We start from the raw sequence: 55,348 nt of genomic DNA, 5'->3' as shown, positions 1-55,348 counted from the left end.
GCAGGGAATGACGAGCGAGAACTTCATGACCTCTCCTTAGTAGTGTGCGCTTTGAACACATAGAGCTTCATTCCCAGAAAGTTGAGTGCGGCGGACATTGCCGTGGCGAACAGAAACGACATCTGGATTGAACCGGGCAACGAGTGGAGCAGACTCAGGCACATCGAGTTTACCCAGACGTTGGCGCCCAAAGTGATCGCGTAAAGCGGTATAAACCGCCATGCGCTCCCGGGCGCATGTTCCCTTTGATCAAACGTCCACTTCTTGTTTGCAAAGTAGGCGAATACGGTACCTGCCAGAAAACCAGCTGCTTTGGCCATGTCGATATCCAGCCACGCGGTCCAGACAATGGCGCGGTAGGTCAGGAAATCGATGAGAACGGTCAAGATTCCAACGATTAAAAAGGCCTTGAGCTCGCGCAGGATCATACGTTTGAGCCAGGAAATTCGGGTAGTATCGCTTGGTAACGCGATTCCAGCTCTAGAACGGCTTGCGCTGGAATTCGTGTGTCGTTCTGCAATCGATAAGGGTGACTTGGCCATTTGTGGAAGCAGGATTGCCAATATTCAAACGTGCGCAGGTCGTTTGGGGTCCCCCACGATAGAAAGCTGTCTACCTCAAACAGCTCGCACCGCAGGCCTGTTTCAATTGCGTCATTGATAACCGAGTCGATGTAGAACTCGCCGTTGATACGACCATCTCTCTGGATCAAATTAGAGATTGCCAAACGGAAGTCTTCTGCACGTCGGAAAGTGAAAGTTCCGAGGATGATCGGGTCTGTTTCTGGAGACGCCAGTGGTGTCTTCACCGAAACACGAAGAATGCGGCCATTCTCCGAATCGATCCAGCCGTACATTTGTGGCTGACGGATCGCATTTGCATGGCCTCTCACGCCCCAGACAATCACGTCCACTTCAGGATTGTCGATGAGGGTTCGAAACGCCTGTTCATCATAAAGAGCACCGTTATCACAGGCGCCGAAAGTAATCGGACCGTCAATGTGCCCAATGGCGCTCTCAAGTGCATCAAGACCGAGTAACGCTGTGCAGGCCTGCCCCTGTGTAACGCTTGGAATCGTCTTGATTACCGTGCCTGGATACAGACCCTCAAGTTGTTCCGCGGTTTCGGCATGTCCCGGCATGTCTTGGCGAAGGACGAATGCATGATGTTTGGCTTTAGGCAAATCGTCTGTTGCCTGATTGACCATGGGTTTGCCTGAAACAGGTATCAGGGGTTTAGTCAGCGAATAACCTTCGTTGGTAAATCGTTGACCCATACCGGCCATTGGAATGATCAGCGCGCCGTTGGGTGGGGCTGAGAGAGGGGCGGACGGCTGGTTCATCTTTCTGAATGCCGTAGACCAGCCGTTATACTCTCTGACGTCATCGGGTGTGCCCCATTGCATGAAGTGCTGGAGCGGATAAACCATTACAGAACGGCTGTCGGCCAGTAACGGCTTGTAGGCCAAACTGACATAATATTCTCCATTGACATTGAGTTGCTGATCCATGGTTTGTCGGAACGCATCGATCATCGTCCTCCCTGAGTCGAAGTAATAGGTACCACTGGAAGCATACTCTTCCATTCGATTATTGGTGTAAGGCTGTTTTTCCTGAATGTCCTGTACAGCGCCTAAAGTTTCTCGAATATAGGCATAATTAGTGCTGCCCAGAGAGTGGGGATGGAATCCTTTGTAGGCAGGTATTGCACCGGCGCAGCCTGTGGTCTTTACAAAATTCTTAAAATGCGGCCAATCCCAGTAACAGGTAAAGTCACAATAGTTAACCACGACCGGGCTGTCCAGTTTGATCAAGTGCTCAATTTGTCGAACAGCATAGACAGGCCCGAGTTTATGCGCAGGTATACCAATGATTTTACCCGTCGGGCAAAGATTCTTCAGGATCGAATCCATACGGTAGTCGGAGTTATCAAGATGATCCTGATTGCAAATAAAAATGACGTCCTGCTCACCAGGAAACATATCAAGAACATGTGCAATGATAGGCTTGCCGTCTATTTCAATTAGCGGTTTTGGAACGGTATAACCGGCACGGCGGAACCGTTCACCAAAGCCTGACATTGGAATGATTATTTGCAAGATGCCCTCGCCATGTATTTGGTTGATATCGAAAGCTACTAGGGTGCAGCAAGCTTTGGAGTGTGGCGATTATACGTCTTGGTACGGCGCTTTAGAAGGCCTGTGATTGGCCAAATCTGCCCGTTTCAGACGTGGGACGAGCTAGCGATGAACTGAGGTCCGGCTTCGACTCGAGGTTTTGGAAGTCCGGTGGCAGGAGCAATTCATTTACCTTGGATCAGCTTCTGGAATCGATTAATGCAAAGCCAGAGCCCGATTATTCCTGGTTTGCTTCAGCAATTTGCTTCGACTTGTGTTAGCCACAAGCAGGGCTGGCAGGTATCATCCCGCGCATCGCAGGGGAGATGAGCGCCTTGATCTGTTGTCCCAAAGAAGCGGGGACGGTTGAAGGTGATGTCCTCAGGGAATAGGCTGCTCTGTTTTTGTCGGAAGTTTTGTCTGATTTTCAACCATGGAATTTTTTATGCAATCTGTAGAATCCCCAAATAGAAATAACTCCCTCGGAAGAGGTGCTATATTTTTTTGGGCGGCAGTTTTGTTTCATGTGGTTTATTTACTGGTCCTGCAACCTGGTTGGTTGTTGGGTGGTGCAATGTGGGCGGAAATGGGGCCTAACTATTTTGATAATGCGAATGCTACATCGCTTTATCAGAATTTTTTCGCTGTGGACGCGGGGTATGTACCTTTTCCGCAACGTATTGTCGCTTATATAGGTGCGTTGTTTTCAATGCCGGCAGTGTCCGTGCCGTATTATTATAACTGGATGTCTGTTGTACTTATATCTCTGTTAATCTGCTCTTTTTTGATCGAGCGGTTTCGAGCTGTTATCGAAAGCGACGGGTTGCGATTCCTAGTTGTTATAGCTATTTTGATGGTTGCCGACTTTGAAAGCCGTACGTTTATCAATTTTACTTATTTTTCGGTTTTCTTCATTGGCGCTGTAATCGCTCTTGCATTGAACGATCGAAAAAATGACCTGCCGCTTTGGGCCTGGTTAGTACCCTTTCTATTCGTCTCGAAACCAGCGGTAATGACGATTCTCCCAGTGTTGGTCTTTGCAGCACTCTTGAGGCCAGGACGCATAAGGGCAATTGCTGTCGTTTCTGTACTGGCTTGCCTGTTGCAAATAGCACGGATGGTCGTAAGTGCGAATACAGGGTGGACGCCGCTGCAACACAGTGATAGTTCTTTGTTCTACAAAGGCTACCTGGCACTCGTTTATACCGTAACTTTGTTTGGACGTTTTTTACTGGGTCCTGACTTTCAGGCCGCTTTTGGCACATTTGCAGTGGTCGGTTCCTTGGTGTTGGCAATCCTCGGATTGGCGTATGCAAAGGTAAATAAAGCCCGTCCTCTATTGTTGGTCGGGGTCGGCCTGGTAGCGTTCACGGCGCTTTTGAATTGTTTGGCGTTTAGTCTCGTCTGGACCGATTCCTTTCAGCCAGTTGTGGCAGATTTCAGAATTTCCAGGTATGTACTGACTGCTTACATTGGGTTTGTATTTGTTGTCGCTGCATGTGCGGCCATTTTGACTTCGGCTACCGCCAGGTTTCGCTTCGGACGCTTGGCCGCCGTGGTTATTTTCTCTCTTTGGTTTATTGGCACTGGCTGGGCTTCCTATGGCACCAAGATCAGTCGTCAGTGGGTTGCTCCGGGTCTTGGAAACTCCTATTGGAAGGAGTTTTCGGGAGCTATTGACCAAGGTGTCACGCCCTTGTGCGTTCCTATTGATCCTTTTCCATGGCTGTACGGGAGAAACTGTGAACGGTTAACGCCCTTGGCAGAGCAGGATTACATATTAAAACAAATTAAAAAGAGCGATGAGGGTTACCTCTTGGAGGTGCCGGTATCTGCGTCTGTTCAGAGCCGAAACCTAGTGTCGATCGCTTTGTTTATTAAGCCTGCCTCCGATTCCGATAGTGACATACGTGGCAGAGCGCTGGTGGAGGATATGCAGGGGCAAGTGCATGAGCTGCACGCTCGCCGGGTTCTTCCAAGTACCGGGGGCCTGCTTTTGTTTACCCAGTTATCGGGTCAATATATTGAATCCTTCAAGCGAATTCGGATTGTCTTTGAGCAATCTGTCGATGTCGCATACCAGAGAAGCAATCAATCTCAGCCCTCGAGTGTTCTGATGGGCACCAAGTATATGCCTGAAAGTGTCGGGCATATATTGAGGCGGGCCGTCGATGGTGATGTTTCGGCTCAACTTGTTCTGGGGCGAATGTACAGTGAAGGGCAAGGTGTCGCCAAGAATCCTGGCGAAGGAGTGAACTGGTATATGAAAGCAGCCGCTGCAAATAACGCTGAAGCTCAGTATTGGCTGGCGCGAGCCTATGATACCGGGGTCGGGGTTGTTGAAAACAAGGTCGAAGCCAGCGCCTGGTATCAGAAGGCTGCGCTAAACGGCAGTAAAGATGCGGTAAACGTTCTTGAGCGCCTGAAACCAAAGGCAAAATAGCCGTGTTGGGGGCGACGAACTTCTTGCGTGCCCAGCGTTAGCAAATGCACGAATGTAAGTTTTTGTGGTTTCAGTAGGGGCGTTCGGTATTCAGAGATTACTTTGCATACCGTAAGTTCCCTGATGGGGCTGACCTGGGTTTGTGGTGGTTTTACCGTATCCGATGCTTCGATGCCTGAAGCGAGCTGCAGTTGGTATCAGAATGCGGGTTGTATGAAATATGCAAATCAGCATTTGTCTTCCGTAAAAACTTCAAGCACTATGCGCGTTATGCAAAAACGCAACGTTTCCTCCGTCTTAAGAGCACTGCTCGACCAGCACGGGATCTCCCCCACGGAGCTCCACCGTCGCACCGGCGTGCCTCAATCAACGCTCTCGCGGATTCTCAGCGGGAAGATTGTCGATCCTTCGGATAAACACATTTCGAAGATCGCCGAGTATTTCAACGTCAGCACAGATCAGTTGCGCGGGCGCGCGGACGTCGCGCCAACGACCGGCGGCACTCGCGCTGACGTGCATGCGGAACTCAAGGACATAAGCCTGTGGGACGACGACACGCCCGTCGATGACGACGAGGTGTCGGTGCCCTTTCTACGTGAGGTTGAATTGGCTGCTGGATCAGGAAGATTCGTCATCGAAGAGAGCGAGCGCTCCAGCCTGCGCTTCGGCAAGCGCAGCCTGCGCCACAACGGCGTGCAGTTCGACCAGGCCAAGTGTGTGACCGTACGCGGCAACAGCATGTTACCGGTTCTTCGCGATGGCGCCACCGTCGGCGTCAACGCCGGCAAGTGCGGCATCGGCGACATCATCGATGGCGATCTGTATGCGATCAATCACAACGGTCAGCTGCGTGTGAAACAACTCTATCGCCTGCCCACCGGCATCCGTCTGCGCAGCTTCAATCGCGACGAGCATCCGGACGAGGACTATAGCTTCCAGGAAATCCAGGAAGAGCAGATCGTCATCCTCGGTCACGTCTTCTGGTGGGGCATGTACGCCCGCTAACTCTCGTTCATCCAACTGAAACCTGCCCCTCGGCAGGTTTTTTTTCGCCTGCACAAATCTCCCCACCCCTTGGCCCGCTTGGGTTTCATGCATACGCGCAAATTTAATGCATAAATAAATGCATTTGCGCATTGACTGTATATGCATCCATGCATATTCTTGCCACCAAGCCGCTCGACAAAGCGGCTGGCAAGACAAGCTCTTTAGTTCCACAAGAACAGGCAGCGATGAACCGGCCTCAACGGTTCAGAGGGTTGGCAACTGACCCGGGTGTGCAGCGTAAAGCACCAGAAGCAGTTATCCGGCGGGCAGGGACCGCGGTCGGAAAAACAATCTGAATGGACTCGTACCGCGCCAGTAGCGCCGAAAAGTCAGCTTCCTTCTCGAACACAGGATTGGAAGGAAGGCGAAGGAGCGCATTACTGAAAAGCCCGGTGTACAAGCGCCGGGCTTTTTGGAATGCCTGCCTCAAGAGAAACCGTTTGAACCAACCCATCACTCATCAATCACCCACGGAGGCGTGACATGACAAACGAGCAACAAGCGTTGGCGGACATGCCGATCTGGCTGGTCATCCTCCTCGCTGTCGTCGGCGGGGTGTCCGGCGAAATGTGGCGCGCCGACAAGGAGGGCGCCCGCGGCTGGTCGCTGGTGCGGCGTCTGGCTCTGCGTTCCGGCGCCTGCATGATCTGCGGCGTGTCGGCAATCATGCTGCTGTATGCCGCCGGCATGTCGATCTGGGCCGCTGGCGCGTTTGGCTGCCTGACGGCGATGGCCGGCGCTGATGTCGCCATAGGCCTTTACGAACGCTGGGCGGCCAAGCGTATCGGCGTCTGCGAAGTGCCGCCGCGCGACTCCCCCGACTGATCAATGACCCTTGCGAAGAGAGAAACTGACCATGAATGACGAAGATCTGGCTGCGATCAACAGATTGATCGCAGCACTGCAAGTGCAGGCTGACAGCCAGGCGGCATTGAATGCTTCCATCCGCATGCTGGCGCAGAGTAACCAGGCCTTGGTAGACCTTATCAAGAGTCGGGAGCCGGATCCGGACGCACCGCCTTACCTGGACGGTACGCCTGCACCCTGACTCGTCTGCTGCAAAACGTCGAGGCAGCATCAACCGAGCCTCACCCCCACCCCGCATTTGCGGGTTTTTTGTTCATTGGAGAACGCTAGATGTCGATTCTTACCCAAGGTACTCAAATTTTCGCCCTGGTACCGCCTGTCACTGGTACCGGTCCATACACTGTATTGGAGATCGAGCACGCTACATCCTTCGATCCGGGCGGCGCTCCGGCGGAGCAGATTGAAGACACCAGTCTCAATGCCGAAGAGCGCACCTATAAGAAAGGGCTGCGTACACCAGGCACCGCGAGCCTGGGCCTCAACGCGGATCCGACTAACGCCAGTCACATTCGCCTGCATCAACTTTCCGAGGCCAACGGCGACACTGGCATCAAATGGGTCGTGGGCTGGTCTGACGGCAAAGATGTTGTGCCAGCGGTAAACAGCAGGGGCGATGACTTTGAATTGCCGATGACTCGTACCTGGTTCACTTTCGACGGTTATGTGTCGGACTTCCCATTCAACTTTGCTCTTAATGCCGTCGTCACTACTACCGTCACTATCCAGCGTGCCGGTGGGTCCGCCTGGATCAAGAAAGCCTGAGATTAGCCATGAACCTCAAACAACTGAAAGCCAAGGGCGGCATCGTTGACGGTCAGCCGATCAAAAAAGAAGTGAGCTGGACTCATCTCGATGGTCAATCGGGCAAGGAGGTAACTGAAACCTTCACTTTGCACATTCGCCGGCAGTCGTTCGGCGTCATTGAGCGACTGTTCGCCCAGGGTGAAAACGAACAGAGCCGGAATGCAAGTTACATTGCGGCATCGGTATCGTTGGGAGCCGAAGGCGTGGAAGCACTTTCCTACGATGATGCCTACAACCTCGAACCTTCGTTAGGGTTTCTGTTGCTCAACGCGGTTAATGAGGTGAATGGCACTGGTGGTAGCGCAGCAAAAAACTGACTGCCGCCGATGAGTTCTGGCACGAATTGGTGCTGAACGGAGTCGGCGGCCGCACGATTGCCGAAGCCAAGGAACGCATGACCTACCAGGAAGCGTTGGCATGGGGTCGATACATCGATAGATATGGATCGCTTCATACCGGTAGGCGGTTGGAGGCGAGTAGCGCAATGGTTGCGCTACAGACCCACCGTCTGGGCGGCGGTCTGGCGGAAATGCTGGACTTTATGCCTCATGAGCAGCGTCAGGGGCTTTCTCTGGAACGCGCAATTCAGGAGTGGCAATAACCAGAAATTCATATGACCCGTTTCGGCGGGTTTTTTCATAGCCCGGAGAAACGCACATGGCAGTTACTTCCTCTGCAGGTTTGACGCCGAACCTCGACGGCCTTGAACAAGCCTGGACTCAGGCGTCACGTATCACGGAACAAAAGCTGCGTCAGATGCAAAAGCAGATCGAGGATGCCGCAAAGAAAATCGGCGTGACGCTGCATGCGTCGGCCAGTTCGATTGCGCAAGCGAACATCGCTACTTACGTCGACGTTCAGGAGCAAGTCAGTCAGCAAGTCAACTATTCAAACGACTTCGACAAGCTGCGGCGCGATGGCTCGCTGGCTGCCGCCCTCGTTGGAATGGGCTCACGACAAAGTGATCGTGCGAAAGCGCTGAATGAAATCGACCAGAAATATGCAGTCTCGCGAAAAGCACTGGACACTCCTGTGTCTGGAGGTGTTGCGCCTCAAGACAGCGCCGACTACGGCAGTCGACTGTCGGCGCTGAAGTCCGAGCACGACTCAATGACTCTTCAGGTTCAAAGCAACTATGAGTCGATGACCGAGGCGCAGGGCAATTGGATCAACGGGGCCACCTCGGCCTGGGATGATTACCTGACCAGCTCCAACAATGTTGCAGCCAAATCCAAGGCAGTGTTTACCAACGCGTTCAACACCATGGGCGATGCGGTGTCGACATTTGCGCTGACAGGCAAGTTTTCGTTTTCCGATTTTGCCAAATCGGTGCTTGGAGACATGGCCAAGCTGGCCGCTCAAACAGCGATGTCCAAAGGTCTGAGTTCGTTGTTCGGTCTGGTCGGAACGGCGGCGACGTCGCTGTTTGGTGGTGGTAGCGCACCTGGGGTGACGACCGCCAGAGTAGGGGCGGACACCACCATCTTCAACCCGGCTTTATCGATTGGGTCGGATTTCAGATACACCGGATTCGCCAAGGGGGGGGCCTTTACAAACGGCGTTGCCACGGGGCCGATCCTGGCGCCGATGGCCATGTTCGGCGAAGCCGGAGCAGAAGCCATCATGCCGCTCAGTCGAGGTTCCGATGGCTCCCTCGGCGTGCAGGTGCAGGGTGGCGCATTGGGCGGTCACAGCAACCATCAGGTAGTCATCCAGCAAACAATCAATGTGGGCGACAGTTCGGGGGGGAGCGTAGCAGGCGACATGAACTCGCAAACTGTCGCCAAGGCCTACGCCGGTGCCGCCAAACTGGGTGCCGCCGAACAGATTGCTCGTGACCTTAAACCGGGTGGGCAGATCTGGTCCGCCATCAACGGCCGCTGAAGATCAGCGGCTGCAACCACTCACGCCCGGAGAAAACATGAGCACGGAAACGTTCAGCTGGCTTCCAAAAGTAGAGCCTGTCGGCAATGTCGAGTTTCGCCTCAAGTCGGCGAAATTTGGCGATGGCTACCAACAAGTGGCCGAAGACGGCATCAACAACAAAACACAATCCTGGCCGCTGACCTTCGTCGGTGACGAGGTGCGGATCAAATCCATTGTGCAGTTTCTTGATCGTCACGCCGGAGCCGCGCCTTTTTACTGGACGGCACCGTTGAGCGGGCCGGCCCTCTATCGCTGCAAAGGTTATCAACCGACTCCGATGGGAGCAGGTCTCTATACCTTGGTAGCCACCTTCGAGCAGGCATTTCACCCGTAAATCGGGATACGCCTGACGCCAAAACCACCCTGCCTTGCGCGGGGTTTTCTTTGCCCGGAGATTTAAATGTCCATTACTGCAGATGTCCAGGCGCTGGAACCGGGTGCCTGGGTCGAGCTGTTTGAGCTCGATGCCACCAGCCTCGGAGCCGAGTTATATCGCTTCCACGGTTATCCACAGCAAGCCTCGATTTTCTGGCAAGGCCTGGAGTATTCACCCTGGCCCATTCAGGCCGAAGGCTTTGAAATGACCGGGCAGGGCACACAGCCGACACCATCGCTTTCGGTCGGTAACGTCGGTGGTTTCATCACTGCTCTGGTGTTGTATTTCGATGATCTGGTCGGGGCGCGGCTGATCCGTCATCGCACGTTGGGCAAGTATCTCGATGGTCAGCCTGAAGCCGATCCCGAAGAAGAACTGCCGCCAGATGTCTGGTACATCGAACGCAAAGTCAGTGAAGACAACGAAGTGGTGAAGTTCGAACTCGCCAGTGCGCTGGACTTCAACGGCGTACAACTGCCGCGTCGGCAAATCGTTGCCAATGTCTGCTGGTGGCTCAGTTGCGGCGGTTATCGCGGTCCGTACTGCGGCTATAACGGTGGCCCGGTAGCGGACGCCAATGACGTAATTGTCAGCGACGCCGTCAAGGACAAATGTGGCGGGCGCCTAAGCAGTTGCAAGCTGCGTTTTGGTGAAAACAATCCACTTCCGTACGGCTCATTCCCGGCTGCAGGCCTGGTCAGGAGCTGAATATGAACAAGGCCATCCTCAAGGCGATTTCCCGTCACGCTATTGCACAGTATCCCAGCGAGTGCTGCGGCTTGCTGATTCGTGATGGGCGTAAAACACGTTACGTGCCATGTCGCAATGTCGCCACTACCCCAAGCGAGCACTTTCGTCTGGCGCCTCAAGACTATGCGGCGGCTGAGGAGTGCGGTGAGATTCTCGCCGTCGTTCACAGCCATCCGGATTATCCGGCGACTGCCAGTGAAGCCGACCGTGTCTCCTGTGAGGCGTCGGGATTGCCTTGGCACATCCTCGAAGTCCGCAAGGGTGACGAGGGGCAGGTTTATGCAGGTGAATTGGTCACCATCACGCCCACCGGCTATCAGGCCCCCTTGATTGGGCGCGCATTTGCTCATGGTGTGCATGATTGTCTGAGCATCATCCTGGACTATTACCGGTGGGAAATGGGTATCGAACTGGGTAACTATCAGCGCGAAGACGGTTGGTGGGACAAAGGGGCAAACCTCTATCTGGAGAACCTGCCCTCCGCCGGTTTTGTACCGGTCAGCCAATTGCAACAGGGCGATGTCGTGTTGATGCAGATTCGCTCGCCCGTGCCCAACCATGCCGCTGTTTATCTCGAAGACGGAGTACTCAAGACCGAGCCAGGACACTTCCCTGCGCCGGGTTCAATCCTGCATCACCTGTATGGTCGAGACAGCAGGCGCGATACCTATGGCGGGTATTGGGGAGAGGTGACGGTGAGTTGCTGGCGGCATCGATCAAAGATTTTGACTCAAGCCGTCACCCTCACCAATCAATGATTGAAACCTACTTGGAGGTTATCTCCTGGAGTCGTGAATGCATCAGCAAAAACTCAGAACCATTCGCCTCTACGGCACCCTTGGGGCCAGTTTTGGCCGCGTGCACCGTCTGGCTGTCAGCAATGCGGCCGAAGCTATCCATGCCTTGTGCATATTGATCCCTGGGTTCGAACGGTTCCTGATGGAATCCAAGGACCGGGGACTGACTTACTCGGTATTCCTGGGACGCGACAACATCGGTCCGGATCGGCTCAAGGCTCCGAGTGGCAGCGCGGATATTCGTATTGCACCGATGGTGATCGGTAGTAAGCGAGCAGGGGTATTGCAGACTGTTATCGGAGTCGTATTGATCGCAGCGACGCTCATGACCGGAGGCACTGCAGGTTTCGCTGCTGGCGGTGTTTGGGGGGCTGTGGGATCTGTGGGCATTTCGATGGTGATTGGCGGTGTCATGCAAATGCTGTCTCCCCAGGCCAAAGGCCTCGGCGCCCAGGACAGCCCTGCCAACCGTGCCAGTTACAGCTTCAACGGCCCGGTCAATACCAGCGCTCAAGGCAACCCAGTCGGTCTGCTTTACGGGCAAGCCATTGTCGGCAGCTCCGTTATCAGCGCCGGGATCTACGCCCAAGATCAACTCTAGCGTTCGATCTTTTATCGACGTTCATCCAACCCGCCCTGCGCGGGTTTTATTTCGCCTGAAGGAAAGCCATGACTGACCTCATTCTCGCTGGCAGCAAAGGTGGCGGCGCCAAGCCGCGGCCCTCCGTGGAGGCGCCAGACAGCCTGCAAAGCACGGCTTACGCTCGTATCCTCGATCTCGTCAGCGAAGGCGAAATCGTCGGTCTGAAAGACGATACTCGCTCGGTGTTTCTGGATGAAACACCACTGGCTAATGACGACGGCAGCCTGAACTTCAATGGTGTGACGCTTGACGTTCGCACCGGCAGTCAGGATCAGGCGCACATCCCCGGATTCCCCGCTGTGGAAAATGAGTCGGTCGCGGCGATTGAACTACGCAGCGACCAACCATGGACCAAAGCGTTTAACAATCTGCAACTGTCGGCTGTGCGGATTCGCCTGGCAGTTTCGCGTTTGGCGCAGACCAATACCAGTAACGGCGACACCAACGGTTACACGATCAAATACGCGATCGATCTGGCCACCGACGGCGGCCCATTCGTCGAGGTGCTGGCGTCCGCGTTCAGCGGCAAAACCACATCCAAATATGAACGTTCGCACCGTATCGATTTGCCGCCCGCCAAAAGCGGCTGGACTGTACGCGTGCGTCGGCTGACGCCCAATTCCACCAGCGGGGCGATCGCCGACACCACCAGTATCGAATCGAGCACCGAGGTGATCGACGCAAAACTGCGTTATCCCGGATCCGCCATTATTGGTTTGCAATTCGATGCCTCCCAGTTCCAGTCGATTCCGTCGCGTTCGTTCGAATTGCTGGGGCGGATCATTCGAGTGCCGAGCAACTACGACCCGCAGAGCCGTACGTACAGCGGTATTTGGGACGGCACGTTCAAATCGGCCTGGACCGACAACCCGGCGTGGATTTACTACGATCTGCTGCTGCATCCGCGTTATGGCCTGGGCCATTTGCTCAATGCCGGTCAGGTCGATAAATGGGAGCTGTACCGCATCGGTCAGTATTGCGACCAGCCTGTCTCCGACGGCAAGGGCGGGACTGAACCGCGCTTCACCTGCAACCTGTATTTGTCGATGCGCGCGGATGCACTGAAGGTTTTGCAGGATCTGGCTACCACTTTTCGTGGCATGTCGTATTGGGGGGCGGGCTCGGTCATGGCGGTGGCCGACATGCCGGAAGATCCGGTGTACACCTACTCCAACGGCAACGTCATTGACGGCAAGTTCGTGTATGGCGGGTCGGCGAAAAAGACCCGTTTTACCGTGGCGCTGGTCAGTTGGAATGATCCGACGGACTTCTACCGGCAGAAGGTTCAGTACGTCGATGATGCTGACGGTATCGCCCGCTATGGTGTACAGCAGACGGAGATCACTGCTACCGGTTGCACGTCTCAGGCCCAGGCCCAACGCATTGGCAAGTGGGCACTGCTGACCAATCGCCTGGAAACTGAAAGTGTCACTTTCTCGGTGGGGCTGGACGGAACGCTGGCGCGTCCGGGGCAAATTATCCGTGTGGCTGACAACGACCGTGCCGGCCGACGGATTGGTGGCCGCCTGCGTAATGCAACACTCGATACGTTGACCCTAGATGCCCACGTGACCGCCGAAGCTGGCGATACACTCACCCTGGTCATGCCGACCGGCAAAGCCGTTTCACGCGTGATCAAGGCAGTGAGTATCAGTGACGAGGCGCAGCGTGTGGTCCTGACTCAGCCGTTGAGCGAGTTGCCGCCGGCGCAGTCGATGTGGGCCATTGATTCCGCTTCTCTGGCTGCACAGCAATTTCGCGTGTTGTCGATTGCTGAAGACTTCACCGACACTGAAATCAAGTACAGCATCAGCGCCGTCAAACATGTGCCGAGCAAGTTCGGCGCGATCGACAATGGCTCCCGTATCGAGCGTCCCCCTGTCACGGTCATACCGCCAGGCGTTCAGACGCCGCCGACTTCAGTCACGATCAGTAATAACCACTTCGTCGATCAAGGCAGTGCAGTCGGTGTGATGACCATCGAGTGGGCGCGCCCGGCCAACGCCATTGCATATGAAGTTTACTGGCGCAAGAACGACAGCGAATGGGTGTTTGCAGGCCGCACCGGCGGGGCGTCGATGGAGGTGCGTGGTATTTATGCCGGGCGTTACGTGGCTAAGGTTCGGGCGATCAACGCGCTGGACATCGGCTCGATCTATGCGACTTCGGTGGAAACGCAACTGTCCGGGAAAACCACGCCACCGCCTTCAGTGACTTTCCTCAAGGCTGACAGCTTGCTGTTCGGTATCGGCCTGAAGTGGGAGTTCCCCGCAGGCGCTGAAGACACGCAGCGAACCGAAATCTGGTACGGGCCAACGGCAAACCTTGAAGCCGCTACCAAGCTGGCCGACCTGGCTTATCCGCAAAGTGATTACACAATGCAGAGCCTGCTGGCCGGCACGTCGTTTTTTTTCTGGGCACGGTTGGTCGATCGCACTGGCAATATCGGGCCCTGGTATCCGACTGGCAACGGCGTGCTGGGGCAAGCCAGTTCCGAGGCAGGACCGATTCTCGACATGCTCGCCGGGAAAATCTCGCAGACCGAACTGGGTAAAGACCTGCTCAGTGACATCGAAAAAATCCCCGGACTGCAGAACCAGATCGATGCCCTGGACGAAAGCTATGACCCAACGAGGACCTATGCGAAATACGCCGTCGTGCGTCAGGCCGATCGGTTGTATCAAGCCAAGGCACCCGTCCCCGTCGATTCGCCACCGCCAAACGCCGAGTATTGGGTCGATGTCGGGCAAACAGTCGAGACCGCTACCGGTCTGGTTCAGCAGGTCGGAACCAACACCGCTGATATCAGCAAGATCGACGGCGCGGTAACGGCTCAGGCCGCGGCATTTCAGGCGCTGCGCGCAGCGTCTCGGGACGACAACGGTGAAGGCGAGCTGGCAGATGCGCTCAAGGGTTGGACCAGTACGGCGGCGATCGCCGTGGAAAGCAGCGTCAGGGCTTCTCAGAATGAGGCGACGGCGCAACGTCTTTCAACTGTTGAGGTCACCACTGATCTGAACACGGCAATTGTTACTTCGCTCGAGAAAGCAGTGACAACCACTAACACTGCGACAGCCTCGAAAATCGACCAGTTGACCGCACAGGTCGGGCAAAACAGTGCGACCGTGAGAGAGACGGCAACTGCGCTGGCGGATACCAGCGGTAAGTTGTCGACTTTGTGGTCGGTGAAAATGGACACGACCGCAGGCGGTCAGAAATATGCAGCGTCGTTCGGCCTAGGTCTTCAGGTTGATCCATCCGGTGTTTCATCGCAGTTCGTCGTGCGTGCGGACACCTTCATGTTGTTGAACCTGGCCAAAGGAACACCGACGTCACCGTTTACGGTCGCTGGTAATCAGACCTTCATCAATTCGGCTTTCATCCAGGACGGCACGATCACCAACGCAAAAATTGGTAACGTCATCCAGTCCACGGCATTGGCCAACAATGGCACGCCCATTTGGACGCTGGACAAAGGTGGACGATGGACGGTGGTGGATCAGGCCGGCACGGTGCGGGTTGAAATGGGGATGCTATCAACATGACATTCGGATTCAGAACGTTCGACGCGCAGGGAAGAATGTCCATTGATGTAACTGATCGGGCACTGAGAGTCATTCATTCGATGCCCGTAAAGTTTGCCGATTCTGGAACTTTTGCTTTGCCTGGTTTCAACTCAAACAATGCAACTGCCTATGTGGTCGGCAATGAGGTCAATAAGCGTCCGGTGTGGGCATTCATGCGCGATGGTTATGTCGAGTGGGGATTCTACGGCTGGTGGAACACTGCTTACCACACCGCCGGAACGCTCTATGTGGTAGCGAAATCATGAGTAATTTTGGATTGCTTGTGCGTAATGCTGGCGGCGCGACCGTTATCGACAGCAAGTTCCATAATCTTGGAATTTTGCTGGAGCAAGACATAGTGGTAAGTACGAGTGCCTTGTATCAGTTGGCCTTTCCATATCCGGTGACCTCGGCAGCACCGCCCATTTTGGCCGTCAGGGCATGGGACAATCCTGCGCTGTTCTATGACAGCGTCCAGTATCAGGGAGGGCCGGGAAATTGGACTGGAGCGGTGCTGGCCTTTATCGGTAACGGCGGACATACAACCCAGAACATTGCCATACGTGTTTATGCCTATAACCTTCGTTCCGTCAGCGGTTACGGAATGCGCGTGCGTAATGAACGCGGGGAAGTTGTGTTTGATTCCCTGCTTCGCCCTCCGGTCTTTGAACGAGAGTTGGGTGGCACTCCCCAGGATTGGATACTGGTCTCCGGACAGCCGATCGCGGGTGCTGCACGTATGGATATCTATCGTCCCGCTTCATGGATCACCCGCTCGAATACCTATCTGGCTGTCGGGATGGCGCTTGATGTCGAGCTGGGGCAAGTGGCAGTCAATGGCGTGACAGTCAACGCGATCACTTATATTCGATGGGGGTTCGCTGCCAATGGCGAACCCAGATTGATGCTCGATTCACGTACCGGCTTCACTACGAATTATCCGGGGATTCCCCAAGCTATCTACTATTCGATGCCGGCTATTCCGATCATCAAAGAATAGCCGTCCCCGCTGGACAGGCGGACAACGTATGTCTTTTGTCCGGTCGTTGCCGCGTTCTGCAATTTTCTAACATTCCTGGAGTACATATGCCCTGGTATAAAACTGGAACAGTCACTGTCGTCCAGAATTCAACCACCGTCACCGGTAGCGGCACTGCGTTCATTGCCAACGGCCGTGTAGGTGATGCTTTTCGAGGCCCCGATGGGGAGTGGTACGAAGTCATTAATATCGCCAGCGACACGGCGCTATCCATTGCACCGGAATACCGTGGCAGTTCCGCGAGCGGGCCGTATGCGCTGGCGCCCATGCAAGGCTACGTCAAGGATTCTGCGGATCAATTGCGCACCATCGTCAATCAGTATGGAGCGAAGCTTGCGGGGCTTGGCGCAACCGCCAACTTCGATGTACTGCCAGTTTCCAGAGGGGGAACCAGTAGCACAACGCCCGCCGCTGCTCGCGCTGCTCTGGAACTGGGCAGTGCCGCCTCAGCCACCCTTCAAGCCACTCCCAGCGATGCCACTGCCGGGCGCGTCATGCAGGTCGGAGCATTTGGAATCGGCGGTGACGCCCCGGTATACGCTGGAAATATCGATGACGTGGCGGCTGTTCCGGCAGGCCGATGTTTTGTCATTAACACCAGCACCGGGGGGAAGCCGCCCAATGCAAGTTACGGCCTGATGGACACCATCAAGATCGTTGGTCAACCGGTGCATCAGGTCTGGCACGAAGTCGACGGCATTGCTGCCGGCGGCACCAAGCGCAGTTGGGAGCGTGATCAGTACGGTACCGGCGCCTTCGGCGCATGGCGAATGATTTACCGGCAGAACAACATCCTCGGCGTCGTCTCGGGGGCCGGTGTGCCTACCGGCGCCATTATCGAGCGAGGGGCCAATGCCAATGGTGAGTACACCAAATTCGCGGATGGCACACTTGTCTGCTGGAAGGTGATTGCCACCAACTCGACGGGTACCTATGCCGTGGGTGCATTGTTCGGCAGTGATGCTTATGCCCCGGGTGCCTATCCATCAGCCTTTGCATCGATTCCCACTGTGACGTCGGCAGCGATTGGCAAGGTCTACGCCGACTGTGTAATGGCCAGCGCCTGGATCCCTCCGACGATCGCCAACTGGGGCGCCTGGCGCGCTATCGCAACAACGAACGTAGCCTCGGCTGCGCAAATTAATTTGATCGCAATAGGCAGGTGGTATTGATGAACATTGTTCTGTCTCCGCAACGCAGAGAGGATGCTCTGACGCTGCACAAGTCGGGTGCGCTGATCACGGTGAACGGCGATACGTTCGATTTTTCGCGGTTGTCCGACGGCGACACGCTACCGCGAGCAGCAATCGACTCTGAATGGTTCGTGGGTGACGTTTTCCACGAGAACGGCCATTTGACCCTTCACCTGTTGCTGCCGATTCCGGCCGATTACAGTCAGGCGCAAGCGTTTCCTGCCGACCTGATCGATATTCCTGACGGTGACGTGGCATTGCCACAGCCGTTGTCGCAAGCGGAGGTTGAAGTATGAACATCGACTGGTCGCAATTGATCACCAAAGCCATGAAAGAGGCAGCGGCTGCCGCAGCACGATTGACCGAAGCTCAAGCACTGCTCAAGACCAGAAACGAAGCGGCCGCAGTGCAGGTCGTGCGCATTCAGGACCGTATCGAAACCCTCGGTTACGGCATCGATCTGGGGGAGGCGACGACTGAAGATAAGGCGGAACAGCAAGCACTGCTTGCCAACCTGAAACAATGGAAAGCCTACAAGTTCAGTTTGGGCAAAGTGAGCACACAACCGGCATGGCCCGTTGCGCCAGAGTGGCCTGTTCAGCCCGATGTTCCAGTGATTGTGGTTGACCCGGTCCTGCCGCCGGGGTGACTGGCTTTCTGACAGGTACCTGATCGAGATCGTCTTGAACACCCCATGCCGCCGAGTGCGGTTTTTTTCCGCTTAAAAAAGGACTGCACCATGCCATGGCTTAGAACAGGTACGGTCAATGTCAGCAACAATTCGCCTGCGGTCACCGGCGTCAACGTTGATTTCGTCACCAACGTTCGAGTGGGCGATGCCTTCGTCGGACCTGATGGGCGACAATACGAAGTCAGCAATATCGCCAGTCCGGACCTGTTGTCGATCACGCCGGCTTACCAAGGCGCAACGGCAAACGGAGCGTCCTATTCGATCATGCCGGTGCAGGGGTATCCCAAAGCACTGGCTGATGCATTCAACAACCTGAATGTTCAGTACGGCCCGAAGCTGGCAGCACTGGGTGCCGTCAGTGGCTTCGATGTCCTGCCCGTGCGAAATGGCGGAACCGGGGGGACTGATCCTGTTACCGCTCGCCTGGGCCTTGGATTGGGCGCAGTGGCAACCGACGCAATCGTGCCGATCATGCGTGGCGGCACCGGTGCGGCGGATGCCGCGTCGGCTCGCCAGGCGCTTGGGCTTGGCGCCGTTGCGTCGGACGCTGTGGTACCGGTAGCGAGAGGTGGGACAGGCGGAAGCACTCCGGCCGCCGCCCGAGCGGGCCTTGGTCTGGGAAGCGCTGCTGTCGCCGCGTTGGTTGGCACGGTCAGCCAGGACAAAGGCATTGCAACCGGAGCAATCATCGAACGTGGCGCCAATGCCAATGGTGAGTACATCAAATTTGCCGACGGCACGCTGATTTGCACGCTCTACGGCCGAGGTGGCATCGCGTTCAACAACCCATCCAACATGGGCTTCAACTGGACTTATCCAATGACCTTTGTTGCACCGGGATTCGTCACCGCAAATCTGGTGGGTGTCTTGGGTGTGGCGAAACAAGTGACCAGCGTAGGTGCTTACAGCAGAACCTCTAGTTTTGCCAGCATCTGTGTTTTCAGTCTCGGGCAGTTCATTGAGACCGACTTGTCCGTGGTCGCTTTTGACTGCTTTGCCATCGGCAGGTGGTTCTAAGCCGGGTCCTTGAACGGCGCACCAGTGCTTTTGCCTATCGTTAATCCGGGTTGTTGTGGGATATGACCTGCGGCAGCCTCTACTCGGTACTTCCTCATGAAAATGACCCCTCTGGTCACGCAACTGCGTGCTCAGTGCCCGACGCTGGGCAATCGAATCGGAGTGGGGATTGACATCGCTGCACTGCAAATCGATGCCTCACTGAAAACTCCTTACGCCAGTCTCACAACGCTGGCCGACCAGGCCAGCGCCAGCACCGCACAAAACCTCACCACCCAACCAATCCGCGAGCGCTTTGAAATCGTCCTCGTACTTGACGCTACCGACGCGACAAAAGCGCTGGATCGGTTGCACGACCTGCGCGCCGAACTGTGGCGCGCGCTGGTGGGGTTCAAGCCCGATGCCGACTACAGCGCCATCGTCTACGACGGCGGTGAACTCGCGTCGATCAACAGCAGCCGCGTGTTCTATCGGCTGCGTTTTTATGCCGAGTTCCAGCTCGGCCGCAATCTGCCAAGTCAGCCTGCGGAGAGTTGGCACGAGCGCGAACTGGACGCTTTGTCGTCCTTTACCGGGATGACGGTGCGGGTCGATGCGATCGATCCGGCCGACCCCAACCTGCAACGCCCGGGCCCGGATGGCCGGGTGGAAATGACTTTCTCTGGAGACGTAACCCCATGAGCAACCGCATCACCGTAGTGCCGGCCGCCGGCCGTGTCGTACCTGACCCGGAGGCGGGCGACCTGTTGCCGGCTGCCGGCCGTGACGTGCTGGACAGCGCCTGGTGGCGCCGGCGTCTGGCCGACGGCGATATCACACTCAAAACCGCAAAAGCGGCTAAACCACAGGGAGCCAAATAATGGCGATCGGATTCAGCAACATCCCGGCGGACATTCGTGTGCCGCTGTTCTATGCCGAAATGGACAACTCGGCCGCCAACAGCGCGACTTCGGCCATGCGCCGTTTGATCGTCGCCCAGGTCAACGACAATATTGCCCCGACTGAAGTCGGCAAGCTGGTGCTGGTTTCCAGCGTGGCGCTGGCGAAAAGCATCGGCGGCCAAGGCTCGATGCTCGCCTCGATGTACGAGACCTTCCGCAAGGCCGACCCGATCGGCGAGATCTGGTGCCTGCCGCTGCACAACACCGAAGGCGCCATCGCCAAAGGCGTGTTGACCCTGACCGGCACCGCAACTCAGGCGGGCATGCTCAACCTGTACGTCGGCGGCGTGCGTGTGCAGGCAACCGTGGTCAACGGCGCCACCGCCGCGCAAGCGGCCACCGCACTGGCGCAGAAAATCAACGCCACTGCAGACCTGCCGGTCAGCGCTGCCGCTGCTGAAGGTGTGGTCACCCTGAACGCCAAATGGACCGGCGACAGCGGCAACGACATCAGCCTGCAATTCAATCGCCTGGGCAAGAGCAACGGCGAAGAAACTCCGGCCGGTCTGACCAGCGCAATCACCGCCATGACCGGCGGCGCCGGTGTACCGGATCAGATCGCTGCCGTCGCAGCATTGGGCGATGAGCCTTTCGAATTCATCGCCTTGCCGTGGTCCGATCTGGCCACTCTCAACACCTGGCAAGCGGTCATGGATGACAGCACCGGGCGCTGGTCGTGGGCCAAGCAACTGTTCGGTCACGTCTACAGCGCCAAACGCGGCACGGTCGGTACGCTGGTCGCCGCAGGCCAGGCGCGCAACGATCAGCACATGACCATTCAGGCGCTGGAGCCGGGCGTACCGCGACCGTTCTGGGTGCAGGCCGCCGCGCTGGCTGCGCGCACGGCGGTGTTCATCTCCGCCGACGCCAGCCGTCCGACGCAAAGCGGCAGCCTGCCGGGCGTTGACCCGGCGCCGGCCAGCGAGCGCTTCACCCTGACCGAGCGTCAGTCGCTGCTCAACTACGGCATCGCCACTGCTTACTACGAAGGCGGTTACGTGCGCATCCAGCGCTCGATCACCACCTACCAGAAGAACGCCTACGGCCAGGCCGACAACTCCTATCTGGACAGCGAAACCATGCACCAGTCGGCGTTCATCGTGCGTCGTCTGCAAAGTGTGATCACCAGCAAGTACGGCCGCCACAAACTGGCCTCCGACGGCACCCGTTTCGGTGCCGGCCAGCCTATCGTCACGCCGGCGACCATTCGCGGCGAGCTGATCGCGCAGTACGCCAAGCTGGAGCTGGAAGGTCATGTGGAGAACGCCGAACTGTTCGCCGAGCACCTGATCGTCGAGCGCGACGTGCAGGACCCGAGCCGGGTGAACGTGCTGTTCCCGCCGGATTACATCAACGGCCTGCGCGTGTTCGCACTGCTCAACCAGTTCCGTCTGCAGTACGACGACGCGGCCTGATTCGCGCAGTCGGCGTTAAGCATGCAGCCCACCTCGCGTGGGCTTTTTTTTTGAAGGGAGAAACACCATGGGTCAACTGATTGCAGGCACCTGCTACGTCAAGGTCGACGGCGCACAACTGACCATCAATGGCGGCTGCGAAGCCCCGCTGATGGCCGTCAAACGTGAAACCGTCGTGCCCGGTTTCTACAAGGAAACCGACATCGCACCGTCGTTCAAAGTGACCGCGCTGCACACCGCCGACTTCCCGCTGAAGAAGCTGATCGAAGGCACCGATATCACGGTCACCTGCGAGTTCAGCAACGGCAAAGTCTACGTGCTGGCCGGCGCCTATCTGGTCGAGGAGCCAGTCTCCAAGGGCGACGACGCCACCATCGAACTGAAATTCGAAGGCATCAAGGGGACCTGGCAATGAGCGCCGCCGTGAAGCTTCAAGTAGCAATCGAAGCCCACGGCGAGCCTCTGACCGAACTCGTTCTGCGCCGTCCGACGGTGCAGGAAGTGCGAGCGATCAAGGCGCTGCCGTACAAGATCGACAAGAGCGAAGAAGTCAGCCTCGACATGGACGTGGCGGCCAAATACATCGCCGTATGCGCCGGCATCCCGCCGTCGTCGGTCAACCAACTCGATCTGGCTGACCTCAATGCGCTGAGCTGGGCCGTTGCGAGTTTTTTCATGAGTGCGGCGTCGGCGCCATCACCGACCTGATCGCCGTCGCCTATGACCTGGCCTGGTTCTGGAAGGTTGACCCCGAACAGATGATGGCCAGGCCACTGGATGTGCTCCGCGAATCGCTGGAGCACGCGCAACGGATCAATGCGATGCAGCAGGTGCAGTGATGGCAGACGAAGAGAAGAAAACCCCGAAACCGGTGCTGATCACCGGCATCGATGAACTCTCGCCCAAACTGGGCGCCCTGCGCATGAAGGTTGAGAGTTTTAAAAACAATCTCGAGCAGACCGGCCTCGGCAAACTGGACATCAGTGGTCTGTTCAACGGCGGCAGCGTGATCACGCCGTTTGTAGACGGCATCAAATCGGCCGCAGCGTTCCAGGGCAAATTGAGCGAAGTCAGCGACACGGCGAAAACCGTCGATCTGCCCGCCGCGCCGATTGCTGCCACGCAGAACATGAACGTGTTCAGTGCGTCGATGCAGAAGGTTTCGGCGGCGGTGGACGCTGCACTGGTGCCGGCGGTGGGGGCCTTGGTGGTCGGACTGGAGCCGATGCTGACGCAGGTCGGCAGCCTGCTCGCCGACAACCCGAAACTGGTTGAAGGCCTGGCGGCGGGAGCAATCGCCTTCTCCGCCATGCAAACCGCCGTCACCGGTATGACGCAGGTGATGGACGTCATGAGCATGGTGCTCAAGACCAACCCGATCATGCTGATCGCCATGGGCATTGCCTTGGCGGCCGGTTTGATCGTGGCCAACTGGACGCCGATCAGCGCGTTCTTCACCGGGATGTGGGAGGGCGTGAAAAACGCCGGGGCGAGTGCGATGGCGACGTTGCGCTCGGTACTTGACTGGCGACCGCTGGCGGCACTGGCGGCGTTGTGGGAACCGGTCACGGGATTTTTCTCCGGAGTCTGGGACAAGGTGATGGCCGTGACGACGCCAGTGATCGACTTCTTCAAGTCGATTTTCTCGTGGTCGCCTGCGGGGATGATCATTGAAAACTGGGGGGCGCTGACCGGTTTGTTCTCGGCGATCTGGGAATTGCTCGAGGCCTTGAGTGTGCCGGTGATGGCGTTTCTCAGAAACCTGTTCGATTTCTCGCCGATGCAGATGATTACCGATGCGTGGGGTGGTGTCGTGACGTTCTTCGAACCGATGTTCACCACGCTGCAATCGGCCGTACAAAGCACCCGGGATATCCTGCGCACGCTGTTCGATTTTTTCCCGATGGAAATGCTCACCAGCGCCTGGGGTGGAGTTGTCGGGTTCTTCGAACCGATCTGGATGGAGCTGCAAACGTCTGTGCAGCGAGTCAGGGGCTTTTTCACCAGTCTGTTCGAGTGGTCACCGCTGGAGCAGATTGCCCAGTATTGGCAGCCGATCGGTGAGGTCTTTTCGGCGCTCTGGGGCGTTGTGTTGGCGCTGTCCGCGCCGGTCGTGGACTTTCTGCACAGTCTGTTCGAATGGAAACCGCTGGATCAGATCATCGAGAGTTGGGGGCCGATCACCGAGTGGTTCGGCGAGTTGTGGCAAAAGCTGCAAACCGTTATTGCGCCGATCAAAGAGCTGTTCGACGGCGGCTTTGCCGGACTGATCGCCAAGGTCACCGGCAAGGTTGAAACTCTCACTGAAGCACAACGCCAGACCAATGCCGAAGGCAAAGGCGAACTGGCGCCGGCGTTCTTCGCTGCCAGTCCGGCGCCTGCTGGCAACGGCACACTGCAAAGCGGTTCGTTGCCACAAACCTCCAGCGCGCTGATCCAGCAGAGCGCCGCCAACAACCGCACGCAGCTCCAAGGCGGGCTGACCGTGCGCTTCGAAAATGCACCGGCAGGCCTGCGTACCGAACAACCGCAAACCAATCAACCGGGCCTGGCCGTGTCTTCACGCATCGGCTATCGCTCGCTGTCGATGGGAGGTTCCCAATGAACTGGCGTGACCGTTTATTGCCGGCATCCTTTCGCGGTGTCGGTTTCTGGATCGACCAGGCGAAAACCCCGGTCGGTCGCAATGGGCAGTTGCATGAATACCCGCAACGCGACCTGCCGTTTTTCGAGGACCTCGGCCAACAGGCCAAGACCCACGATCTGACCGCGTTCATCATCGGCCCTGATTGTCTTGAGCAGCGCGACAAGCTGCTCAAGGCGCTGGAGCAGGGCCGTGGCGAGCTGGTGCATCCGTGGCTTGGACGCCTGCAAGTCAAGGTCGGCGAGTGCGACATGACCCACACTCGCCAGGACGGTGGGTTGGTGACGTTCGCCTTGAAGTTCTATCCCGACCAACCCCTGCCGTTTCCGACAGCCACGGTCAGCACGCAGAAAGTGCTGCTGGCCAAGGCCGACGGACTGCTGGGTTCGGCGGTGGCGCGTTTCGAACAGGCGATGACTTTGATCAAGGCTGCGCGGATCGGCATCACCAACCTGCGCAACAGCCTCACCGGCGTCTATGACGTGATCAAGGAGCAACTGAAACCTTTGATCGAGCAGTACCGGCAGATCACTGAGCTGGTCAACGCCGTAAAGGAACTGCCCAAGGAAGTGGCGGCGGAATTCAAGGGTTTGCTCGGTGATATCAAGGAACTGAAAGCGTTCGCCAAGGAAGGCTACCGTGGCGTGATTGCTGACGTGTCGCAGCAACTCGAAGCGATTCGCAAAGCCGATGCGCCGAAGATCACCACGGGCAAGGACACCAATGCCGCCGCGCAGGCGATGGCGGATCTGGTGCAGGACACGCTGCTGGTCAAAGTGGCGCAGTGGGTGGCGTCGATGCCGGTGGCGACCACGCCGGTGAAGCTGGCGTCGACACCGTCGGTGGCTCAACAGTCGACGTCGCCGGTGAGTCGTCAGGAAGTTCCCGTCAGCGATGACATGCAAGCGCTGCGCACAGCGGTGACTGCAGCGATCGACCCGATGCTGGCGAAAGCCGGACCTGCGCACTTCCAGGCCATCAACGATGTAAAGGAAGCGCTCGTGGCTCATCTCAAAGCGGTGGCGTCCTCCGGCGTGCGTCAAGTCAGCAAATCGTTTCAGGAAAGCTTTCCGGCAGTGGTCGTGGCCTACAAACAGTTTGGCGACGCCACGCGGGTCGAAGAAGTGACTCAGCGTAATGCGATTACCCATCCCGGTTTCTCGCCCAACGATGTGAAAGTCTCGCGGGAGTGACGCCATGAACGAGATGGACAATCACGTCACGCTGACGGTCAACAATATGGAATACGGCGGCTGGAAAAGCGTCGAAATCACCGCTGATCTGGAGCGTCAGTTCCGCACTTTCAAACTCGACATCACCTGGCAATGGCCAGGGCAGGCCGTAGACCAAAGGATCAAACCCGGCGACCCCTGCGAGGTAAAAATCGGCAAGGACCTGGTGCTCACCGGTTACGTGTTCAAAGCACCGATCCGCTATGACGGGCGGCAGATCAGCCTGACCATCGAAGGCAGTTCCAAGACCCAGGATCTGGTCGATTGCGCCGCTCGCAACCTGCCCAGCCAATGGCAGCAACAACCCTTGCTGACTATCGTCCGCGATCTGGCGAGCGAATATGGGCTGTCAGTTGTCAACGAAATCAGCGAAACCACACGCCTGACCAAACACACCATCGTGCCGGGTGAAACGGCATTCCAGTCGATCGACCGATTGCTCTCGCTGCTGCGGGTGTTTTCCACCGACAACGAGCTGGGCCAGTTGGTGCTGGCCAAACCCGGCAGCGGCGGGCGCGCCAGCGATGCGCTGGAGCTGGGCAAGAACATCTTGTCGGCCAGTGCGCCAATGGATTTCAGCCAGGTGTTCTCCGAGTACCGGGTGATCGGCCAGCAAAAAGGCTCGGACGCAAAAAGCGGCGCGGCGGTCAGCGAAGTCGAGTCGACCGCGGCCGATCTGAGTTTCAAACGGCGGCGCACCACGGTGATCAATGAAGGCACGCAACTGACCTTTGAGTTGGCGCAGCAGCGTGCTCTGTGGGAAAGCGCGACCCGCATGGGCCGCGCACAGACCACCACCTATCAGGTGCAGGGCTGGCGGCAGAGCAATGGCGATTTGTGGCGCCACAACACGCTGGTGAAGGTCAAGGATCCGGTGCTCGATTTCGATGGTGACATGCTGATTTCCAAGGTCACTTATTCGCTGTCGGCGCAGGGATCGGTGACCACGCTGCAAGTTGCCCCGCCGCATACCTTTGATCCTGATCCGACGCCCCCGAAGCAATCCCAGGCCTGACGCAGGATCCTGCTGGCGACAATGCCCCCTGTGGGAGCGGGCTTGCCCGCGATAGCGGTCGTGACAACAAATACATTTTTTCCCTGACACACCGCCATCGCGGGCAAGCCCGCTCCCACAGGGTTTGTGTCGACAAAGTCTAAGGAAACCCATGAGCCTACTGACACGCCTGCTGGCGCGCGGCACTGTCGTGCTCGCCAATTCGGCAACCAAGCTGCAATCGCTGCAAATGCGCCTCACCGCCGGTGAAGTCAACGACGACCTCGAACACTTCGAACCCTACGGTTTCACCAGCCATCCGCTGGCGGGAGCCGAAGGGGTCGTCACCTTCATCGGCGGCGACCGTTCCCACGCCATCGCCCTGGTCATCGCCGACCGTCGCTATCGCCTGCAAGCGCTCGCTGCCGGTGAAGTGGCGATCTACACCGACGAGGGCGACAAAATTCATTTCAAGCGCGGGCGGATCATCGACATCGAAACCGCCACGCTGAACATCCGCGCCAGCAGCGCGGTGAACTTCGACACGCCGGTGATAAACCAGACCGGCAAGATCGTTTCCACCGGTGATCAACTGGCTGGCGGCATCAGCCAGATCAAACACGTGCATGTTGGCGTGCAGGCCGGCAACGGTCAGACCGGCGCGCCGGCAGGAGGCCAGTGATGTTCATCAGCCAGAACCTCCACGCCGCGCTGACCCGCGCCGTGCTCATCAGTCTGTTCACCTGGCGTCGCGCCGCTGATGACGACGCCCTCGATGACGAAGAGCGCTTCGGCTGGTGGGGCGACAGTTTCCCCACGGTTGCCGACGATCGCATCGGCTCGCGGCTGTGGCTGCTGCGCCGGGTCAAGCTGACCCGGCAGACGCAAATGGACGCCGAATTTTATGCCCGCGAAGCCCTGCAATGGCTGCTCGACGACGGCCACTGCAGCGCCATCGACATCATCAGCGAACGCCTCGACGCCCAGCGCCTGAACCTGCGCACGGTCCTGACCCTGGCCGACGGTGAGCGTCTGGACATCAACCCCGATAACAGTTGGCAGGTGATCTATGCCGTTTGAAACCCCTTCGCTGCCGGTGCTGATCAAGCGCACCCAAAGCGACCTGGCCGGCGATTCGCTGCGCCAGTCCGATGCGCAAGTGCTCGCCCGCACCCTCGGCGGCGCCGCTTATGGTCTGTACGGTTATCTCGACTGGATTGCCGAGCAGATCCTGCCCGACAAAGCCGATGAGTCAACCCTGGAACGCATCGCCGCGTTGCGCCTGAATCAGCCGCGCAAAGCTGCGCAAGTGGCTACCGGCAGCGTCAGTTTTACCGCCACTCCCGGCGCCGTGCTCGACGTCGACACGCTGCTGCAAGCGAACGATGGCCGCACCTACAAAGTCACCACCGCGCGCACCACGGTCAATGGCAGCAACAGCACCACGATTGCCGCGTTGGAGGCCGGCAGTCTGGGCAACGCTGATGCGGGTTTGACGCTGACCCCGGTGCAACCGATTGCCGGGATTGTCGGCAACAGCTTCGTGGTGCTGGCGCCGGGCCTCAGCGGCGGTGTGGCGCGGGAAAGCCTCGAATCGCTGCGCTCGCGGGTCATCCGTTCCTACCGCGTGATTCCCCATGGTGGCGCGGCCAGCGACTACGAAACCTGGGCGCTGGAAGTGCCGGGTGTGACGCGGGCGTGGTGCCGGGGCGGCGAAGGCGGCATGGGCATTGTCAGCCTGTTCATCATGCGCGATGACGATACGCAGCCGATTCCCGGGGCTGAGCAATTAGCCGAGGTTCAGGCCTATATCGAACCGCTGCGTCCGGTGACCGCCGAAGTCCATGTGCTGGCTCCGGAGCAGGTCCCGGTCACCTATAAAATACGCTTGAGTCCCGATACCAGCGCCGTGCGGGCCGCGGTGCAAGCGCAACTGCACGATTTGCACAACCGCGAGGCCGGTCTGGGCGACACCTTGCTGCAAAGTCATATTCGCGAAGCGATCAGCAGCGCCACCGGTGAGTATGACCACCAACTGATTGCGCCCGTTGGCAATGTCGTGCCGACCGAGAACCAGTTGCTGACCTTCGGGGGGTGCATATGGGAGGCATAAGAACTGCGGTGCAATATCAGGCCCAGTTACGCAATTTGCTGCCCAGTGGTCCGGCCTGGGATCCGGAGCGAGTACCTGAACTGGACGCAGTGCTCGTGAGTATTTCCCAAGAGCTGTCGCGTCTGGACGCCCGCGCCGTTGATCTGCAAAACGAAATGGATCCTGCCGGCGTCAGCGAGCTGGTACCCGATTGGGAGCGGGTCATGAATTTGCCTGATCCCTGCCTTGGACAGAAGCCTTTGTTCGACGACCGTCGTCTGGCGGTGCGCCGACGCCTGCTCGCAGTCGGCAGCCAGACCATAGGCTACTTCGTCGAAATCGCCAGAACTCAAGGCTATCCCAACGCCACCGTGACTGAGTTGAGAGCACCACGAATGGGGCGCTCACGTTTCGGTAAGGGGCACTTTGGCAGTTGGCAGGCGCAGTTCATGTGGACGCTCAATACCGGTGGTCGGCAATTCATCGGCCGGCGTTTCGGCGCCAGTTATTGGGGCGAGCGCTTTGGTGTAAATCCCGGTAGCGCCCTGGAATGCCTTATCCATCGCAGTGCACCTGCGCATACCCGTGTGCACATCAATTATGACTAGAGGTTAGAAAGTATGGATTACCCGAAAAACACCCCCGGTGTCGGGCTGGTGAATGGACAGTTTGTGGACGAGAACCCGGTCGCAGGAACACCTGGGTCTTTGATCCCGGCAACTTGGGGCAATGCTGTTACCCAAGAGATCCTGAACGTGATCAAAGCGGCGGGGATGGAGCCCGAGGAAGATGTTTCAACGCAGCTGCTGCAAGCCATCCAGAGTTTTGCCGCTCATGACTTCAAGAACTCGGTGCGGGTAGCGACCACGGGAACAATTGCCCTCAGCGGTTTGCAGAACATCGATGGTGTACAACTGGCCGTTGCCGATCGAGTGCTGGTGAAAGATCAGGCCAATGCATCGCAAAACGGTGTTTACGTGGTGGCTGCCGGCTCATGGTCGCGCGCAGTGGATGCCGCGCAGGACTATCAAGTGACCAGCAGCTTTATCATTGCGACCGATGAAGGTGTGGTGAACAGGTCCCGTCTTTGGCAACTGACCACACCCGGTCCGATCAAGGTCGGCACTACTGCGCTGACGTTTGAATTGCTGGCGGGGTACACCGGGGTCGCATCTGGCGAATACCGCAAGGTCATGGTTAATGCACGGGGGCAAGTAACAGCCGGCTCTAATCCGACAACCCTTGATGGGTACGGCATAGTGGATGCGTACACGAAAGTGGCTGCCAACAGCGCATTTGTGAAACAAGGCGGTGGCGCCGGGCAACTTGGCAATACCGTGTCCATTGGCTGGGACGGCAAGAACATCCTGATCCAGGTGGACGCTACCAGTTTTGGCAACCTGTGGTGTTCGGCCAACTTTGACCCCGGGACCAAGGCCAATGTCGCGGACGTTTACAGCAAGAGTGCGACGAATGGCTTGCTGGACGCCAAAATCGCTTCGGATGCGTGTTCGGTGGCCGGTTTCGCAGGTGGGAGCTCCGCTTCTCCTTATATGCGAAACAAGAACAGCAACGAAGTCGTGATGCTGGCGAAAAGTGCCTCGACACTTGCGGGCTATGGCATCACGGATGGCATGACGCGTGCCGAGATCACCGGCCAAGTCAGTGCTCGCGTGCTCAGTGACGGCATTACCTGGGCAGGGTTTGCCAGTAATGATCCGAATCAGCCCTATATGCGGCGTACTTCCGATAACGGCGTTTATCTTTTGCAGCCCCGTCTGGGGTTTACCCCGGTTCGCCAAGGCGGAGGAAACTTCCAGTCGAACAATACGGTAATGATCGGCTGGGCGGCTGACAGTACGTCTCTGCGGGCACAAGTCGATGCAACTGATCTGGGCAGCATCTGGACCGACGGCATCGGTAATGCGAAAGCGGTCGCTGCGCAATCAACCGCCGAAGCAGGGGTGGTCGGTTCTTATGCCTTGTTGGTCGTTGGCGGAGGAGGCGCTACAGGGCCGGGCGCACTTGCTGCCGGTGTCAACTGCCGGTTCACGGCCACCGACGGCTCTGCCTGGGGCGGCGCACCTGCCGGCACCTGGCGAATCATGGGGGCTATCCGAAATGCCGACGGTGCCAGCCCTGACTCCACTGTTCTATGCCTGAGGGTTTATTGAAATGATGACAATTCTGAGTGCGCGTCAGCCTTGCTGGAACGACGTGGAACATACCTCGTTGAACCTGTTGGTGACTTTCGAGGAGACCAGAGATTCATTGGGTGAAGTACCCTTTACGGCTTCGCCGAAAGATCCGGAGACTCACGGTCGAGAATTGTTTGAACGGGCAGTTGCTCTGGAATACGGCGACATTGCCGAACCCGACGAAGAACAACTGAAAGATGCAATGCGCATGAAATCTTCCGCGCTCTCGGCATTGGCTTCCTCGATGATCGCAAAGTTGCAGAGTGACCTCAGCACTCTGCAGGACTCCGTGGCATTGGGCATGGCAACAGATGAGGAATCCACGCAGTTGCCAATGACCCAGGCGCAACTTGATCTCTGGAGAAAGTACCGGGTACTGCTTTCCAGAGTCGAAAGTCAGCCCGCTTTCCCTCGCGCGATCGATTGGCCACCGCAGCCTGATTGAATGCTTCAGTGCTGGAGTCGAGTGCGTCAGCCGCGAAAACAATCTGCAAGTGCTCAGTATTTTTGCTGAATGCAGATGCGTTCGAAAGACCGGGCTGGCTGTGTGCGCACTCGGCATCGAATGAATACAGCCGGAGACTAAAAATGGATTATCCAAAGAGTGTGCCCAATATCGGACTGGTCAACGGCAGGTTCGTGGATGAAAACCCTGCAAGCGGAGCGCCGGGCTCGCTGATTCCAGCGGTGTGGGGAAATGGTGTAACGCAGGAAATTCTTAGTGTTGTTGAGGCGGCGGGTTTAACGCCGGAAGAGACGACCAACGATCAATTGCTCGGCGCACTTCGCAGCCCGGCGCTGTTTTTGACTGCCGCCCAGTTTGATAAAAGTCGGTCGGTGGCCACTGCTGAGTTTGTTCAGCGTGCATTAGGCAGTTACGCAAGTGCAAGGGGAGTATCCGCCGCAACGCAACTGTCGATCGCTGATGTCGGCTGCTCGATCGGAATGGGCGGGACCGTTTCCTATACCGTTACCCTGCCTGACGTGGCCTCGGTACCTGATGGCGCGAGTATTGGCCTGCACTGCCGCAACAGCGCACCGGTCACGGTTGCGAGTAAGTCCGGTGCGCAGATCAGCCCCCAAGGGGCCTATCTGACCTCGATTGTGATGAACAGCGGGGAGAGCGCCAACTTTGTCAAAGAGAGTGGCATCTGGACGGTTTACGGGACCGCCAGTTTGAAATACGCCGCGCTGTTTTCCGGAATGGTCAGCAATCCCGGGTATCAAAAACACGCTAGTGGCAACATCGATCAGTGGGGCACGGGGATATCGAACGCCGAGGGGGATGTCTACGTGACATTTGCGATGACTTTTCCCAAGGCATATTTCTCGCTGGTAGCGACACATACGGGGGGCGATGCGGCGATGGTTGCGGTAACAGCGTACAGCGCAAAGGGCTGCACGCTGAGAATTCGCAATGCTGCTGGTCAAGTCAGCGCCGGTTGGTCGGTGAATTATTTTGCAAAGGGCTACTGAATGAATCCCTTCACTGTTTTATTCAGCGCCAGCACCCAAGGCGCGTATGTGCCGGGTATCAACTCGACGGACATTCCCGATGACGTAATCGAGATTCCTCAGGGCTATTGGATCTCATTACTGCAACAGTTGGCGGTCACGCCAAAAATGATCGGCGTGAGCGCCACTAACGGTTATCCGATTCTCGTCGATCCCCCGCCACCCTCGCCGGATGCAGCTGCTGACGCCGAGCGCGCCTGGCGTACGGCCCAGCTGGCCGCCACTGACGGTTTGGTGGCGCGTGACCGGGACGAACTCGAGGACGGCGGCGGTACCACGCTTACTACCGAGCAATACGCACAGTTGCAGGCCTATCGTCGTGACTTGCGTGACTGGCCGCAGGGATCATTTTTTCCGTTCAGCGAGCATCGGCCAGTGGCTCCCGTATGGTTGGCCGCTGCACTCTGAGGCCGTTTTGATCGAACGGTTCATTACCTGAAAACTCCGGAAAAAAATGGCTGGCAAGCATCAACCGCCAGCCGTGATTCAATCGGGACAACATCCAGGGAGGATCAAGCATCATGCAATTAACTGAAAAACACCTTATCGACATCATGCCCAACGCCCGCTCCCAAGCGGGCGTTTTTGTTTCGCCACTCAACACCGCGATGGCCAGGCATCGCATCGATACGCCAAAACGTATCGCGGCTTTTCTGGCACAGGTCGGTCACGAGTCGGGCCAATTGCGTTACGTGCGCGAACTGGGCAACAACCAGTACCTGAGCAAATACGACACCGGCACGCTGGCGCTGCGTCTGGGCAATACTCCGGAAGCCGACGGCGACGGGCAAAAGTATCGCGGGCGAGGACTGATTCAGATCACCGGCCGGGCAAATTATCGTCAGTGCAGTCTCGGCTTGTTTGGCGATGAGCGTCTGTTGGCATTGCCCGAATTGCTCGAGCAACCGCAATGGGCGGCCGAATCGGCGGCGTGGTTCTGGGCGCAGAAGGGCTTGAACGAACTGGCCGACGCGGACCAGTTCAACACCATCACCCGCCGGATCAACGGCGGGTTGAATGGCTTGCAGGATCGACTCGAGATTTGGGCGCGGGCGAGGGCGGTGCTATGTCCGGCTCCTGGCGGGTGATTGGCCTGTTGTTGCTGGTGGCGGGGGCTTTCGCCGCGGCGTGGCAGTTTCAGGACTGGCGTTACGGGCGGCAATTGGCCGACCAAGCGCGGTTAAACGCCGAGACGCAAAATCAACTCACTCAGACCGCCGCCACCGCGCAACAGGCCGAGCAGGACAAACGCCTGGCGCTGGAGCAACGGCTCGCGGCCAGTGAACAAACCCATTACCGAGCGCTGAGCGATGCCCAACGTGATCAGGATCGCCTGCGCGATCGCCTTGCTACTGCCGATGTGCGGTTGTCGGTCCTTCTCGACGCCGGCGACGTTGCCCACGGCTGTGCGGTGCCAGCCACCGCCGGCACCGGCGGCGTGGATTCTGCAGCCGTACGCGCCCGACTTGACCCGGCGCATGCTCAACGAATTATCGCCATCACTGACACCGGCGATCGTGGATTGATTGCGTTGCAGGCCTGTCAGGCCTATGTCAGAGCGCTGGCGCCCGAACATCTTGAATGATTCTGTGTATTGAAAGCATGGCCGGCTCGTGTACGGTGAAGGCATTCCACACGATCCGGAGCTCGCCGTGAAAGAGACCACCCAACTGGCCGCAGAACTGGGCCGACGTCTGCAAGTGCTCAATGCCCATGTCACCACCGCCGAGTCCTGTACCGGTGGCGGTATCGCCGAAGCGATTACGCGGATTCCGGGCAGTTCGGCCTGGTTTGAAGCGGGGTACGTGACGTATTCCAATCGGCAGAAGACCCGGCAGCTGGATGTGCCGGGCGATTTGTTCGAGACGGTAGGGGCGGTCAGTCGCGAAGTGGTCGAGGCCATGGTGCGCGGCGCGCAGCAGCACAGCCTGGCGCATTTTGCCGTGGCGGTCAGCGGTGTCGCCGGCCCCGACGGTGGCACACCGAACAAGCCAGTCGGCACGGTATGGCTGGCCTGGGGTGTTGGCGACGAGGTTTACAGTGAGGTTCAGCACTTCCCCGGCAACCGTGATGAAGTCCGCCGACAAACGGTGAAGGCCGCGCTAGAGGGGCTTGTGCGACTAGCGGCACGAGAAATCGAAAATCAGGGGTAGGCGATCTTCGAACGCTGTGGAATAATACTGGCTACTTATACAGGTGTTGGCCGTCAGGCCTTATTGATTACGTGAGGACTTTAATGGACGACAACAAGAAGAAAGCCTTGGCTGCGGCCCTGGGTCAGATCGAACGTCAATTCGGCAAGGGTGCCGTAATGCGTATGGGCGATCAGGACCGTCAGGCGATCCCGGCCATCTCTACTGGCTCTCTGGGTCTGGATATCGCACTCGGCATCGGCGGTCTGCCAAAAGGCCGTATTGTTGAAATCTACGGTCCTGAATCCTCCGGTAAAACCACGTTGACCTTGTCCGTGATCGCCCAGGCGCAAAAAGCCGGCGCGACCTGCGCATTCGTCGACGCCGAACACGCGCTCGATCCAGAGTACGCCGGCAAGCTGGGCGTCAACGTCGATGATCTGCTGGTTTCCCAGCCGGACACCGGCGAACAGGCCCTGGAAATCACCGACATGCTGGTTCGCTCCAACGCCGTTGACGTGATCATCGTCGACTCCGTGGCGGCACTGGTACCGAAAGCTGAAATCGAAGGTGAAATGGGCGACATGCACGTCGGCCTGCAAGCGCGTCTTATGTCTCAGGCGCTGCGTAAAATCACCGGTAACATCAAGAACGCCAACTGCCTGGTCATCTTCATCAACCAGATCCGTATGAAGATCGGTGTGATGTTCGGTAGCCCGGAAACCACCACCGGTGGTAACGCGCTGAAGTTCTACGCTTCGGTTCGTCTCGACATCCGCCGTACTGGCGCGGTGAAGGAAGGCGACGAAGTGGTCGGCAGCGAAACTCGCGTCAAGGTTGTGAAGAACAAGGTGGCTTCGCCGTTCCGTCAGGCCGAGTTCCAGATTCTTTACGGCAAAGGCATCTACCTCAACGGCGAGATGATCGACCTGGGTGTGCTGCACGGTTTTGTCGAGAAGTCCGGCGCCTGGTACGCCTACGAAGGCACCAAGATCGGTCAGGGCAAGGCCAACTCGGCCAAGTTCCTGGCGGACAACCCGGAAATTGCCGCGAAGCTCGAGAAGCAGCTGCGTGACAAGCTGCTGTCGCCAGCTGTGATCGCGGACTCCAAGGCCTCGGCGGTCAAAGAGACCGAAGACGACCTGGCCGACGCTGACCTCTGATACCAGCGATGACCACCGCCGTACTGGATACCCTCGTCGCGGTGCGGCGAACCGCCATGGACCTGCTCGCACGTCGCGAGCATGGTCGAGTCGAGTTGACGCGTAAGCTGCGTCAGCGCGGCGCCGAGGCGGAGCTGATCGAAACAGCCCTCGACCGTTTGACGGAAGAGGGGCTGCTTTCCGAAGCCCGCTACCTTGAAAGTTTTGTTTCCTACCGCGCCCGTTCCGGCTATGGCCCTCTGCGAATTCGCGAGGAGCTCAGCCAGCGGGGTTTGCAACGTACCGATATCGAAATCGCCCTGCGCGAAAGCGGTATCAACTGGCAGGCGCAGCTTCAGGATACGTGGCAACGCAAGTTCTCCGGGCATTTACCGATTGATGCGAAAGAGCGGGCCAAGCAAGGCCGGTTTCTGGCGTATCGGGGGTTCTCGATGGAGATGATCAACCGCTTGTTCAGCGGTCGAGGGATGGACGATTAGACCGATTCAACAAAAAAGGCCCGCTATTTTTTAAAAAATAGCGGGCCTTTTTTTTGCCTTCAAATCACGTTGACAGGCTCGAGTGAGCGTTGTGCAGTGGGCGGTTTCGAATCGGCCCAGTTTTCCGGCAGGTTGATAAAGTCCACCAACTCCTCAGACGACCATGGGTACGGCCATTGAAGGCAAACGCCAGCCGTGCCAGATGGCTGAACTGTGCATCGTCGTGTTCTTCACCGCTGTAGGCATGTTGATGAAACTCGTCGCTCAGGCACAGGTCGGCGAACTCTTCCTGCATCTGCGTCAGTGCTTGGTCGCTGAGCTTGTGGTTCATGCGAATCACAAACTGCCGCTTGAGCCAGCGACTGGAGTGGAAGTTGCTATAGAACTGATTGATCTCGTCCACCGCGTCTTCAACGCTGTAAACCAGTCGCATCAGCTTCATATCGGTCGGCAGGATGTAGCGGTTTTCTTCCAGCTGATTGCGGATGAAGTCCAGCGCACCTTGCCAGAAGGTACCGCCCGGAACATCCAGCAACACCACCGGCACCAAAGGGCTTTTGCCGGTCTGAATCAGCGTCAGCACTTCCAGCGCTTCATCAAGGGTGCCAAACCCGCCCGGGCACAGCACCAGCGCGTCAGCCTCTTTGACGAAAAACAGCTTGCGGGTAAAGAAAAAGTGGAAAGGCAACAGATTGTCGGTGCCGTCGACGGTGGGGTTGGCATGTTGTTCGAAGGGCAGGGTGATGTTGAAACCCAAACTGTGGTCACGCCCGGCCCCTTCGTGGGCGGCGGCCATGATGCCGCCGCCGGCGCCGGTGATGACCATCATCTCTGCACGCGTCAGCGCTGCGCCGAGTTCGCGGGCCATCGCGTATAGCGGATGTTCCACTGGCGTACGTGCCGAGCCGAACACGGTGACTTTGCGCCGGCCCTTGAATTGTTCGAGCACGCGGAACGCCTGCTCCAGTTCACGCAGGGCTTGCAGGGTGATCTTGGCGTTCCAGCGGTTGTGATCTTCCTGAGCCATGCGCAGCACGGTGAGGATCATGTCGCGGTAGATGGGAATGTTCGGGCTGTCGGTGGAAACACGGTTGAGTTGGGCTTCGACCTGACTGATGAGGTCGCCGCTTTCCTGAAAATGACGGCTCAAGAGGTCGTTCGGTTGATAAGGCATTCAACGTCTCCTTCTGTACAGAGCGGTTAGCCCTGACAACCAGCGTCCGGGTCGCACTGCAAAAACACACAGGGCCGGCAGTTCCATTTCTGCCGTTAACGAATGATCGGGAATACTCTCAATCTAGACCCTCGCACGCATTCGCGCTGACTTGAACAGTGCGCTGTAACGTTTTGTCCGGCAACCGCTTACTGATTTGCGCCAAAGCCTCGCCGCTCGTCTGAACGTATCGCAAAGGGCCATCACTCTGATTTACTCAAATACAGACGTCGCAAGACAACCTTGCGCTTGCGCAAGGCAAAGCAATTCAAGGATTCGTGGGTGGCAAGGAGGCGGGATGCATGGTCAGAGTGGTTCTGGAGATCGATACTCAGCTGTATCGAATGTTGCAGGAGTCGGCCGAGACGCATCAATTGAGTCTCGAAGAAGAGTGCTGCCGACGATTGGCCGGCGGCGAGCGTCGCTCGCGCTATCTGCAGGCGCTAGTGGCGGAATTGCGCGCCGAGGATGAGCAGCGGCGCGCCAAGGCTTCGCGCTGATTACTTCTTCTTCGCTGGCGCGGCTTTCGGGCAATCGGATTCCTGATAGCTGGCCGAACCGATCGCTTTGTTGGTTTTCACTTCGGTGAAGTCGTAACGCATGATCGCGCCCTTGGCCATCAGCTTGCGATACGACGGGTTGTTGCAGACCGACGCGCCCAACTGGAAATACACAGCCTTGGGATCGGCGCGCATCTTGTCGGCGTGGCTCTTTTGCACGCTCAGATGGTTGATCAGCTGTGTGCCTTCGACGGTGTAGCCTTGATCAAGAATGTCTTCATTGATCGCCCGTGGCGTACCGACGCTGCTTTGGGCGGCGACGTTGCGCAGCTCTCGGTTCAGATTCTGCTCACTCAGGGACGCAGCCTGAGCGGTAAAGGACGACGCCAGCAGAATGGCAGCGGTGGGAACGATAAGGCGCAGCATGAAACTCTCCTGATTCGGTGACTGGTGCTTCGACCCGTCACGGGGCGGTGCGTTCAGTGGCGGCGAATTATAGGTGAGCCGGTCTGGACGGTACAGGCTTGTGGCCGTCGCTCTGGTAAACTGCCGGCCTTTATTGCCCTGCCGAGTGTCGTTCGTGTCGAGTTTCCCTGTCTGCCGGTGTTGCCTGCGATGAACCATGCCCCCAACGCCGTGGCCCGCCTGCGCGATCAGCGCGAGGACGAAGGTATCAAGCCGATTCAGGCGCGCGGCTTTCGCTCCGAGCGTTGCCGCGATTGCCGAGTGATCATCAGTCATTGCCTGTGCGCGTGGCGGCCAAGCGTCGACACCCGTTCTGGCGTGTGCCTGATCATGACCGGCAAGGAAGTGTTCAAGCCAAGCAACACCGGTTGGCTGATTGCCGATGTGGTGCGCGACAACCATGCGTTCATCTGGTCACGCACCGAGCCCGACCCGCAGATGCTTGCACTGCTCAACGATCCGCAGTGGCAGCCGTACCTGGTGTTTCCGGGTGAGTATGTCGAACCGTCGCGGGTGACCAACACGGTGACAGTCGATAGCAGCAAGCGCCCGCTGTTCATACTGCTGGATGCGACCTGGACCGAGGCGCGCAAGATCTTTCGCAAGAGTCCGTATTTCGACCGCTTGCCGATCCTCAGCCTGCTGCCCGACAAACTCTCGCGCTATCGCTTGCGCCGTTCGACCCGCAGCGAGCACCTGTGCACCGCTGAAGTTGCGGCGTTGTGCCTGGAGCTGGCCGGTGACAGCGCTGCCGCTTCGGCGCTGGACGCCTATTTCGATGTGTTCAGCCAGCATTACCTCGGTGCCAAGCAGCAACTGGACATGAATGAATCAACCCCCGCTCACGCCGAGCTGCTGCCTTATATACGAAAGCCGCAGCCGGCGTTGGCCCGATAGTGGCCCATACTGTCCACAGCGCTGGCCATCTTGCTTGACCACCCCGGCTGCGCTGGGCATGCTTGGCGCCGATTAGGGTGCGGCCAAGGTTTGAGACGCCGTGTTTGCTGTTGATTGGCGTTGAACGTGCCCCTGCGGATATCGCTTGAAAGCGCTGTCTCGAGTTGCTTTGGCCAGACCGGAATCTACCGCGTCTGCCATCAAAAACAGGATCATTTGAAAAATGGCCACATACGACATCCTGATTGCCGATGATCACCCCCTGTTTCGCAGCGCGCTGCACCAAGCGGTGACGCTGGGCCTCGGCCCGGACGTGCGACTGGTGGAAGTGGCGAGCATCGCCGAACTGGAAGCCCGCCTGACCGAAAAGGCTGACTGGGATCTGGTCCTGCTGGATCTGAACATGCCCGGCGCCTACGGTTTTTCCGGACTGGTGCTGCTGCGCGGGCAGTATCCGCAGATTCCGGTGGTGATGGTCTCGGCCCAGGAAGAAGCTTCGGTGATGGTCAAGTCCCGCGAGTTCGGCGCCAGTGGTTTCATTCCCAAGTCCAGCGATCTGAGCGTAATTCAGGAAGCGGTGCGCAAGGTGCTCGATGGCGACGTGTTCTGGCCGCCGCAAGCGTTCGAAGCGGTGAGCGTGTCGGATGAGGCGAAAGCCGCCAGCGATGGCCTTGCCAGCCTGACGCCGCAACAGTTCCGCGTGCTGACCATGGTCTGCGAAGGTCTGCTGAACAAGCAGATCGCTTATGAGCTGAGCGTGTCGGAAGCGACCATCAAGGCCCACGTCACGGCGATCTTTCGCAAATTGAACGTGCGCACCCGCACGCAAGCGGCTTTACTGCTGCAACAACTTGAGTCAATTCCGAGCCAGTGATGGCTGGCGGTTTCACGCTTTTTTGACTTTCGTTGATCTAGCTTCCCCACACCTTTTTGGCTGGTTTCTTTCTTATGTCACCTTTCAAGGGCCAGACCGGCCTGAAACGCATCCTCAACGCGTCCGGCTATTCGCTCGACGGCCTGCGCGCCGCCTTCACCGGCGAAGCGGCATTCCGCCAACTGGTGCTGCTCAACGTGGTGCTGATTCCGCTGACATTCTTCCTCAATGTCAGCCGGGTCGAGCAGGCGGTGTTGATCGCGGTTTGCTTGCTGGCGCTGATTGTCGAGCTGCTCAATTCGGCGGTGGAAGCGGCCATTGACCGCATCTCGCTGGAATTGCATCCGCTGTCGAAGAACGCCAAGGACATGGGCAGCGCCGCGCAGTTCGTGGCGCTGAGCATGATCGGGCTGGTGTGGGCGGTGATTCTGCTTTAAGCGATGGTCGGCAAGACGATCTCGTCGCTGCGCTGCACCCCGGCGGTGAATGCTCGGCACAGCTCGAGAAACTCGCGCATCGCTGAAGTCTGGTACTTCTGTTTGTGCCAGATGAAATAGAACTGCCGGGCCAGATCCAGATCCGGCGTCTCCACCGGCACCAGACTGCCGCGCCGGAAGGCATCGCGCAGCGCCAACCGCGAAATGCAGCCAATTCCCAAGCCTGATTCCACCGCGCGTTTGATCGCCTCGGTGTGTTCCAGCTCCAGGCGAATGTTCAGCGCGCTGCGATGGTGACGCATGGCCTGGTCGAAGGTCAGCCGCGTGCCGGAACCCTGTTCCCGCAGAATCCATGCCTCATGGGTCAGCTCTTCCATCGTCGCACTGCCGCGCTTGGCCAACGGATGCTGCGGCGCACAAAACACCACCAGCTCATCCTCGACCCAACTCTGCACTTCGATGTCCGGGTGGCTGCAATCGCCTTCGATTAGACCCAGATCAATTTCGTAGTGGGCGACCTGCTGCACGATATTGGCAGTGTTCTGCACGTGCAGCTTGACCTGACTTTCGGGGTGGCGCTGCATGAAGCTGCCGATCAGCAGGGTGGCCAGATAGTTGCCAATGGTCAGGGTCGCCCCCACTGATAAAGAGCCGAAACCGGATTTGCCATTGAGCAGGTCTTCGATTTCCTTGGCCTGGTCGAGCAGGGCCACCGCTTGCGGCAACAGTTGTTTGCCGAGGGCGTTGAGGCTCAGACGTTTGCCGGCGCGGTCGAACAGCTGGCAGCTGGACTGGCGCTCGAGCTCGGTGATCGAAGTGCTGGCCGCCGATTGCGAGAGGTTGAGCAGACCCGCAGCACGGGATACGCTTTCCTGCTGGGCGACGGCGACGAAGACTTGCAGTTGACGGAGAGTAAATCGCATATCGATATAACCGATAACCCTTATCTTAATAATCCAGTTAACAGATATTGTCGTCGCTATTAGAATGCGATGCAATTGCGCACGTTGAGCCTCATTGAGCCGCGCAGACCAATCTCCAGGAGTCAAACGTACATGAGCAACATGAACCACGAGCGTGTCCTCAGTGTTCATCACTGGAACGACACTCTGTTCAGCTTCAAGTGCACCCGCGATCCGGGCCTGCGCTTCGAGAACGGTCAGTTCGTGATGATCGGCCTGCAACAGCCCAACGGCCGCCCGCTTATGCGCGCTTACTCGATCGCCAGCCCGAACTGGGAAGAGCATCTCGAGTTCTTCAGCATCAAAGTGCAGGACGGTCCGCTGACCTCCCAATTGCAGCACTTGAAGGAAGGCGACGAGATCATCATCTCGAAGAAGCCTACCGGCACCCTGGTTCTCGATGACCTGAACCCGGGCAAGCACTTGTACCTGCTGAGCACCGGCACCGGTCTGGCGCCGTTCATGAGCGTCATTCAGGACCCGGAAACCTACGAGCGCTTCGAAAAAGTGATCCTGGTTCACGGTGTGCGTTACGTCAACGAAGTCGCTTACCGCGAATTCATCACCGAGCACCTGCCGCAGAACGAGTTCTTCGGCGAAGCGCTGCGTGACAAGTTGATCTACTACCCGACCGTGACCCGCGAGCCGTTCGAGAATCAGGGCCGCCTGACTGACCTGATGCGCAGCGGCAAGCTGTTCAGCGACATCGGCCTGCCACCGATCAACCCGCAGGACGACCGCGCGATGATCTGCGGCAGCCCGAGCATGCTCGACGAGACCAGCGAAGTGCTCGACAGCTTCGGCCTGAAAATCTCGGCGCGGATGCGCGAGCCGGGTGATTACCTGATCGAGCGTGCGTTCGTCGAAAAATAACCTGCGATACCTGTGGGAGCGAGCCCGCTCGCGAAAGCAGTCTGTCATTAAGATTGATGTTGACTGACACGACGCCTTCGCGAGCAGGCTCGCTCCCACAGTTGGTTTTTGGGTGTGACAGTAAAAGCCCGCGTTGCCTGAGAAGGCAGCGCGGGCTTTTTCGTTTGCGGGTTTTATGCCTTGGCCGGGATGACTTCCAGCACGCGGATCTGTTCGGGCGTCGGGTAATGCCAGCGCACGTCCAGATCCCAGAACTGCGCACCATATTCACGTTCCGGCGCCGGCGTCTGATACGCCGGGCGCGGATCCTGCGCCAGGCACTGCTCGATCAGCTCAACCAACGGCTCATCGAGGCGCTGAGCGTGGGCGTGCGCCTGTTTCAAAGCCGAATCCGCCCACTGCACGTCGATCAGCTGCGGCGCGGCGCTGGCGATGTCATTGGTCGCCCCGGGGATGATGTCGGCATACGGCACATAGGGTTTGATATCCAGCACCGGCGTGCCGTCGAGCAGATCGATCCCGGAGATTAACAGCCGATTACCTTCGACCCTGTCCAGCTTCACCACCGACTGGCCAATGCCGTTCGGCCGGTGCGTGGCGCGGGTGGCAAACACGCCCATCGACTTGTTGCCGCCCAGGCGTGGCGGGCGCACTTTCAGGCGCGGTTTGTCTTCCAGGGCTTGGTGGAACAGAAACAACAGCCAAACATGACTGACCTGCTCCAGCCCCTGCACGGCGTCACCCTGATCGAACGGCGCGACCAGTTCCAGCACGCCACGGGCGGCCGGTGCCAGTTGTGGCTGGCGGGGGATGGCGAACTTCTCCTTGAAGCAGGAGCGCACGAAGCCGATGGGGGAGACGCTGTAAGTCATGGTTTGCATTCGAAGCGGGGCAGGGGGGGCATGATAACCCGTCCCGTCTCAAGTCTGGTGGTGGCAGGGCTGGCCTATTCGCGAGCAAGCTCGCTCCCACATTGGATCTATGGCGTGCACAAGATCCCTGTGGGAGCGAGCTTGCTCGCGAAGGCCGCGCCGCCGATCTACAGACTGAATCCGCCATCAAGAGGAATAATATTCCCGGTCATATAAGCCCCAGCCGTACTCGCCAGGCTGATCGCCAGCGCCGCCATCTCTTCCTCACGCCCCCAGCGCTTCATCGGAATCAGCGCAGTATCCTCAGCCAATGCCTGCTCATCATTACCAATATGCTGGGTCATCTTGCTCGGAAAGCGACCCGGCGCAATCACGTTGACGTTGATGTGCTGGCTCACCAGTTCCCGCGCCAGAATGCGCGATAACTGATGCAGAGCCGCTTTGCTCGGCCCATAGGCATACGCCTGCTCGCCAAACGAAGAAATCCCCGCCACCGAACCGATATTGATGATCCGCGCCGGATTCGCCGCCGAGCCAGCCCTGCGCAGCAACGGCAGAAACTGCTGGATGCAACTGAACACCGACGTCACGTTGAGCTGCATGACCTTTTCCCAGCCCTTGACCGGATAACTCTCCAGCGGCGCGCCCCACGTGGTGCCGGCGTTGTTCACCAGAATGTCCAGATGAGTGATCTGCTCACCCAGACGCGCGGCCAGTTCCCGCACGCCTTCTTCGGTCGCCAGATTCGCCGCCACGCCGTGGCAAGTGCCCAGCGCGCCAAGTTCTTCGGCGGTTTGCTGGCAGGCTTCGACGTCGCGCGAGCACACGTAGACATGGGCGCCGGCCTCGACGAACGCCTTGGCGATCATCTTGCCAATACCACGAGTACCGCCAGTCACCAGAGCGGTGCGGCCTTGCAGGGAAAAGTAGGGATACATGGCGAATCCTGAAGATTAGGGATCAGTACACCCTAGTCGTCAGCCGCGAAAAGCGGAGCCATTATTTTTGCAGGGAATGAGGGGCCATGCGGCCAGCTTCGAGTTGCAAGCCACAAGCGGCAAGTTAAAGCAGGGGCTAACTTGCAGCTTGCAGCTTGTAGCTGCTTTACGCTCTCACGCGCAGCGTGAGCCCTTTGAGAAAGTTACGCAGCAGCTGGTCGCCACACGGCCGATAGTTGGTGTGGCCGACCTTGCGGAACAGCGCGCTCAGTTCGGGTTTGGATACCGGAAACTCGGCAGCCTTGAGGATAGCGTGCATGTCGTCTTCTTTCAGTTCGAAGGCCACGCGCAGTTTTTTCAGGATGATGTTGTTGGTCACCGGCACTTCGATCGGTTGCGGCGGACGGCTTTCGTCCTTGCCGCGCTTGAAGATCACCAGGCCGTCGAGGAAGTGCGCGATGACTTCGTCCGGGCAGCGCACGAAGCCTTCTTCGTCTTCTTCTTTCTTGTCGAGCCAGGTGATGACATCGGCGAGCGTGAAGTCCATGCCGCCCAGTTTGATGATTTCGACAACTTTCTTGTCGCTGATGTCGAGCATGTAGCGCACGCTGCGCAGTACGTCGTTATGAACCATGTCGGTATTCCTGATGCGTTGTGGGCAGCGCTCGTAGGCGCTGCCGAAATGTATGGCGGCAGTGGAAGTGCTAGAACTTCTCTTTGCCGGACAGGTAGCGCCACTGGCCGAGCGGGACTTTGCCGATCGACACGCCGCCGATGCGGATGCGGCGGATGCCGATGACCTTCAGGCCGACCGCTTCGCAGAACTGCGCGATGATTCCCGGCTGCGGGTTTTTCATGGCGAAGCGCAGACGGTTTTCGTTCTGCCAGCTGGCCTTGACCGGCGGCAGCTCCTTGCCCTTGTGCGTCAGGCCGTGTTGCAGGCGGTTGAGGCCGTGGGCAGCCATCTCACCTTCGACTTCGACGATGTATTCCTGCTCGATCTTCGCCGCGTCGGCGGTGAGCTTGCGCAGGATTTTCCAGTCCTGGGTGAACACCAGCAGGCCGCTGGCCTTGGGCTGCAGGTCGGCGCTGGCGGTCAGGCGCAGGAAATGCCCGCGCAACGGACGCTTGCCGTAGCGATGCTCTTCGCTGAGGGTTTCCGCGCTGAGCGTTTGCATGGCGCTGTCGACATCCATGCCGGCGGGCGCGTTAAGCAGGATGGTCACCGGCTCCGGCGCGGTGGCCTTGGCGTCCTTGTCGAGCTCGACCTTTTGCTCGCCGACCTTGAATTGCGGCTCATCGATGACTTCGCCGTCCACGGTGACCCAGCCGCCCTCGATGAACAGCTCGGCCTCCCGGCGGGAGCAACCGACCAGTTCGATGAGGCGTTTGGAGAGGCGAATCGGGTCAGTCATGACGGGGCCGTAACAAAAAAGGGGTGGGCATTGTACCTGTGTGGAAGCGGTTAAGCCCGGTTCCATTTGCAGGCGCTGTATTCAATGTGGGAGCGAGCCTGCTCGCGAAGGCGTCCTGCCAGTCAATGTTTGCAGTGACTGGTACACCGCATTCTCGAGCAGGCTCGCTCCCACATGGGTTTCATAGTGTGTCAGCCGTTGCCCGAGCGCTGTTGGGACTGCCGCAAGCGCATATGCAGCAGCGGATACGGCTGGCCCATGCCATCGACCTCGGAGCGGCCGATCACTTCAAATCCCTGCTTTTCATAAAAACCCAAGGCTTGCGGGTTCTGCTCGTTGACGTCGAGTTCATCGGCGTTGAGCCGTTCGATCGCATAGCGCAGCAATTGCTTGCCCAGTCCCTGACCACGATGATCGGGATCGATGAACAGCATTTCAATCTTGCCCGCCGCCACACCGGCAAACCCGGTGATGCGCTGCTGGCGGTCCTTGGTGCAGATCAACATCACCGCATCCAGATAGCGGGTGAGCACCAGATTGCGCAGCAGCTCGATGTAGCTGTCCGGCAGGAACTGGTGAGTCGCACGGACCGAGGCCTCCCAGACCCGGGTCAGTTCTTCGTAATCGCTGATTTTCGGTGTGTGGATAACCGAATGCTGACGCATGTGCGTGTGCCTCTTGTGCGGTTCAAGGGAGTCCGTCCCCCGCTAAACGATAGCCGCAAAAAAGCCCCGTATCTCGGAAAAGAGCGGGGCTTTTTGGATTTGTTGCGGTGTCTGGCTGGCTATTTCTGTCGCCAGCAAGATCTCTCCCCCTCACCCCAACCCTCTCCCCCAGAGGGGGCGAGGGGGAAGGGAGCTGAACTTCGTGCTTTTCAAACCTGAGTTCGACCGGATAGCTCAGGTCGATGTACCTAGAAAGAACAACACGGTCAGCCCCCTCTCCCTCTGGGAGAGGGCTGGGGTGAGGGGCTTTTGATCTTCAGATCAGATCTGCTCAGCCCACAGATCATATTCGTCAGCGTCAGTCACCTTGCACCAGACCTTGTCGCCCGGCTTCAGGTTGCTGCCATTGTCGATAAACACGTTGCCATCGATTTCCGGGGCGTCGAAGAAGCAACGGCCAACCGCGCCTTGTTCGTCAACCTCGTCCACCAGCACTTCAATCTCACGACCGATGCGCATTTGCAGGCGTGCCGAGCTGATCGCCTGCTGGTGCGCCATGAAGCGCTCCCAGCGATCCTGCTTGACGTCGTCCGGCACCACTTCCAGATCCAGATCATTCGCTGGCGCGCCGTCAACCGGCGAGTACTGGAAGCAGCCGACGCGGTCGAGCTGGGCTTCGGTCAGCCAGTTGAGCAAGTACTGGAAGTCTTCTTCGGTTTCGCCCGGGAAGCCGACGATGAAGGTCGAACGGATGATCAGGTCCGGGCAGATTTCGCGCCAGTTCTTGATGCGCGCCAGGGTCTTGTCTTCGAACGCCGGGCGTTTCATCGACTTCAGGACTTTCGGGCTGGCGTGCTGGAACGGGATGTCCAGGTACGGCAGGATCTTGCCGGCGGCCATCAGCGGGATCAGCTCGTCGACGTGCGGGTACGGGTAAACGTAGTGCAGGCGGACCCAGACGCCCAGCGTGCTCAGCGCTTCGCACAGTTCGGTCATGCGGGTTTTCACCGGCGCGCCGTTCCAGAAACCGGTGCGGTATTTCACGTCGACGCCGTAGGCGCTGGTGTCTTGCGAGATCACCAGCAATTCTTTGACGCCGGATTTGACCAGGCGCTGCGCCTCGTCGAGCACATCACCAACCGGACGGCTGACCAGTTTGCCGCGCATCGACGGAATGATGCAGAACGAGCAGCTGTGGTTGCAGCCTTCGGAAATCTTCAGGTACGCGTAGTGGCGCGGGGTCAGCTTGATACCTTGTGGCGGCACCAGGTCGATCAGCGGGTTGTGATCCTGACGCGGCGGCACCACTTCGTGCACGGCGTTGACCACTTGCTCGTACTGCTGCGGACCGGTCACGGCCAGCACGCTCGGGTGTACGTCGCGGATATTGCCTTCTTCCACGCCCATGCAACCGGTGACGATGACCTTGCCGTTTTCCTTGATCGCTTCGCCGATCACTTCCAGCGACTCGGCCTTGGCCGAATCGATGAAGCCGCAGGTGTTGACCACCACGACGTCGGCGTCCTGATAGGTGGACACCACGTCATAGCCTTCCATGCGCAGCTGGGTCAGGATGCGCTCGGAGTCGACCAGTGCTTTCGGGCAACCCAGAGATACAAAGCCAACCTTTGGATTGGCCGGCGCAGGAGTGGTGGACATGTCTAACCTCGGTGTTTTGTGACGTCGCTTGCATCATGCGCAAACCGACGGATGGGCGCTTAGGCGCGCCTCTGATCAAAAAGTGCGCAATTCTAGCGGCGGGCAACGCACTTGACCAGCTTTATACGGGGAAATACGACGAGTGCTGCGCTATGCTTCGCGCCGTTGAGCTTTACCGATTTCGTGCAGTCAATCATTGGTCTGTAACAACAGGTAAAACAGCGCATGCTGCAACTCAAAGCATAGTGCTTCCTTCAAAGAAGCCGGTATCGAGATCAGGAGTGTTGGATGGGTCAGGCAAGTAGTCATGCGGCGGGCGCCGAGGGTTCGGCAAGCAGACCGCTGAGCATGCTGGTCGCGGCAGTCGGGGTAGTTTATGGCGACATCGGCACAAGCCCGTTGTACACCCTCAAGGAAGTGTTTTCCGGCGGTTATGGTGTGCCGGTCAATCACGACGGCGTGCTGGGCATTCTGTCGTTGATCTTCTGGTCGCTGATCTGGGTGGTCTCGATCAAGTACATGATGTTCGTCCTGCGCGCCGACAACCAGGGCGAGGGCGGCATCATGGCCCTGACGGCACTGGCACGGCGGGCAGCGGCGGGGCGCAAGCGCCTGCGCACGCTGTTGGTGGTGTGCGGGCTGATTGGTGCGGCGCTGTTCTACGGCGACAGCATGATCACCCCGGCCATTTCGGTGCTGTCGGCGATCGAAGGCCTCGGCCTGGCGTTTGAAGGCATCGATCACTGGGTGGTGCCGCTGTCGCTGGTCGTGCTGGTCGCGCTGTTTCTGATCCAGCGCCACGGTACTGCGCGGATCGGTATTCTGTTCGGGCCGATCATGGTCACCTGGTTCCTCGTCCTCGGCGCCCTCGGTGTGTACGGCATCAGCCACACGCCGGAAGTGCTGCACGCGCTGAACCCGATGTGGGCGGTGAATTTTTTCGTCGTGCACCCGGGCATGGGCGTAGCGATCCTCGGCGCGGTAGTGCTGGCGCTGACCGGCGCGGAAGCGCTGTACGCCGACATGGGCCACTTCGGCCGCAAGCCGATCGCCCGCGCCTGGTTCCTGCTGGTGCTGCCGGCGCTGGTGCTCAACTACTTCGGCCAGGGCGCATTGCTGCTGGACAACCCGGACGCGGCGCGTAACCCGTTTTATCTGCTGGCGCCGAGCTGGGCGCTGATTCCGCTGGTCGGCCTTTCGACCCTGGCCACGGTGATCGCTTCGCAAGCGGTGATTTCCGGTGCGTTCTCCCTGACCCGTCAGGCGATCCAGCTCGGTTACATACCGCGCATGTACATCCAGCACACCTCCAGCGATGAGCAAGGCCAGATCTACATCGGCGCGGTGAACTGGGCGCTGATGGTCGGCGTGGTCCTGCTGGTGCTGGGCTTCGAATCCTCCGGTGCACTGGCCTCCGCCTACGGCGTGGCAGTGACTGGCACGATGCTGATGACTACCATTCTGGTGTCCGCCGTGATGCTGCTGCTGTGGAAATGGCCACCGATCCTCGCGGTGCCGGTGTTGCTTGGCTTCCTGCTGGTGGATGGCCTGTACTTCGCTGCCAACGTGCCGAAGATCGTTCAGGGCGGCGCGTTCCCGGTGATCGCCGGTATCGCCCTGTTCGTGCTGATGACCACCTGGAAGCGCGGCAAACAACTGCTGGTCGAACGCCTCGACGAAGGCGCGCTGCCGCTGCCGATCTTCATCAGCAGCATCCGCGTGCAACCGCCGCATCGCGTACAGGGCACCGCCGTGTTCCTCACCGCCCGCTCCGACGCCGTGCCCCATGCCTTGTTGCACAACCTGCTGCATAACCAGGTGTTGCATGAGCAAGTGGTGTTGTTGACGGTGGTCTACGAAGACATCCCCCGTGTGCCGCCATCGCGGCGCTTCGAGGTCGAAGCGCACGGTGAGGGTTTCTTCCGGGTGATCCTGCACTTCGGCTTCACCGACGAGCCCGACGTGCCGCAAGCGCTGAAGCTGTGTCATCTGGATGATCTGGACTTCAGCCCGATGCGCACGACCTACTTCCTCAGTCGCGAGACGGTAATTGCCTCGAAACTCGAGGGGATGGCGCGTTGGCGTGAGGCGCTGTTTGCGTTCATGTTGAAGAATGCCAATGGCAATTTGCGGTTCTTTAATCTGCCGCTGAACCGAGTGATTGAGTTGGGGACGCAGGTGGAGATGTAAGCCTGGCCTCAACTGAAAAGCCCCTGTCAGCCTTGTGGTTGGCGGGGGCTTTTTTGTGCCTGTGCCCAATCCCTCAAACCACCGCCGATTCCCTGTGGGAGCGAGCCTGCTCGCGAAGGCGTAGTGTCAGTCGAAGCATGTGGTGGCTGAACCACCGCATTCGCGAGCAGGCTCGCTCCCACAGGGTATTGGGTTGAATCAAGAGGTGCGTTCAGACAGATCAGCTTCAGATTCAGTCTTCGTCCGCGCGGGTCGTGGGATCAGCGCTTGGATCACGTCATCAACCAAGGCTTTGCCCATCACCGTCAGGTAATGCGCAGCCCAGGCATGGCGGTCGGTGTCTCTGTTGAAAGCAGCGTCTTCTGCGAAGGATTTGGCGAGGGACAGCAGGTCGGAGGATTGGGACAAGGCATTGATGATCGGGACGCCGGAGCGGACGTTGAAGAACGCTTGATCCGAGTTGTAGAGGAAAGGGGTGAAGCCGATGGTTTTAACGTTTGCGAGTCCGTGCAGATCAGTTTCGGTCATCGTGTTACTCCTTGGTTCGAAGTGCCGAGACTTTCGTTACCACGCGAAAGGGAGGCAGCTGTACGCAGGGTGGTAAACCGGGAACCAAGGAAACCGGCACGCCAGAAGGCGTCCCACGCACAGCCGCCATAACTCGATGAGCGCGCTGTTGCGATGGTTTCTCCGGGTTACCACACCCGATCGCTGAATGGGTCAGCGACCTCCGGAGAGTATCCCGTCGAAAAACAGCGCAATAGAGCGGCACAGCGCCCCAACAAGAGTTTCGGAGTTTGCCTACAAGGTCTGTGGGCGTCATCTGATATTGCGAGACTGGAAGTAAACGAAAGTAAACACTTGGCACTTTTTTCTCTGTGGGAGCGAGCCTGCTCGCGAAGACGCAGTGTCAGTCGACGAATCTGTAAACTGACCCACCGCTTTCGCGAGCAGGCTCGCTCCCACAGGGATTTTGGTGGCTGTTGGGATGTAAAAAGCCCCCGCAACTGCGAAGTTGCGGGGGCTTTTTGTGGATGCGCTTCAGATCACTCTTCGGCGACCGAGTCCTTGCTCTGGCGCTTCTGAATCAGCTCCACCAAGCGCTTGGCCAGCGCTGGATAATTTTCATCAAAGTGATGCCCGCCGGGCAGTTTCACCGCTTCGCCGACAGCAGTCTTGTCGGTGCAGCCACTTTCATCGGTCTCTTCTTCGCCATAGATGCACACAACCTTGGCCGCTGGCAGCTTGGCCATTTCCGGGCCGGTCGCGGCTTCTTTGCCGGCGTTGCCCAGCCAGCCTTCGACTTCGATTTCGAAGCTGCCGGTGCGGGCGAAGGCGAGCAGGATGATCGCGTCGACGCGTTGCTGTTCGTTCTCTGGCAGGCGGTTGTAGATCGCCGGCAGGACGTCAGCGCCGAACGAATAACCGGTGAGGATGAAGCGTTTGGTGCCCCATTTCTGCCGGTAGTGCTGCATCAGTTCGGTGAGGTCGAGCGCGCTTTGCTCCGGGCTTTTGTGCTGCCAGTAGTAGCGCAAGGTATCGATGCCGACCACCGGGAAACCGATCTTGGCCATTTCCCCGGCCACGTCGCGGTCGAGGTCGCGCCAGCCGCCGTCGCCGGAGAGGAACAGGGTCACGGTGTCGTTGGCCTGGCCGGCCGGCACTTCCACGACCGGGATCGCCAGGCCGCCGTTGGCCTTGTCGCCGCCGACGAGGATTTTGCGCAGTTCGTTGTTCAGCACTTGCGACAGGTTGATGTCGTAGTCGCTGATGCTGGTTTCGGCGTTCGGCTGATCGCGCACGAAGCCTGCGCTGGCATCGTCCGGGTTGTCGTTCCACGCCACCAGCCAGTGGCCGTGGGCGGCGGATTTCGGCAGCAGGTGGGTGCAGCCGGGTTTTTCCAGGGCCAGATCGACGGAGACGGCCTGGGCCTTGTCGTCTTTCTGTTCCGCCAGCCAGCGCCAGGCCAGCACAGCGCCTGGGCCGATGCCGCTGACCAGAGTGGCCGGGCCGTTCAATTCGCGCAGGCCCGATTGCAGGGCGCGGCTTTGCAGCAGGCAGTCCTTGGGCAGAATCACCTGAACGATCTGCGCCGAGGCGCTGCGGCTGAGGGTGGTCAGTTGTTTCTCGGAGAGCTTCTGTTCGTCGGTGACGGCGACCAGCACCTGAGCCTTCGGCTTGTTGCCGGGGATCACGCGGGTCATGGCCGTGCCATCGGCGGGTTTCAGTTGTTCGACGGTCGGTTCCGGTGCCGGACGTTTGAGGTACCAGTAACCGCCGCCGGCAATCACCGCCAGCACCAGCAGGGCGGCCAGGATGTACTTCAGGGAGCGTTGAATCATCAGCGTTTCACCAATCCAGTCAAGCCGCCCGCGATCAGGGCAGCAGTGTCGGCCAGTGCCACGAGCGGATCGAGTCCGGCGGGCACGGCCATATAACGGGGTTCCCAGTCAGGCTGGAACTTGTCTTTGAAACGGCGCAAACCTTGGAAGTTGTACAGCTGCTCACCACGGCGGAAAACCATCGAGCCCAGGCGCTGGGTCAGCGGTGCGCCGCGCCGGGGTTGCAGCCCCGACAACGGCACCATGCCCAGGCTGAAGCGCGCGTATCCGTGACTCTTATAGTGTTGAATCAGGCCGACCATCATGAATTCCATGGTCAGCTTGGGCGCTTCCGGGTGCGCGCGCATCAGGTCGAGACTGGCCAGATCGTGGCTGTAGGTCTCGAGCAGATTGGCGAACGCTACCGGGCGGCCTTCGAAGCGAATCACCGCAATGCGGAAATGCTTCAGGTAATCGTCGCTGAAACGGCCGAGGGAGAAGCCTTTCTCGCGCACGTTTTTGCCGGTCAGCCAGGCATCGGAAATCACCTTCAGCTCGTCCATCGGCGCCTGGCCCGGCTCATGGATTTCCAGCGACAGTCCATCGCGGGTGCCACGGTTCCAGGTGTAGCGCAGGTCCTTCATCTCCTTGCCCTTGGCTTCCAGATCGAAGCGCAGCAGATCGACCCGGGCTTCTTCGCCGAGCTTGATCGCTGTCAGGCCGATGTCCATGTAGTACGGCAGATTCTCTGCGCGTACCTGATAGAAAACCGGGCGAGTGTGGTGGATGTCGCAGAGGTCGCGAAATTGCCAGATCATTTCCGCACGTTGCTGGCTCGGCCCGATCGGGTCGTACAGCGCCACCAGACTGCGGCCACGACGGGCGTACATCAGGAACGCCTCATCGTTGGGATGAAACAGCAACGCCTTGTCACCGGTCAGCGCGAGGCCGCCGTCGGGTTGTGACGAGGCCATGAGGATTTTTGCCGCGCGATCCAGTTCGTCCGGCGTCGGCAAATGAATCACCGGGCGCGCGGTGCGCAGCAGCCAGGTCAGCGAGATTATTACCAGCAACACCGCCGCACCGAGCAGCGAGCGCAGACCGCGCGGCGCGTCAGCGTCGAGGGTGAACTGCCACCACAGCTGGTGGCTGTAGGGTACGTCCTGATAGGCAAACAGCAGCAACCAGGCCGAAGCGCCCAGCACGCAGAGACTGGCGACCAGATACAGCGGCGAAAACGGCAGTTCGGTCAAACGGCTCGGGCGATAGAAGGAGCGGCGGAACACGCCGAGCAGCGCGGCCGTCAACGTCATCAGCGTGGCCTCTTCCCAGTCGAAGCCTTTGAGCAGCGAGAGCAGGGCGCCGACCAGCAGCAGAATGGTGGTCAGCATCCACGCCGCCGACAGGCGTCGGCGCAGACCTTGGGCGAGCAACAGACACAAAACGCCAATCAGGCTGGCGCCAAAGTGCGAGGCATCGACCAGACGATGCGGGATCAGAAAACCGATGTGCTCCAGGCGCGTGTCGATCTCCGGGGTCGCGCCGGAAAACAGCAGCACCACGCCAGACAGAAACACCAGCACCGCCAGAACCGGCGCAGCCAGACCGGACGCGGCGCGCATGGTCTGGGATTGAAACAGGCGCTGGCCTTCGTTGATCAGCAGCAGTACGCAAGCGACCAGCAGCGGCAGCACCACGTAGATCAGGCGATACAGCAGCAGTGCGGCTGCCAGCGGCGCGGCGCCGAGCTTGTCGGCAAACGCGGCGAGCAGAATCGCCTCGAACACGCCAACACCGCCCGGTACATGACTGAGTACACCGGCGGCCAGCGCCAGCAGATACACAAGCAGGAACGGCGCAAACGGCGGCGCTTCCGGCAGCAACAAGTAGAGAACGGTGGCGGCAGCCGCGACATCGAGGGCGGTGATCACCAGTTGCAGAAAGGTCAGACGCCGACCCGGCAGACGCAGGGTGCGTCGCCCGGCACGAACCAGAAGATTGTCGGGGTAAGGTTGTTCCGGCAGACGACGGCGATAGATGCCGATCGCCAGCACTGCACCGAGAATCAATACGGCAGCGGCGACGGAGCCGAGCAAGACTTCGGACAGTCCCAGCGCTTGCGAGGCGGCGGGCAGGTTGCTCAGCGTGGCCAGCGCTGCCAGTGGCGGCAATGCGCAGCCCAGCGAGAGGCTGGCAAATAGCGTCATGTGCGCAACTTCCGACGCACCGACGCCCAGTCGCGCATATAAACGATAACGAACCGAGCCGCCGGACAGCAGCGACAGACCAATGGCATTGCCAATCGCAAAAGCGGTGAAGCCGCCGAGGGCAAGCGTGCGCGGCGGCAGTTTCACACCGGCGTAGCGGCTGGCCGACCATTCATAGCCGAGCAGAATGATGAAACCGACCACGGTCGCACCGATGGCGCCGAGCAGGGCCGGTTTCGGCACGTCGAGAATCGAGTCATGCAGCGCGTCGAGATCGAGCTCGGCGAGCAGATGGCGGCAGGCAATCAGGGCAATGGCAAACAGCAGCAACGTGACGGCCAGACCGATCGGCTGACGGTATTTGCTTAATCGATCCAGCCAGCGCAAACGCTCGGGTTTGATCGGTTGTTCTGCTGTAACGGTGTCTTGTGGATCAGACGAGTTGGCGCGCATCAATCACCTCTTGGATTGTGCGCGACAGGATGGAGGTATCCAGCCAAGTTACCAATCCCTGTAGAAAAAAATAATCACAAAATACTACGCCTCTCGTCGGGCATCGGCGAGGGCAGTTCCTGGATTGCAGAAACCCTGTCTGCGACTCAAGCATAGTCGCAAGTCAGTGGTTCTGATGATCCCCAGCGGTTCACTGCACAGTGACAGATCATTGTTGCGAAAGGACTTTTTCAACAGATACAAAAAAGGCCACTCTTTCGAGTAGCCTTTTTTGATGTTTGGTTGCGGGAGCCGGATTTGAACCGACGACCTTCGGGTTATGAGCCC

General features: G+C 58.6%; 60 protein-coding genes and 1 pseudogene (1 of these 61 cut by a window edge). 46 read left to right on the top strand and 15 right to left on the bottom strand.

What is annotated here, in order from left to right; genetic code table 11:
• The 3 genes in view from D8U70_RS27390 to D8U70_RS27380 are tightly spaced (each overlapping or abutting the next) and all read right to left on the bottom strand, a layout consistent with a single transcriptional unit that may run on beyond the window.
• On the bottom strand, positions 1-27 hold the 5' end (the start) of the coding sequence (locus D8U70_RS27390; protein WP_130930190.1) for a glycosyltransferase family 2 protein. Its footprint begins 672 nt before the window's first position; only the first 27 of its 699 coding nucleotides appear in the window; its start codon is at positions 25-27; the stop codon falls past the left edge of the window.
• Positions 24-428: a GtrA family protein gene (locus D8U70_RS27385; RefSeq protein ID WP_177434009.1), complete on the bottom strand. Its 405-nt coding sequence runs from the start codon at positions 426-428 to the stop codon at positions 24-26. Before D8U70_RS27385 ends, D8U70_RS27390 begins: the two co-directional genes overlap by 4 nt.
• The gene (locus D8U70_RS27380; RefSeq protein ID WP_130930188.1) at positions 425-2,098 is read right to left on the bottom strand and encodes a sugar phosphate nucleotidyltransferase; all 1,674 of its coding nucleotides are present in this window, start codon (positions 2,096-2,098) and stop codon (positions 425-427) included. Before D8U70_RS27380 ends, D8U70_RS27385 begins: the two co-directional genes overlap by 4 nt.
• Before the next feature lie 463 nt (positions 2,099-2,561).
• Here D8U70_RS27380 and D8U70_RS27375 point away from each other — a divergent pair, with 463 nt between their 5' ends.
• The 40 genes from D8U70_RS27375 (at position 2,562) to recX (ending at position 36,080) form a co-directional block, all read left to right on the top strand.
• Positions 2,562-4,559 (top strand): tetratricopeptide repeat protein, encoded by a 1,998-nt coding sequence (locus D8U70_RS27375; RefSeq protein ID WP_177434008.1) that lies wholly within the window; start codon positions 2,562-2,564, stop codon positions 4,557-4,559.
• A gap of 261 nt (positions 4,560-4,820) precedes the next feature.
• The gene (locus tag D8U70_RS27370; protein WP_110600122.1) at positions 4,821-5,564 is read left to right on the top strand and encodes an XRE family transcriptional regulator; all 744 of its coding nucleotides are present in this window, start codon (positions 4,821-4,823) and stop codon (positions 5,562-5,564) included.
• A 525-nt stretch (positions 5,565-6,089) separates the two neighbouring features.
• Positions 6,090-6,431, top strand: coding sequence for a phage holin family protein (locus D8U70_RS27365; RefSeq protein WP_130930186.1), 342 nt, complete (start codon positions 6,090-6,092; stop codon positions 6,429-6,431).
• Positions 6,432-6,462: 31 nt separating this feature from the next.
• Entirely contained in the window at positions 6,463-6,654 is a 192-nt protein-coding gene (locus D8U70_RS27360) for a hypothetical protein (protein WP_130930185.1), read from the top strand.
• 89 nt (positions 6,655-6,743) lie between these two features.
• Positions 6,744-7,235, top strand: coding sequence for a phage tail tube protein (locus D8U70_RS27355; protein ID WP_130930184.1), 492 nt, complete (start codon positions 6,744-6,746; stop codon positions 7,233-7,235).
• Positions 7,236-7,243: 8 nt separating this feature from the next.
• Positions 7,244-7,594, top strand: a complete 351-nt coding sequence (locus D8U70_RS27350) for a phage tail assembly chaperone family protein, TAC (RefSeq protein WP_130930183.1) — start codon at positions 7,244-7,246, stop codon at positions 7,592-7,594.
• A gap of 29 nt (positions 7,595-7,623) precedes the next feature.
• Complete coding sequence (locus D8U70_RS27345) at positions 7,624-7,878, top strand: hypothetical protein (protein ID WP_093104203.1); 255 nt, start codon at positions 7,624-7,626, stop codon at positions 7,876-7,878.
• A gap of 56 nt (positions 7,879-7,934) precedes the next feature.
• On the top strand, positions 7,935-9,161 hold the full coding sequence (locus tag D8U70_RS27340; protein WP_130930182.1) for a phage tail tape measure protein: 1,227 nt from the start codon (positions 7,935-7,937) through the stop codon (positions 9,159-9,161).
• Between the two features lie 37 nt (positions 9,162-9,198).
• Positions 9,199-9,537, top strand: coding sequence for a phage tail protein (locus D8U70_RS27335; protein ID WP_130930181.1), 339 nt, complete (start codon positions 9,199-9,201; stop codon positions 9,535-9,537).
• A gap of 66 nt (positions 9,538-9,603) precedes the next feature.
• Positions 9,604-10,287 carry a phage minor tail protein L gene (locus D8U70_RS27330; protein WP_130930180.1) on the top strand — a complete coding sequence of 228 codons (684 nt, stop codon included), beginning with the start codon at positions 9,604-9,606 and terminating at the stop codon, positions 10,285-10,287.
• A 2-nt stretch (positions 10,288-10,289) separates the two neighbouring features.
• On the top strand, positions 10,290-11,087 hold the full coding sequence (locus D8U70_RS27325; protein WP_130930179.1) for a C40 family peptidase: 798 nt from the start codon (positions 10,290-10,292) through the stop codon (positions 11,085-11,087).
• Between the two features lie 37 nt (positions 11,088-11,124).
• Positions 11,125-11,727, top strand: a complete 603-nt coding sequence (locus D8U70_RS27320; RefSeq protein ID WP_130930178.1) for a tail assembly protein — start codon at positions 11,125-11,127, stop codon at positions 11,725-11,727.
• A gap of 68 nt (positions 11,728-11,795) precedes the next feature.
• The gene (locus D8U70_RS27315) at positions 11,796-15,314 is read left to right on the top strand and encodes a phage tail protein (RefSeq protein ID WP_130930177.1); all 3,519 of its coding nucleotides are present in this window, start codon (positions 11,796-11,798) and stop codon (positions 15,312-15,314) included.
• On the top strand, positions 15,311-15,601 hold the full coding sequence (locus D8U70_RS27310; RefSeq protein ID WP_130930176.1) for a hypothetical protein: 291 nt from the start codon (positions 15,311-15,313) through the stop codon (positions 15,599-15,601). The genes D8U70_RS27315 and D8U70_RS27310 overlap by 4 nt, the downstream gene beginning before the upstream one ends.
• Positions 15,598-16,335, top strand: coding sequence for a hypothetical protein (locus D8U70_RS27305; RefSeq protein ID WP_130930175.1), 738 nt, complete (start codon positions 15,598-15,600; stop codon positions 16,333-16,335). The genes D8U70_RS27310 and D8U70_RS27305 overlap by 4 nt, the downstream gene beginning before the upstream one ends.
• An 86-nt stretch (positions 16,336-16,421) precedes the next feature.
• The gene (locus tag D8U70_RS28090; protein WP_241664699.1) at positions 16,422-17,546 is read left to right on the top strand and encodes a hypothetical protein; all 1,125 of its coding nucleotides are present in this window, start codon (positions 16,422-16,424) and stop codon (positions 17,544-17,546) included.
• Positions 17,546-17,863: a hypothetical protein gene (locus D8U70_RS27295; protein ID WP_130930174.1), complete on the top strand. Its 318-nt coding sequence runs from the start codon at positions 17,546-17,548 to the stop codon at positions 17,861-17,863. Before D8U70_RS28090 ends, D8U70_RS27295 begins: the two co-directional genes overlap by 1 nt.
• Positions 17,860-18,216 carry a phage tail protein gene (locus tag D8U70_RS27290; protein WP_130930173.1) on the top strand — a complete coding sequence of 119 codons (357 nt, stop codon included), beginning with the start codon at positions 17,860-17,862 and terminating at the stop codon, positions 18,214-18,216. Before D8U70_RS27295 ends, D8U70_RS27290 begins: the two co-directional genes overlap by 4 nt.
• A gap of 90 nt (positions 18,217-18,306) precedes the next feature.
• Positions 18,307-19,275, top strand: a complete 969-nt coding sequence (locus D8U70_RS27285; protein ID WP_130930172.1) for a hypothetical protein — start codon at positions 18,307-18,309, stop codon at positions 19,273-19,275.
• A gap of 96 nt (positions 19,276-19,371) precedes the next feature.
• Positions 19,372-19,956 carry a hypothetical protein gene (locus D8U70_RS27280; protein ID WP_130930171.1) on the top strand — a complete coding sequence of 195 codons (585 nt, stop codon included), beginning with the start codon at positions 19,372-19,374 and terminating at the stop codon, positions 19,954-19,956.
• A complete protein-coding gene (locus D8U70_RS27275) occupies positions 19,953-20,135 on the top strand; it encodes a DUF2635 domain-containing protein (RefSeq protein WP_016771429.1) in 183 nt (60 codons plus the stop codon). Before D8U70_RS27280 ends, D8U70_RS27275 begins: the two co-directional genes overlap by 4 nt.
• Positions 20,135-21,631: a phage tail sheath subtilisin-like domain-containing protein gene (locus D8U70_RS27270; RefSeq protein WP_130930170.1), complete on the top strand. Its 1,497-nt coding sequence runs from the start codon at positions 20,135-20,137 to the stop codon at positions 21,629-21,631. The genes D8U70_RS27275 and D8U70_RS27270 overlap by 1 nt, the downstream gene beginning before the upstream one ends.
• A 67-nt stretch (positions 21,632-21,698) precedes the next feature.
• Complete coding sequence (locus tag D8U70_RS27265) at positions 21,699-22,046, top strand: phage tail tube protein (protein ID WP_007908779.1); 348 nt, start codon at positions 21,699-21,701, stop codon at positions 22,044-22,046.
• Positions 22,043-22,339, top strand: coding sequence for a phage tail assembly protein (locus D8U70_RS27260; RefSeq protein WP_024011858.1), 297 nt, complete (start codon positions 22,043-22,045; stop codon positions 22,337-22,339). Before D8U70_RS27265 ends, D8U70_RS27260 begins: the two co-directional genes overlap by 4 nt.
• Positions 22,340-22,469: 130 nt before the next feature.
• Positions 22,470-24,236, top strand: a complete 1,767-nt coding sequence (locus D8U70_RS27255) for a phage tail protein (RefSeq protein ID WP_130930169.1) — start codon at positions 22,470-22,472, stop codon at positions 24,234-24,236.
• Positions 24,233-25,468, top strand: a complete 1,236-nt coding sequence (locus D8U70_RS27250; RefSeq protein ID WP_130930168.1) for a DNA circularization N-terminal domain-containing protein — start codon at positions 24,233-24,235, stop codon at positions 25,466-25,468. The genes D8U70_RS27255 and D8U70_RS27250 overlap by 4 nt, the downstream gene beginning before the upstream one ends.
• A 4-nt stretch (positions 25,469-25,472) precedes the next feature.
• Entirely contained in the window at positions 25,473-26,522 is a 1,050-nt protein-coding gene (locus D8U70_RS27245) for a phage baseplate assembly protein (protein WP_130930167.1), read from the top strand.
• A 151-nt stretch (positions 26,523-26,673) separates the two neighbouring features.
• A complete protein-coding gene (locus tag D8U70_RS27240; RefSeq protein ID WP_056783277.1) occupies positions 26,674-27,183 on the top strand; it encodes a phage baseplate assembly protein in 510 nt (169 codons plus the stop codon).
• Positions 27,183-27,581, top strand: coding sequence for a phage GP46 family protein (locus D8U70_RS27235; protein ID WP_016771422.1), 399 nt, complete (start codon positions 27,183-27,185; stop codon positions 27,579-27,581). Before D8U70_RS27240 ends, D8U70_RS27235 begins: the two co-directional genes overlap by 1 nt.
• Entirely contained in the window at positions 27,571-28,614 is a 1,044-nt protein-coding gene (locus tag D8U70_RS27230) for a baseplate J/gp47 family protein (RefSeq protein ID WP_130930166.1), read from the top strand. The genes D8U70_RS27235 and D8U70_RS27230 overlap by 11 nt, the downstream gene beginning before the upstream one ends.
• Entirely contained in the window at positions 28,602-29,201 is a 600-nt protein-coding gene (locus tag D8U70_RS27225; protein WP_122704966.1) for a putative phage tail protein, read from the top strand. The genes D8U70_RS27230 and D8U70_RS27225 overlap by 13 nt, the downstream gene beginning before the upstream one ends.
• A 12-nt stretch (positions 29,202-29,213) precedes the next feature.
• Positions 29,214-30,767, top strand: a complete 1,554-nt coding sequence (locus D8U70_RS27220) for a phage tail protein (RefSeq protein ID WP_122704968.1) — start codon at positions 29,214-29,216, stop codon at positions 30,765-30,767.
• 1 nt (position 30,768) lies between these two features.
• Entirely contained in the window at positions 30,769-31,236 is a 468-nt protein-coding gene (locus D8U70_RS28165) for a tail fiber assembly protein (RefSeq protein WP_277419426.1), read from the top strand.
• A gap of 143 nt (positions 31,237-31,379) precedes the next feature.
• Positions 31,380-32,267, top strand: a complete 888-nt coding sequence (locus tag D8U70_RS27210) for a phage tail protein (RefSeq protein ID WP_122704970.1) — start codon at positions 31,380-31,382, stop codon at positions 32,265-32,267.
• Positions 32,268-32,714, top strand: a complete 447-nt coding sequence (locus D8U70_RS27205) for a phage tail assembly chaperone (RefSeq protein WP_122704972.1) — start codon at positions 32,268-32,270, stop codon at positions 32,712-32,714.
• Positions 32,715-32,827: 113 nt separating this feature from the next.
• The gene (locus D8U70_RS27200) at positions 32,828-33,394 is read left to right on the top strand and encodes a glycoside hydrolase family 19 protein (RefSeq protein WP_122704974.1); all 567 of its coding nucleotides are present in this window, start codon (positions 32,828-32,830) and stop codon (positions 33,392-33,394) included.
• On the top strand, positions 33,373-33,891 hold the full coding sequence (locus D8U70_RS27195) for a lysis system i-spanin subunit Rz (protein ID WP_110645925.1): 519 nt from the start codon (positions 33,373-33,375) through the stop codon (positions 33,889-33,891). Before D8U70_RS27200 ends, D8U70_RS27195 begins: the two co-directional genes overlap by 22 nt.
• Before the next feature lie 67 nt (positions 33,892-33,958).
• Entirely contained in the window at positions 33,959-34,459 is a 501-nt protein-coding gene (locus tag D8U70_RS27190) for a CinA family protein (RefSeq protein WP_038861108.1), read from the top strand.
• A gap of 83 nt (positions 34,460-34,542) precedes the next feature.
• Positions 34,543-35,601 carry a recombinase RecA gene (gene recA / locus D8U70_RS27185; protein ID WP_024011876.1) on the top strand — a complete coding sequence of 353 codons (1,059 nt, stop codon included), beginning with the start codon at positions 34,543-34,545 and terminating at the stop codon, positions 35,599-35,601.
• 8 nt (positions 35,602-35,609) lie between these two features.
• Positions 35,610-36,080, top strand: coding sequence for a recombination regulator RecX (gene recX / locus D8U70_RS27180; protein ID WP_024011877.1), 471 nt, complete (start codon positions 35,610-35,612; stop codon positions 36,078-36,080).
• Between the two features lie 59 nt (positions 36,081-36,139).
• Here the strand turns inward: recX and D8U70_RS27175 are convergent.
• Positions 36,140-37,254: pseudogene (locus tag D8U70_RS27175) on the bottom strand (TIGR00730 family Rossman fold protein).
• A gap of 341 nt (positions 37,255-37,595) precedes the next feature.
• Here D8U70_RS27175 and D8U70_RS27170 point away from each other — a divergent pair.
• Positions 37,596-37,793, top strand: coding sequence for a hypothetical protein (locus D8U70_RS27170; RefSeq protein WP_016770569.1), 198 nt, complete (start codon positions 37,596-37,598; stop codon positions 37,791-37,793).
• Here the strand turns inward: D8U70_RS27170 and D8U70_RS27165 are convergent, their stop codons facing one another.
• Positions 37,794-38,219, bottom strand: coding sequence for a PA3611 family quorum-sensing-regulated virulence factor (locus D8U70_RS27165; RefSeq protein ID WP_007908738.1), 426 nt, complete (start codon positions 38,217-38,219; stop codon positions 37,794-37,796).
• A 189-nt stretch (positions 38,220-38,408) separates the two neighbouring features.
• Between D8U70_RS27165 and D8U70_RS27160 the strand changes: the two genes are divergently transcribed.
• The 3 genes from D8U70_RS27160 to D8U70_RS27150 all read left to right on the top strand — a co-directional run bounded on the left by D8U70_RS27160 (position 38,409) and on the right by D8U70_RS27150 (position 40,466).
• Positions 38,409-39,155 carry a tRNA-uridine aminocarboxypropyltransferase gene (locus D8U70_RS27160; protein WP_130930165.1) on the top strand — a complete coding sequence of 249 codons (747 nt, stop codon included), beginning with the start codon at positions 38,409-38,411 and terminating at the stop codon, positions 39,153-39,155.
• A gap of 223 nt (positions 39,156-39,378) precedes the next feature.
• Positions 39,379-40,029: a response regulator transcription factor ErdR gene (gene erdR, locus D8U70_RS27155; protein ID WP_016771412.1), complete on the top strand. Its 651-nt coding sequence runs from the start codon at positions 39,379-39,381 to the stop codon at positions 40,027-40,029.
• A 74-nt stretch (positions 40,030-40,103) separates the two neighbouring features.
• Positions 40,104-40,466 (top strand): diacylglycerol kinase, encoded by a 363-nt coding sequence (locus D8U70_RS27150; RefSeq protein WP_016771411.1) that lies wholly within the window; start codon positions 40,104-40,106, stop codon positions 40,464-40,466.
• Here D8U70_RS27150 and D8U70_RS27145 read toward each other — a convergent pair.
• Positions 40,463-41,389 carry a LysR family transcriptional regulator gene (locus D8U70_RS27145; RefSeq protein WP_024011881.1) on the bottom strand — a complete coding sequence of 309 codons (927 nt, stop codon included), beginning with the start codon at positions 41,387-41,389 and terminating at the stop codon, positions 40,463-40,465. The two genes, D8U70_RS27150 and D8U70_RS27145, sit on opposite strands and share 4 nt — an antisense overlap.
• Before the next feature lie 132 nt (positions 41,390-41,521).
• Between D8U70_RS27145 and fpr the strand changes: the two genes are divergently transcribed.
• Positions 41,522-42,301, top strand: coding sequence for a ferredoxin-NADP reductase (fpr, locus tag D8U70_RS27140; protein ID WP_007908723.1), 780 nt, complete (start codon positions 41,522-41,524; stop codon positions 42,299-42,301).
• 173 nt (positions 42,302-42,474) lie between these two features.
• Here the strand turns inward: fpr and tsaA are convergent, their stop codons facing one another.
• The 6 genes from tsaA to rimO all read right to left on the bottom strand — a co-directional run bounded on the left by tsaA (position 42,475) and on the right by rimO (position 47,850).
• Positions 42,475-43,173, bottom strand: coding sequence for a tRNA (N6-threonylcarbamoyladenosine(37)-N6)-methyltransferase TrmO (tsaA, locus tag D8U70_RS27135; protein ID WP_130930164.1), 699 nt, complete (start codon positions 43,171-43,173; stop codon positions 42,475-42,477).
• Positions 43,174-43,340: 167 nt separating this feature from the next.
• Positions 43,341-44,111 carry an SDR family oxidoreductase gene (locus tag D8U70_RS27130; RefSeq protein ID WP_130930163.1) on the bottom strand — a complete coding sequence of 257 codons (771 nt, stop codon included), beginning with the start codon at positions 44,109-44,111 and terminating at the stop codon, positions 43,341-43,343.
• Positions 44,112-44,277: 166 nt separating this feature from the next.
• Positions 44,278-44,745 carry a DUF1456 family protein gene (locus D8U70_RS27125; RefSeq protein ID WP_130930162.1) on the bottom strand — a complete coding sequence of 156 codons (468 nt, stop codon included), beginning with the start codon at positions 44,743-44,745 and terminating at the stop codon, positions 44,278-44,280.
• A gap of 70 nt (positions 44,746-44,815) precedes the next feature.
• Positions 44,816-45,526 (bottom strand): rRNA pseudouridine synthase, encoded by a 711-nt coding sequence (locus tag D8U70_RS27120; RefSeq protein ID WP_076566200.1) that lies wholly within the window; start codon positions 45,524-45,526, stop codon positions 44,816-44,818.
• A gap of 191 nt (positions 45,527-45,717) precedes the next feature.
• A complete protein-coding gene (locus D8U70_RS27110; RefSeq protein ID WP_110645929.1) occupies positions 45,718-46,191 on the bottom strand; it encodes a GNAT family N-acetyltransferase in 474 nt (157 codons plus the stop codon).
• A 321-nt stretch (positions 46,192-46,512) separates the two neighbouring features.
• Entirely contained in the window at positions 46,513-47,850 is a 1,338-nt protein-coding gene (gene rimO, locus D8U70_RS27105) for a 30S ribosomal protein S12 methylthiotransferase RimO (protein WP_024011887.1), read from the bottom strand.
• A 288-nt stretch (positions 47,851-48,138) separates the two neighbouring features.
• Between rimO and D8U70_RS27100 the strand changes: the two genes are divergently transcribed.
• Positions 48,139-50,040: a potassium transporter Kup gene (locus D8U70_RS27100; protein WP_110600076.1), complete on the top strand. Its 1,902-nt coding sequence runs from the start codon at positions 48,139-48,141 to the stop codon at positions 50,038-50,040.
• 198 nt (positions 50,041-50,238) lie between these two features.
• Here the strand turns inward: D8U70_RS27100 and D8U70_RS27095 are convergent, their stop codons facing one another.
• The 3 genes from D8U70_RS27095 to mprF all read right to left on the bottom strand — a co-directional run bounded on the left by D8U70_RS27095 (position 50,239) and on the right by mprF (position 55,021).
• A complete protein-coding gene (locus D8U70_RS27095; RefSeq protein ID WP_110645931.1) occupies positions 50,239-50,568 on the bottom strand; it encodes a DUF3077 domain-containing protein in 330 nt (109 codons plus the stop codon).
• A 518-nt stretch (positions 50,569-51,086) separates the two neighbouring features.
• Positions 51,087-52,382: an AcvB/VirJ family lysyl-phosphatidylglycerol hydrolase gene (locus tag D8U70_RS27090; RefSeq protein WP_130930161.1), complete on the bottom strand. Its 1,296-nt coding sequence runs from the start codon at positions 52,380-52,382 to the stop codon at positions 51,087-51,089.
• Positions 52,382-55,021, bottom strand: coding sequence for a bifunctional lysylphosphatidylglycerol flippase/synthetase MprF (mprF, locus tag D8U70_RS27085; RefSeq protein ID WP_130930160.1), 2,640 nt, complete (start codon positions 55,019-55,021; stop codon positions 52,382-52,384). Before mprF ends, D8U70_RS27090 begins: the two co-directional genes overlap by 1 nt.
• Positions 55,022-55,348: the final 327 nt, after the last annotated feature.

The organism is Pseudomonas sp. Sample_20 (assembly GCF_004307585.1).
GTDB classification, from domain to species: Bacteria; Pseudomonadota; Gammaproteobacteria; order Pseudomonadales; family Pseudomonadaceae; genus Aquipseudomonas; species Aquipseudomonas atacamensis.
The sequence above is the reverse complement of the archived record's forward strand: the minus strand, read 5'-3'. Positions and strand labels throughout refer to the sequence as shown.

What these genes read in the sequence shown, in the direction of transcription:
- D8U70_RS27310 (WP_130930176.1), top strand. Translation starts at nt 15,311, where the DNA reads ATGACATTCGGATTCAGAACGTTCGACGCGCAGGGAAGAATGTCCATT.
- D8U70_RS27255 (WP_130930169.1), top strand. Translation starts at nt 22,470, where the DNA reads ATGGCAGACGAAGAGAAGAAAACCCCGAAACCGGTGCTGATCACCGGC.
- erdR (WP_016771412.1), top strand. Translation starts at nt 39,379, where the DNA reads ATGGCCACATACGACATCCTGATTGCCGATGATCACCCCCTGTTTCGC.
- D8U70_RS27250 (WP_130930168.1), top strand. Translation starts at nt 24,233, where the DNA reads ATGAACTGGCGTGACCGTTTATTGCCGGCATCCTTTCGCGGTGTCGGT.
- D8U70_RS27160 (WP_130930165.1), top strand. Translation starts at nt 38,409, where the DNA reads ATGAACCATGCCCCCAACGCCGTGGCCCGCCTGCGCGATCAGCGCGAG.
- D8U70_RS27305 (WP_130930175.1), top strand. Translation starts at nt 15,598, where the DNA reads ATGAGTAATTTTGGATTGCTTGTGCGTAATGCTGGCGGCGCGACCGTT.
- D8U70_RS27350 (WP_130930183.1), top strand. Translation starts at nt 7,244, where the DNA reads ATGAACCTCAAACAACTGAAAGCCAAGGGCGGCATCGTTGACGGTCAG.
- D8U70_RS27245 (WP_130930167.1), top strand. Translation starts at nt 25,473, where the DNA reads ATGAACGAGATGGACAATCACGTCACGCTGACGGTCAACAATATGGAA.
- D8U70_RS27260 (WP_024011858.1), top strand. Translation starts at nt 22,043, where the DNA reads ATGAGCGCCGCCGTGAAGCTTCAAGTAGCAATCGAAGCCCACGGCGAG.
- D8U70_RS27165 (WP_007908738.1), bottom strand. Translation starts at nt 38,219, where the DNA reads ATGCTGCGCCTTATCGTTCCCACCGCTGCCATTCTGCTGGCGTCGTCC.
- recA (WP_024011876.1), top strand. Translation starts at nt 34,543, where the DNA reads ATGGACGACAACAAGAAGAAAGCCTTGGCTGCGGCCCTGGGTCAGATC.
- D8U70_RS27205 (WP_122704972.1), top strand. Translation starts at nt 32,268, where the DNA reads ATGAATCCCTTCACTGTTTTATTCAGCGCCAGCACCCAAGGCGCGTAT.
- D8U70_RS27270 (WP_130930170.1), top strand. Translation starts at nt 20,135, where the DNA reads ATGGCGATCGGATTCAGCAACATCCCGGCGGACATTCGTGTGCCGCTG.
- D8U70_RS27200 (WP_122704974.1), top strand. Translation starts at nt 32,828, where the DNA reads ATGCAATTAACTGAAAAACACCTTATCGACATCATGCCCAACGCCCGC.
- D8U70_RS27170 (WP_016770569.1), top strand. Translation starts at nt 37,596, where the DNA reads ATGGTCAGAGTGGTTCTGGAGATCGATACTCAGCTGTATCGAATGTTG.
- D8U70_RS27120 (WP_076566200.1), bottom strand. Translation starts at nt 45,526, where the DNA reads ATGACTGACCCGATTCGCCTCTCCAAACGCCTCATCGAACTGGTCGGT.
- D8U70_RS27370 (WP_110600122.1), top strand. Translation starts at nt 4,821, where the DNA reads ATGCGCGTTATGCAAAAACGCAACGTTTCCTCCGTCTTAAGAGCACTG.
- D8U70_RS27360 (WP_130930185.1), top strand. Translation starts at nt 6,463, where the DNA reads ATGAATGACGAAGATCTGGCTGCGATCAACAGATTGATCGCAGCACTG.
- D8U70_RS27095 (WP_110645931.1), bottom strand. Translation starts at nt 50,568, where the DNA reads ATGACCGAAACTGATCTGCACGGACTCGCAAACGTTAAAACCATCGGC.
- mprF (WP_130930160.1), bottom strand. Translation starts at nt 55,021, where the DNA reads ATGCGCGCCAACTCGTCTGATCCACAAGACACCGTTACAGCAGAACAA.
- D8U70_RS27195 (WP_110645925.1), top strand. Translation starts at nt 33,373, where the DNA reads ATGTCCGGCTCCTGGCGGGTGATTGGCCTGTTGTTGCTGGTGGCGGGG.
- D8U70_RS27230 (WP_130930166.1), top strand. Translation starts at nt 27,571, where the DNA reads ATGCCGTTTGAAACCCCTTCGCTGCCGGTGCTGATCAAGCGCACCCAA.
- D8U70_RS27285 (WP_130930172.1), top strand. Translation starts at nt 18,307, where the DNA reads ATGCCATGGCTTAGAACAGGTACGGTCAATGTCAGCAACAATTCGCCT.
- D8U70_RS27220 (WP_122704968.1), top strand. Translation starts at nt 29,214, where the DNA reads ATGGATTACCCGAAAAACACCCCCGGTGTCGGGCTGGTGAATGGACAG.
- D8U70_RS27235 (WP_016771422.1), top strand. Translation starts at nt 27,183, where the DNA reads ATGTTCATCAGCCAGAACCTCCACGCCGCGCTGACCCGCGCCGTGCTC.
- D8U70_RS27265 (WP_007908779.1), top strand. Translation starts at nt 21,699, where the DNA reads ATGGGTCAACTGATTGCAGGCACCTGCTACGTCAAGGTCGACGGCGCA.
- D8U70_RS27225 (WP_122704966.1), top strand. Translation starts at nt 28,602, where the DNA reads ATGGGAGGCATAAGAACTGCGGTGCAATATCAGGCCCAGTTACGCAAT.
- D8U70_RS27320 (WP_130930178.1), top strand. Translation starts at nt 11,125, where the DNA reads ATGCATCAGCAAAAACTCAGAACCATTCGCCTCTACGGCACCCTTGGG.
- D8U70_RS27315 (WP_130930177.1), top strand. Translation starts at nt 11,796, where the DNA reads ATGACTGACCTCATTCTCGCTGGCAGCAAAGGTGGCGGCGCCAAGCCG.
- D8U70_RS27340 (WP_130930182.1), top strand. Translation starts at nt 7,935, where the DNA reads ATGGCAGTTACTTCCTCTGCAGGTTTGACGCCGAACCTCGACGGCCTT.
- D8U70_RS27275 (WP_016771429.1), top strand. Translation starts at nt 19,953, where the DNA reads ATGAGCAACCGCATCACCGTAGTGCCGGCCGCCGGCCGTGTCGTACCT.
- tsaA (WP_130930164.1), bottom strand. Translation starts at nt 43,173, where the DNA reads ATGACTTACAGCGTCTCCCCCATCGGCTTCGTGCGCTCCTGCTTCAAG.
- D8U70_RS27280 (WP_130930171.1), top strand. Translation starts at nt 19,372, where the DNA reads ATGAAAATGACCCCTCTGGTCACGCAACTGCGTGCTCAGTGCCCGACG.
- D8U70_RS28090 (WP_241664699.1), top strand. Translation starts at nt 16,422, where the DNA reads ATGCCCTGGTATAAAACTGGAACAGTCACTGTCGTCCAGAATTCAACC.
- rimO (WP_024011887.1), bottom strand. Translation starts at nt 47,850, where the DNA reads ATGTCCACCACTCCTGCGCCGGCCAATCCAAAGGTTGGCTTTGTATCT.
- D8U70_RS27090 (WP_130930161.1), bottom strand. Translation starts at nt 52,382, where the DNA reads ATGATTCAACGCTCCCTGAAGTACATCCTGGCCGCCCTGCTGGTGCTG.
- D8U70_RS27385 (WP_177434009.1), bottom strand. Translation starts at nt 428, where the DNA reads ATGATCCTGCGCGAGCTCAAGGCCTTTTTAATCGTTGGAATCTTGACC.
- D8U70_RS27335 (WP_130930181.1), top strand. Translation starts at nt 9,199, where the DNA reads ATGAGCACGGAAACGTTCAGCTGGCTTCCAAAAGTAGAGCCTGTCGGC.
- D8U70_RS27240 (WP_056783277.1), top strand. Translation starts at nt 26,674, where the DNA reads ATGAGCCTACTGACACGCCTGCTGGCGCGCGGCACTGTCGTGCTCGCC.
- D8U70_RS27210 (WP_122704970.1), top strand. Translation starts at nt 31,380, where the DNA reads ATGGATTATCCAAAGAGTGTGCCCAATATCGGACTGGTCAACGGCAGG.
- recX (WP_024011877.1), top strand. Translation starts at nt 35,610, where the DNA reads ATGACCACCGCCGTACTGGATACCCTCGTCGCGGTGCGGCGAACCGCC.
- D8U70_RS27150 (WP_016771411.1), top strand. Translation starts at nt 40,104, where the DNA reads ATGTCACCTTTCAAGGGCCAGACCGGCCTGAAACGCATCCTCAACGCG.
- D8U70_RS28165 (WP_277419426.1), top strand. Translation starts at nt 30,769, where the DNA reads ATGATGACAATTCTGAGTGCGCGTCAGCCTTGCTGGAACGACGTGGAA.
- D8U70_RS27330 (WP_130930180.1), top strand. Translation starts at nt 9,604, where the DNA reads ATGTCCATTACTGCAGATGTCCAGGCGCTGGAACCGGGTGCCTGGGTC.
- D8U70_RS27110 (WP_110645929.1), bottom strand. Translation starts at nt 46,191, where the DNA reads ATGCGTCAGCATTCGGTTATCCACACACCGAAAATCAGCGATTACGAA.
- D8U70_RS27295 (WP_130930174.1), top strand. Translation starts at nt 17,546, where the DNA reads ATGAACATTGTTCTGTCTCCGCAACGCAGAGAGGATGCTCTGACGCTG.
- D8U70_RS27325 (WP_130930179.1), top strand. Translation starts at nt 10,290, where the DNA reads ATGAACAAGGCCATCCTCAAGGCGATTTCCCGTCACGCTATTGCACAG.
- D8U70_RS27355 (WP_130930184.1), top strand. Translation starts at nt 6,744, where the DNA reads ATGTCGATTCTTACCCAAGGTACTCAAATTTTCGCCCTGGTACCGCCT.
- D8U70_RS27290 (WP_130930173.1), top strand. Translation starts at nt 17,860, where the DNA reads ATGAACATCGACTGGTCGCAATTGATCACCAAAGCCATGAAAGAGGCA.
- D8U70_RS27125 (WP_130930162.1), bottom strand. Translation starts at nt 44,745, where the DNA reads ATGGTTCATAACGACGTACTGCGCAGCGTGCGCTACATGCTCGACATC.
- D8U70_RS27145 (WP_024011881.1), bottom strand. Translation starts at nt 41,389, where the DNA reads ATGCGATTTACTCTCCGTCAACTGCAAGTCTTCGTCGCCGTCGCCCAG.
- D8U70_RS27130 (WP_130930163.1), bottom strand. Translation starts at nt 44,111, where the DNA reads ATGTATCCCTACTTTTCCCTGCAAGGCCGCACCGCTCTGGTGACTGGC.
- fpr (WP_007908723.1), top strand. Translation starts at nt 41,522, where the DNA reads ATGAGCAACATGAACCACGAGCGTGTCCTCAGTGTTCATCACTGGAAC.
- D8U70_RS27375 (WP_177434008.1), top strand. Translation starts at nt 2,562, where the DNA reads ATGCAATCTGTAGAATCCCCAAATAGAAATAACTCCCTCGGAAGAGGT.
- D8U70_RS27100 (WP_110600076.1), top strand. Translation starts at nt 48,139, where the DNA reads ATGGGTCAGGCAAGTAGTCATGCGGCGGGCGCCGAGGGTTCGGCAAGC.
- D8U70_RS27365 (WP_130930186.1), top strand. Translation starts at nt 6,090, where the DNA reads ATGACAAACGAGCAACAAGCGTTGGCGGACATGCCGATCTGGCTGGTC.